Annotated in this window: 55 protein-coding genes (2 of these 55 running past the window's edge); 34 read left to right on the forward strand and 21 right to left on the reverse strand. The window is 48.3% G+C overall.

The genetic code is table 11. The annotated features are described in order from the left end of the window. Positions 1-183: the beginning of an MFS transporter gene (locus JWG88_RS15610; protein ID WP_205234716.1), read on the reverse strand. 1,338 nt of this gene lie to the left of the window's left edge; only the first 183 of its 1,521 coding nucleotides appear in the window; the start codon lies at positions 181-183; the stop codon falls past the left edge of the window. Positions 184-247: 64 nt separating this feature from the next. After that, complete coding sequence (locus JWG88_RS15615) at positions 248-622, reverse strand: DUF2237 family protein (RefSeq protein ID WP_205234717.1); 375 nt, start codon at positions 620-622, stop codon at positions 248-250. Positions 623-896: 274 nt separating this feature from the next. Here JWG88_RS15615 and JWG88_RS15620 point away from each other — a divergent pair, with 274 nt between their 5' ends. Beyond that, positions 897-1,592, forward strand: a complete 696-nt coding sequence (locus JWG88_RS15620) for a M48 family metallopeptidase (RefSeq protein ID WP_205234718.1) — start codon at positions 897-899, stop codon at positions 1,590-1,592. Here JWG88_RS15620 and mnmH read toward each other — a convergent pair. Beyond that, positions 1,582-2,709 (reverse strand): tRNA 2-selenouridine(34) synthase MnmH, encoded by a 1,128-nt coding sequence (mnmH, locus tag JWG88_RS15625; RefSeq protein WP_205234719.1) that lies wholly within the window; start codon positions 2,707-2,709, stop codon positions 1,582-1,584. The two genes, JWG88_RS15620 and mnmH, sit on opposite strands and share 11 nt — an antisense overlap. Before the next feature lie 400 nt (positions 2,710-3,109). Here mnmH and JWG88_RS15630 point away from each other — a divergent pair, with 400 nt between their 5' ends. Continuing rightward, the gene (locus JWG88_RS15630; RefSeq protein ID WP_205234720.1) at positions 3,110-4,033 is read left to right on the forward strand and encodes a hypothetical protein; all 924 of its coding nucleotides are present in this window, start codon (positions 3,110-3,112) and stop codon (positions 4,031-4,033) included. Between the two features lie 21 nt (positions 4,034-4,054). Here the strand turns inward: JWG88_RS15630 and JWG88_RS15635 are convergent, their stop codons facing one another. The 3 genes from JWG88_RS15635 to JWG88_RS22175 all read right to left on the reverse strand — a co-directional run bounded on the left by JWG88_RS15635 (position 4,055) and on the right by JWG88_RS22175 (position 6,129). Further along, a complete protein-coding gene (locus JWG88_RS15635) occupies positions 4,055-4,828 on the reverse strand; it encodes a J domain-containing protein (RefSeq protein ID WP_205234721.1) in 774 nt (257 codons plus the stop codon). A gap of 46 nt (positions 4,829-4,874) precedes the next feature. Further along, a complete protein-coding gene (locus tag JWG88_RS15640; protein ID WP_205234722.1) occupies positions 4,875-5,537 on the reverse strand; it encodes an alpha/beta hydrolase in 663 nt (220 codons plus the stop codon). A 388-nt stretch (positions 5,538-5,925) separates the two neighbouring features. Further along, positions 5,926-6,129: a hypothetical protein gene (locus JWG88_RS22175; protein ID WP_353740689.1), complete on the reverse strand. Its 204-nt coding sequence runs from the start codon at positions 6,127-6,129 to the stop codon at positions 5,926-5,928. Between JWG88_RS22175 and JWG88_RS15645 the strand changes: the two genes are divergently transcribed. The 9 genes from JWG88_RS15645 to JWG88_RS15685 all read left to right on the forward strand — a co-directional run bounded on the left by JWG88_RS15645 (position 6,055) and on the right by JWG88_RS15685 (position 14,076). Then, positions 6,055-6,780: a TatD family hydrolase gene (locus JWG88_RS15645; RefSeq protein WP_353740686.1), complete on the forward strand. Its 726-nt coding sequence runs from the start codon at positions 6,055-6,057 to the stop codon at positions 6,778-6,780. The two genes, JWG88_RS22175 and JWG88_RS15645, sit on opposite strands and share 75 nt — an antisense overlap. A 116-nt stretch (positions 6,781-6,896) precedes the next feature. Then, positions 6,897-7,517, forward strand: coding sequence for a DUF2238 domain-containing protein (locus JWG88_RS15650; RefSeq protein WP_205234724.1), 621 nt, complete (start codon positions 6,897-6,899; stop codon positions 7,515-7,517). A gap of 249 nt (positions 7,518-7,766) precedes the next feature. Beyond that, complete coding sequence (locus tag JWG88_RS15655) at positions 7,767-9,107, forward strand: NTP/NDP exchange transporter (RefSeq protein ID WP_205234725.1); 1,341 nt, start codon at positions 7,767-7,769, stop codon at positions 9,105-9,107. 13 nt (positions 9,108-9,120) lie between these two features. After that, positions 9,121-10,053 (forward strand): aldo/keto reductase, encoded by a 933-nt coding sequence (locus JWG88_RS15660; RefSeq protein WP_205234726.1) that lies wholly within the window; start codon positions 9,121-9,123, stop codon positions 10,051-10,053. Positions 10,054-10,291: 238 nt separating this feature from the next. Continuing rightward, complete coding sequence (locus JWG88_RS15665) at positions 10,292-11,581, forward strand: 4Fe-4S binding protein (protein ID WP_205234727.1); 1,290 nt, start codon at positions 10,292-10,294, stop codon at positions 11,579-11,581. 232 nt (positions 11,582-11,813) lie between these two features. Next, on the forward strand, positions 11,814-12,086 hold the full coding sequence (locus tag JWG88_RS15670; protein ID WP_205234728.1) for a hypothetical protein: 273 nt from the start codon (positions 11,814-11,816) through the stop codon (positions 12,084-12,086). A 226-nt stretch (positions 12,087-12,312) separates the two neighbouring features. Further along, the gene (locus JWG88_RS15675; RefSeq protein WP_205234729.1) at positions 12,313-12,735 is read left to right on the forward strand and encodes an iron-sulfur cluster assembly scaffold protein; all 423 of its coding nucleotides are present in this window, start codon (positions 12,313-12,315) and stop codon (positions 12,733-12,735) included. Positions 12,736-12,814: 79 nt separating this feature from the next. After that, a complete protein-coding gene (locus tag JWG88_RS15680) occupies positions 12,815-13,366 on the forward strand; it encodes a DUF924 family protein (RefSeq protein ID WP_205234730.1) in 552 nt (183 codons plus the stop codon). A gap of 29 nt (positions 13,367-13,395) precedes the next feature. After that, the gene (locus JWG88_RS15685) at positions 13,396-14,076 is read left to right on the forward strand and encodes a potassium transporter (RefSeq protein ID WP_205234731.1); all 681 of its coding nucleotides are present in this window, start codon (positions 13,396-13,398) and stop codon (positions 14,074-14,076) included. A gap of 11 nt (positions 14,077-14,087) precedes the next feature. On the opposite strand, the gene JWG88_RS15690 is transcribed toward JWG88_RS15685, so the two are convergent. From JWG88_RS15690 to JWG88_RS15705, 4 genes are all read right to left on the reverse strand, one after another. Further along, on the reverse strand, positions 14,088-14,333 hold the full coding sequence (locus JWG88_RS15690; RefSeq protein WP_205234816.1) for a DUF3820 family protein: 246 nt from the start codon (positions 14,331-14,333) through the stop codon (positions 14,088-14,090). A 10-nt stretch (positions 14,334-14,343) separates the two neighbouring features. Further along, positions 14,344-15,774 (reverse strand): UPF0149 family protein, encoded by a 1,431-nt coding sequence (locus tag JWG88_RS15695; protein WP_205234732.1) that lies wholly within the window; start codon positions 15,772-15,774, stop codon positions 14,344-14,346. 595 nt (positions 15,775-16,369) lie between these two features. Then, entirely contained in the window at positions 16,370-16,753 is a 384-nt protein-coding gene (locus tag JWG88_RS15700) for an Hsp20/alpha crystallin family protein (RefSeq protein WP_205234733.1), read from the reverse strand. 55 nt (positions 16,754-16,808) lie between these two features. Beyond that, a complete protein-coding gene (locus JWG88_RS15705; RefSeq protein ID WP_205234734.1) occupies positions 16,809-17,258 on the reverse strand; it encodes an Hsp20/alpha crystallin family protein in 450 nt (149 codons plus the stop codon). Positions 17,259-17,508: 250 nt separating this feature from the next. Here JWG88_RS15705 and JWG88_RS15710 point away from each other — a divergent pair, with 250 nt between their 5' ends. The 22 genes from JWG88_RS15710 (at position 17,509) to JWG88_RS15815 (ending at position 42,187) form a co-directional block, all read left to right on the forward strand. After that, positions 17,509-18,096, forward strand: coding sequence for a hypothetical protein (locus JWG88_RS15710; protein ID WP_205234735.1), 588 nt, complete (start codon positions 17,509-17,511; stop codon positions 18,094-18,096). Positions 18,097-18,178: 82 nt separating this feature from the next. Further along, the gene (locus JWG88_RS15715) at positions 18,179-18,895 is read left to right on the forward strand and encodes a DnaJ domain-containing protein (protein ID WP_205234736.1); all 717 of its coding nucleotides are present in this window, start codon (positions 18,179-18,181) and stop codon (positions 18,893-18,895) included. Between the two features lie 472 nt (positions 18,896-19,367). Then, positions 19,368-21,110, forward strand: a complete 1,743-nt coding sequence (locus tag JWG88_RS15720; RefSeq protein ID WP_240194503.1) for an AAA family ATPase — start codon at positions 19,368-19,370, stop codon at positions 21,108-21,110. 496 nt (positions 21,111-21,606) lie between these two features. Further along, on the forward strand, positions 21,607-21,981 hold the full coding sequence (locus tag JWG88_RS15725; protein WP_205234738.1) for a PEP-CTERM sorting domain-containing protein: 375 nt from the start codon (positions 21,607-21,609) through the stop codon (positions 21,979-21,981). Positions 21,982-22,630: 649 nt separating this feature from the next. Continuing rightward, positions 22,631-24,184 (forward strand): GumC family protein, encoded by a 1,554-nt coding sequence (locus JWG88_RS15730; RefSeq protein WP_205234739.1) that lies wholly within the window; start codon positions 22,631-22,633, stop codon positions 24,182-24,184. 9 nt (positions 24,185-24,193) lie between these two features. After that, positions 24,194-25,087 carry a polysaccharide biosynthesis tyrosine autokinase gene (locus JWG88_RS15735; protein WP_205234740.1) on the forward strand — a complete coding sequence of 298 codons (894 nt, stop codon included), beginning with the start codon at positions 24,194-24,196 and terminating at the stop codon, positions 25,085-25,087. 3 nt (positions 25,088-25,090) lie between these two features. Next, positions 25,091-26,476 carry a TIGR03013 family XrtA/PEP-CTERM system glycosyltransferase gene (locus JWG88_RS15740; RefSeq protein ID WP_205234741.1) on the forward strand — a complete coding sequence of 462 codons (1,386 nt, stop codon included), beginning with the start codon at positions 25,091-25,093 and terminating at the stop codon, positions 26,474-26,476. A gap of 22 nt (positions 26,477-26,498) precedes the next feature. Continuing rightward, positions 26,499-27,551 (forward strand): XrtA system polysaccharide deacetylase, encoded by a 1,053-nt coding sequence (locus JWG88_RS15745; RefSeq protein WP_205234742.1) that lies wholly within the window; start codon positions 26,499-26,501, stop codon positions 27,549-27,551. A 5-nt stretch (positions 27,552-27,556) separates the two neighbouring features. After that, complete coding sequence (locus tag JWG88_RS15750; RefSeq protein ID WP_205234743.1) at positions 27,557-28,339, forward strand: hypothetical protein; 783 nt, start codon at positions 27,557-27,559, stop codon at positions 28,337-28,339. 1 nt (position 28,340) lies between these two features. After that, complete coding sequence (locus JWG88_RS15755) at positions 28,341-29,537, forward strand: DUF362 domain-containing protein (protein WP_205234744.1); 1,197 nt, start codon at positions 28,341-28,343, stop codon at positions 29,535-29,537. A gap of 16 nt (positions 29,538-29,553) precedes the next feature. Continuing rightward, positions 29,554-30,582 (forward strand): FemAB family XrtA/PEP-CTERM system-associated protein, encoded by a 1,029-nt coding sequence (locus tag JWG88_RS15760; RefSeq protein WP_205234745.1) that lies wholly within the window; start codon positions 29,554-29,556, stop codon positions 30,580-30,582. Beyond that, on the forward strand, positions 30,579-31,787 hold the full coding sequence (locus tag JWG88_RS15765) for a DegT/DnrJ/EryC1/StrS family aminotransferase (RefSeq protein WP_205234746.1): 1,209 nt from the start codon (positions 30,579-30,581) through the stop codon (positions 31,785-31,787). Before JWG88_RS15760 ends, JWG88_RS15765 begins: the two co-directional genes overlap by 4 nt. Continuing rightward, entirely contained in the window at positions 31,784-32,848 is a 1,065-nt protein-coding gene (locus JWG88_RS15770) for a GNAT family N-acetyltransferase (protein ID WP_205234747.1), read from the forward strand. The genes JWG88_RS15765 and JWG88_RS15770 overlap by 4 nt, the downstream gene beginning before the upstream one ends. 47 nt (positions 32,849-32,895) lie before the next feature. Further along, the gene (locus tag JWG88_RS15775) at positions 32,896-33,954 is read left to right on the forward strand and encodes a glycosyltransferase family 2 protein (protein ID WP_205234748.1); all 1,059 of its coding nucleotides are present in this window, start codon (positions 32,896-32,898) and stop codon (positions 33,952-33,954) included. Then, positions 33,935-35,014 (forward strand): GNAT family N-acetyltransferase, encoded by a 1,080-nt coding sequence (locus tag JWG88_RS15780; RefSeq protein WP_205234749.1) that lies wholly within the window; start codon positions 33,935-33,937, stop codon positions 35,012-35,014. Before JWG88_RS15775 ends, JWG88_RS15780 begins: the two co-directional genes overlap by 20 nt. Then, positions 35,011-35,937, forward strand: coding sequence for a VanZ family protein (locus JWG88_RS15785; protein WP_205234750.1), 927 nt, complete (start codon positions 35,011-35,013; stop codon positions 35,935-35,937). Before JWG88_RS15780 ends, JWG88_RS15785 begins: the two co-directional genes overlap by 4 nt. A gap of 4 nt (positions 35,938-35,941) precedes the next feature. Further along, the gene (locus tag JWG88_RS15790; protein ID WP_205234751.1) at positions 35,942-36,967 is read left to right on the forward strand and encodes a polysaccharide deacetylase family protein; all 1,026 of its coding nucleotides are present in this window, start codon (positions 35,942-35,944) and stop codon (positions 36,965-36,967) included. Between the two features lie 25 nt (positions 36,968-36,992). Then, entirely contained in the window at positions 36,993-38,183 is a 1,191-nt protein-coding gene (locus tag JWG88_RS15795; RefSeq protein WP_205234752.1) for a carboxylate--amine ligase, read from the forward strand. A gap of 543 nt (positions 38,184-38,726) precedes the next feature. Further along, positions 38,727-39,860: a glycosyltransferase family 2 protein gene (locus JWG88_RS15800; protein WP_205234753.1), complete on the forward strand. Its 1,134-nt coding sequence runs from the start codon at positions 38,727-38,729 to the stop codon at positions 39,858-39,860. Between the two features lie 31 nt (positions 39,861-39,891). Next, positions 39,892-40,308: a VOC family protein gene (locus JWG88_RS15805; RefSeq protein WP_205234754.1), complete on the forward strand. Its 417-nt coding sequence runs from the start codon at positions 39,892-39,894 to the stop codon at positions 40,306-40,308. A 38-nt stretch (positions 40,309-40,346) separates the two neighbouring features. Next, on the forward strand, positions 40,347-41,192 hold the full coding sequence (locus JWG88_RS15810) for an alpha/beta fold hydrolase (RefSeq protein ID WP_205234755.1): 846 nt from the start codon (positions 40,347-40,349) through the stop codon (positions 41,190-41,192). Between the two features lie 8 nt (positions 41,193-41,200). Continuing rightward, positions 41,201-42,187: a hypothetical protein gene (locus tag JWG88_RS15815; protein WP_205234756.1), complete on the forward strand. Its 987-nt coding sequence runs from the start codon at positions 41,201-41,203 to the stop codon at positions 42,185-42,187. Between the two features lie 28 nt (positions 42,188-42,215). On the opposite strand, the gene JWG88_RS15820 is transcribed toward JWG88_RS15815, so the two are convergent. The 7 genes from JWG88_RS15820 to JWG88_RS15850 all read right to left on the reverse strand — a co-directional run bounded on the left by JWG88_RS15820 (position 42,216) and on the right by JWG88_RS15850 (position 52,065). Beyond that, positions 42,216-43,742, reverse strand: a complete 1,527-nt coding sequence (locus JWG88_RS15820) for an oligosaccharide flippase family protein (RefSeq protein ID WP_205234757.1) — start codon at positions 43,740-43,742, stop codon at positions 42,216-42,218. 130 nt (positions 43,743-43,872) lie between these two features. After that, positions 43,873-44,829, reverse strand: a complete 957-nt coding sequence (locus JWG88_RS15825; RefSeq protein WP_205234758.1) for a sulfotransferase domain-containing protein — start codon at positions 44,827-44,829, stop codon at positions 43,873-43,875. A gap of 210 nt (positions 44,830-45,039) precedes the next feature. Beyond that, positions 45,040-47,049 carry a Gfo/Idh/MocA family oxidoreductase gene (locus JWG88_RS15830; protein ID WP_205234759.1) on the reverse strand — a complete coding sequence of 670 codons (2,010 nt, stop codon included), beginning with the start codon at positions 47,047-47,049 and terminating at the stop codon, positions 45,040-45,042. 124 nt (positions 47,050-47,173) lie between these two features. Then, the gene (locus tag JWG88_RS15835) at positions 47,174-48,286 is read right to left on the reverse strand and encodes a glycosyltransferase (RefSeq protein WP_205234760.1); all 1,113 of its coding nucleotides are present in this window, start codon (positions 48,284-48,286) and stop codon (positions 47,174-47,176) included. 10 nt (positions 48,287-48,296) lie between these two features. Further along, positions 48,297-49,508 (reverse strand): glycosyltransferase family 2 protein, encoded by a 1,212-nt coding sequence (locus JWG88_RS15840; protein ID WP_205234761.1) that lies wholly within the window; start codon positions 49,506-49,508, stop codon positions 48,297-48,299. A gap of 95 nt (positions 49,509-49,603) precedes the next feature. Then, the gene (locus tag JWG88_RS15845) at positions 49,604-50,833 is read right to left on the reverse strand and encodes an O-antigen ligase family protein (RefSeq protein ID WP_205234762.1); all 1,230 of its coding nucleotides are present in this window, start codon (positions 50,831-50,833) and stop codon (positions 49,604-49,606) included. A 62-nt stretch (positions 50,834-50,895) separates the two neighbouring features. Next, positions 50,896-52,065 carry a glycosyltransferase family 4 protein gene (locus JWG88_RS15850; RefSeq protein ID WP_205234763.1) on the reverse strand — a complete coding sequence of 390 codons (1,170 nt, stop codon included), beginning with the start codon at positions 52,063-52,065 and terminating at the stop codon, positions 50,896-50,898. 230 nt (positions 52,066-52,295) lie between these two features. Between JWG88_RS15850 and JWG88_RS15855 the strand changes: the two genes are divergently transcribed. Beyond that, positions 52,296-53,243, forward strand: coding sequence for a sulfotransferase family protein (locus JWG88_RS15855; protein WP_205234764.1), 948 nt, complete (start codon positions 52,296-52,298; stop codon positions 53,241-53,243). A gap of 76 nt (positions 53,244-53,319) precedes the next feature. On the opposite strand, the gene JWG88_RS15860 is transcribed toward JWG88_RS15855, so the two are convergent. The 4 genes from JWG88_RS15860 to JWG88_RS15875 all read right to left on the reverse strand — a co-directional run. Beyond that, positions 53,320-54,540: a glycosyltransferase family 4 protein gene (locus tag JWG88_RS15860; RefSeq protein ID WP_205234765.1), complete on the reverse strand. Its 1,221-nt coding sequence runs from the start codon at positions 54,538-54,540 to the stop codon at positions 53,320-53,322. Positions 54,541-54,738: 198 nt separating this feature from the next. Further along, a complete protein-coding gene (locus JWG88_RS15865) occupies positions 54,739-55,926 on the reverse strand; it encodes a glycosyltransferase family 4 protein (protein WP_205234766.1) in 1,188 nt (395 codons plus the stop codon). Further along, entirely contained in the window at positions 55,923-56,783 is an 861-nt protein-coding gene (locus JWG88_RS15870) for a sulfotransferase family protein (RefSeq protein WP_205234767.1), read from the reverse strand. Before JWG88_RS15870 ends, JWG88_RS15865 begins: the two co-directional genes overlap by 4 nt. 113 nt (positions 56,784-56,896) lie before the next feature. Continuing rightward, positions 56,897-57,671: the 3' portion of a glycosyltransferase gene (locus JWG88_RS15875; RefSeq protein ID WP_205234768.1), read on the reverse strand. It continues 491 nt past the right edge of the window; the window shows 775 of its 1,266 coding nt (coding positions 492-1,266); its start codon lies beyond the right edge, outside the window; the stop codon is at positions 56,897-56,899.

The following is a 57,671-nucleotide window of genomic DNA, read 5'->3' on the forward strand; positions in this document are numbered from 1 at the left end:
GAAATACGCTGAATAGACCCAGGCATACAGGGACAATCCTCCCAACTCCGCCACAATGCTCGGCATCGCCGCAGACATGATCAAGGCATCGAGCGCTCCGAGAAACAGGGCGAGGAGAGCGGCCCAGATGACCAGCGTTCTTTCACGCTTCGACAGGGTTGGAATATCGGCCTCCGCAGACATCAGCCGCAAATCCCGGTAACCGTTTCAAAAAAGACGAGTAAATGGTACCTGACATTTTCGTCTGTCATTGGCCACTGCCTACGGAATATTGCAGGAGCTGCTCCAGAGTTGCATACTCAAGGGCAGCCTCATGGGTTGCCATCAGATCCACTGGCGGAGCCATGTCATGCTCCAGCGCTTCCTTCCAGCGTGGTGCGCAGAGGCACCACCTGTCACCCGGCTTGAGGCCCGGAAAGTCATACATGGGCATTGGGGTGGAAAGATCATTACCGGTACTTTTGGAAAATTCCAGGAATTCCTCGGTAACCACCACGCAAACACCATGGACTCCAAGATCACCATCGACAACCTTGCAGCTGCCCTCCCGGGTATATCCTGTCAGTGGATCGAGACTACAGGTTTGCAAAGCTGTACCCAGTACGTTTTTTTGATTCGTCATATAGATCCGTCATAGTTGAGGTGCACACACTTCTCCATTTCCCCCATGACCGCAGTTCGGCCTTTTTCGTTCAACATCTACTTTAGTGTCTTTCCGGGAATGAGCAATTGGATGTCTACGCTATCCGAAGTCTACGCTTACTGTTCTGAATCCCGGCGTTTGATAAATCGCATATGGTTATAACCCACCGATTCGACAAAGAAGACAGACAAATTTATCATACCTGGCTGTGTTTGATTGGTCATCAAGAAAAAAATAGGGTAGATAGATTGTCATGAAGCCGCTGAATTATACCATTATAAGAAGAACCCGGAGGAAGACCGTCTCTATTGTCGTCCGACCTGACAAGACCGTGCAGATTGTGGTTCCGGCTGCGCTTTCCGAAAATGAAATTGCCAGAATTGCCGAGCGAAAAAGGCGTTGGATTGTCGCCAAACTAGGTGAACTGGGCAATTGTGATTTTGAACCGGTTGAGCATCTCTACCTGGATGGGGAATTCTTCCTTTTTATGGGGAAGCAGTACAGATTGACTGTTGCCGACGGTAGAGGTCGGGTAAATATCAGCGGGAACAGAATAGAGACAACGGTACCGGCCGGTCTGACAGGCGATGACCGCAGGAAGTATCTGCAGGAACGGCTTGTACATTTCTTTGTGGCACAGGCCCTGGAAATCCTCAGAAAAAAATCCTGCGATTTCGGTAGCCGTTACGGCTTTGAGCCGCCCTTTGTAGGGATCAAGAACTATACATCACGCTGGGGCTGCTGCTTCGGCGACGGCAGAATCTATTTTAACTGGAAAATCATCATGGCACCCGAAAGAATCATCGATTATGTGGTGATCCATGAACTCTGCCACCTTCGGGAACCCAATCACTCCTGGAAATATTGGGCGGTAGTGGAAAAAATAATGCCCGACTGGAAAGAAAGGAGGATCTGGCTGCGCCGTAATGGCCACTCCCTTACTTTTTAGACACACCATCGCCGATTTCCTCAAGATTAGAAAGATATTCCAGCACTTCCTGAAAATCTCCTCTGAAAAGGATCCTGCGTCCGCTCTTTTCAATCTGGTAGTCATACATGGGATCGTAATACTCGGTTAGCAGCAGCTCGACCCACAGCCTGTGGCCATGTGGATCTCCCGACACCAGCTGCTCCCGATGGCCGGCATCAAGGAGATTCAACACTCTTTTTAAACGCTCTCCGCCAAGGCGTTTACGAATACACTGCAGGCGCGACTGCATATGCTCGAGCCAATGGGCAAGAGCAGCCTCCTCGCCATAAAAACTGCCGAATTGCCGCTGGGCGTCGACCACATATTCCCGCCAGGTGATGTCTATGCGGGTGTCAAGATCACATTCCAGCAGTACCATGCTGTCTCGCTTGAAATATCGGGCCAGCTCGAGGGGGATATAGCGTGCGCCGACATAGCTGCCCTCATCTTCCAGAACGATATACCTATATCTTTTGTGACCATGCTTGATCAGAGCAAAAGCCAAACTGTTCTCGAAATCTATCTGAGTCGGCTGGCCCGTGAGAAAGCCGCCGAACGCGGAGCCGCGATGGTTGGCCAGCGCCTCAAGATCGATGGAATTGTGTAGTTGACGCAGCAATATGGTTTTCCCTGATCCGGTCCTCCCCCCCAGTATCACCGGGATTCCTTGAAAATTCTCCGGATCGATGGCCTCAATCAGAAAACGCCGTAGCGCCTTATACCCTCCCTGCAGTCGTGCAACAGCCTCTCCGGAATGCTGCAGGAGCCACTCCTGTGCGGTTTTCGAGCGCATTCCTCCACGGAAACAGTAGAACAGCGCCTGCGGGTTTTTTCTGTGGAATTCCAGCCAGGCTTCAATTCTTTCTTCCTTTTTTATGCCGCTGACCCGCCTGTAGGCCAGATCAAAAGCGGCCTCCCTGCCTTTTTGCTTATAACAGATGCCGACAAGATGTCTATCCTGATCATCCATTATCGGCAGATTGACTGCGTTGGGAAAAGCTCCTGCCTTAAATTCTACAGGCGCACGAACATCAATCAATGGAATATCATCAACGGCTATACGGGTGAAATCTTGTGTCGTGGTTAAGCTTTCCATTACCATTTATCCTTGGTGGCCTTAAAGGGTCAGACATTGCCCCTCCTATTTCCACAGTGTTGATTTGTTTTTAGCTGGTTTAACCGGCACTGATTGCAGATTGCCTGCTTAGAGCAGGCGCAATATGACCACTTTAACAGATATGGCAAGGGAAGGTTTGACAATTCCGTAAAAAACTCCTAACTTGGCCAGGTTTACACAAGACATAGCTGTCGTAGTTCACAATGCGTAAAAAGAGGATGCTACAAGAGATGATATTGTAAAGAGTCATCGTAAATATTCTCTGGTAACATCCACTTGCAAGTGCTACGATATGCTGAGATAGTGATGGCTGGCTTCCATGACTTTTTAGGAGATCATCAAGTAGTCATTATGTATTTTCTGTTTACGGTAACAACTCATGGCGCAGGACAAGACGCAATCTCTCAGTAAACGCATACTGGACAAACTCGCTCTTTTTTTCGGCGATACCATTTATTCCATAGATACCCTGCAGGAAGAAATCGATTCCGGCAATGTGCTATATAAGCCCCAGGAAATACTACCTTTTCTACAAACCGCATTTATGGATGAAAAATTTGTAGAAGTAGAGATAAACGGCATTACCCAGATCTATTTCAGCAAAGTCCACGATCATCCCCCGGTATCATCCATTGAAGACGATGAAGCAGATGAGGATTCCGTTGCCGAGAAGTACAATCCCGGCGATTACCTGAAGAAAATGTCACATCTCATAATGCTGCCCCTGGAGCCGGGTATGGGAAATTATAATATCCGCTATGCCAACCGGGTGCTGTTACGTTTTTTCACCTCAGCTTATGCCGTCGAACTCGGTACCTTTTACCAGGGCCAGGAAACCGTAGAGGAACTCCCCGTTCTCAGCTTCGATTATCCGGTTATCGCCCGGATTGTCAGAGGCTCCCGGGAATTCCGGGCAAAGGTTCCCAAAAAGATGGACATCAAGCTGATGATTATCGGCAAGCGGAAACAGAAAACAATCACCTCACGGCTCCTCAACGTGAGTGTCTCCGGATTTGCCTTTGCTATAAAAAAGGAACAGCAGAAGGATTTCGTCATCGATGAAGAACGTTCCATGGAAATCATCATCAATGATATGATGGAACTGCGCATCAATGGAACCATTCGTCATATTTCAAAGATCCGGGGAAAGAAGGGGATGGAATATAACTGCGGTGTCCAGGCCGACCTGCCGACCCGCGCCGTTGCAGCGCGGCTTGAGGAAATTGTCGCAATTGTACAGCGCGCGCATTTGCGGGAACTGGCCGAACTTTCCAACAACAGCGGTATAGATTTGATCAGGTAAGCATGTGCTCGAAAAAGAAACTCATTTTTTTCTGCAGAGATGAAGATACAGATCTCCCCGCCGATTTCCCCCCTCCTTCCCTCTGCCCTTGAGCCGCAGCTTTTGTCCGTATTTGCTTCCGGGGGGTATTTTTACCTTCAACACCTCCCTGCCTTTCCGTCCATAAGAAATTACCTCGGTCACCTTCCCCTGCTTCAGCTCTTCTTCGCCTACGGGCGCCTCATAGACGATATCGAGATTTTGCGGCAATGGATCAGCGCTATCCCGACGCATGTTCAATAAGCTGCCAACGGTGTTCCCCAAGGTTTTGAGAACGGACTTCCCACTGGGCAATGCCTTTTTGCCGCCCTTGAGCAAGGCAGGTCCGGCTACTGAACCGAAAAGGAACAGCCCCCCGACGATACCTCCCCTGCCGCCAAAAAACGACTTCTTAAAAAAATGAGGACTTGACCGCAGACCGGAGCGCTGAAACTCTCGCATCAGTCCCTGAAACATCTGCTGAAAGCGGGGATCCCGAAAAAGATCCCGTAGGATATCTTCCTGGCTGTAGGAGAAACCGGAGTTATACTGTTGCTGCGTTCGACCGGAGGACAGATAGGCATCATATTCCCGGCGTTTCACCGGATCGGTAAGCACACCATAAGCCTCGGCGATTTCTTTGAATTTATTCTCTGCCTCCGGATTTCCCGGGTTTCGATCGGGATGAAATTCCATGGCAAGCTTACGGTAACGCCTGCGTATTTCTTCCTCACCTGCCGTTGTGGTGACGCCTAGAATTTCGTAAAAATTTTTCATTGCCTGGTCACCTTAATCATTATTGCTCCGTAACTCGGAAAAATATTCACGGCAGTAAACGCTCCTGCAACCAGGAAGAAGTATCGGCGATCTGCTCGGCACACACCGAATGCTCCATTCGATATTCCCGGTAGGTCACGGAATATCCATTTGTATCCAGCCATTTTACAGCTTTTTTGCCAAGCTGTACCGGCACTACCGGATCATGAAGGCCATGATGAATCTCAATGGGAATCTCACTGTTCGCTGGATGAAGCTGTATTATATCGCTGGTGGCAAAATAGGTGGACATGGCGAGCAAGCCTCCCAGCGGTTCAGGATGGGTGAGAGCGACCTGGTAGGCCACGGCCCCTCCCTGAGAAAATCCGGCAACTACTATTCTCTTACTGGCTATACCGCGCCCTCTCTCATTGTCAATGAACCTGCGCAGGGCATCCGCGGAGACCTGCAGTTGAATGGTATCAACCTTGCGGTCAATATCCATTTCCAGAATATCATACCAGGCGGGCATGACAAAGCCGCCGTTAATGGTAACGGGAATGGATGGTGCGTGTGGAAAGATAAAGCGAACCGCCAAATTTCCAGGTAGCTGTAATTCAGGGACAATGGGCGCAAAATCATGTCCGTCGGCACCTAGTCCATGCAGCCAGATCACAGTTGCATCAGGATTGTCTTTCGTCTCAATTTCTATTGCGGGAAGCAGTGCCATATTTTTTCCTTTTGATAATCTTGTAAAAAGTTGCCACGAAGTTCATAGATGGCTAGACAAAAAGTTCGATATACAAGGAGCAGTGTTTTCCAGGTATCCGACTCTACAGGCAGTATGTCAAAGGCCTGCCAAAAAACTGCAACGCGGGATATCGGGCTTTCTCGAAGTCTGCGCTTATCGCGACGCCATCCTTGTTGAGGATTATCCATTTATCTGGGTTTGGCTGTTGCAGGAGAATCGTGGAGCGACATCGGCAACGTAATAACAATAATTCCCCGGAGCACAAATCCCTTATTAATCATTTTCATCCGATCAAGAAAGATGTAACCTTGCATAAAAGGATATTTTTCAGCTTTCTCGAAGTCGGAGTTTATGCCCGTAAGGGTGCTTATCGCAGAGCCATCTGGGCAACTTCGATGATTTTTTTTATATCATATATATCGCAATCCACGACATGCAACTCATTGACACGCATAGCCATCTGGATCTCCACTGTTTTGCTGAAGACCGGCAGCAGGTGCTGTGTCGCAGCAGGAACAATGGCGTAGTCGCTCAGATATTGCCGGGTGTCTGCCGAGACTGGTGGCCCCATATGTTATCTTTGTGCAGCCGGACTCCTGATCTTTTTGCCGCTCCGGGACTTCACCCCATGTACCTGCAGAAACATTCTCCCCCTCATCTTGACGAACTGCGAAGCCTGGCCTCCTCGGGCACAATTGTCGCGTTGGGAGAAATAGGTCTGGATTATTATATTCGAGATATCGATCATTCACAGCAGCAGTATTATTTTGAAGAACAGCTGGATATCGCAAAAGAGTCCGATCTGCCCATTCTCCTTCATGCTCGCAAGGCTCACGACCAGGTTCAAGCAACCCTTCGACGAAAGAAATTCAACAGCGGCGGAATTGTCCATGCCTTCAGCGGCAGTCTGCAACAGGCCGAAAAATATCTTCAACTGGGCTTTAAAATAAGTTTCGGCGGCACCATCACCTACGACAGGTCCACAAAAATACGTGCCGTCGCTCTGCGTCTGCCTCTGGATGAGATTGTTTTGGAAACAGATGCGCCGGATATTCCTCCGGCAGCCCATCATGGCCAACGCAATTCCCCTGAATATCTCCCTCTGATCCTTGATTCCCTGGCCCAAATCCGCTCCGAGTCCAAAGCAGTGCTGGCCCAGCTGACTACCGCCAATGCCATTGAGATTCTACGACTGGACATAATCCTCCCCACGCAGGAATAAGAAAATCGACAATAAATATAGCAAGATCTACATCAGTAGAGTAAATCAGGGAGTCGTTGCACCAGAAATCAATCATTCTATCAATCCGGTTGATCCGAACAACAGAAACCAATCACATGACAAAAGTACAAGAATACTTTCCCCAGCTGTTGCTGGCTGCTTATGTCTTCGTTTTCGTCGTACTGGGCATCGCCCCGCCAAGCGGCAGAGAGGTGTGGCTGGCCGAAAACCTGCCCATCTGCTTCATTGTGCTGGTTTTGGTGATCCTCTATCGCAGGATGAGATTTTCCAACCTCAGCTATTTTCTGATGTCGTTTCTCATCTTCATGCACACCGTGGGCGGTTATTACACCTTCGCTGCTGTCCCCTTCGACTGGTTCACCGACTTTTTTGACTTCGAAAGAAACCATTACGACCGTATCGCCCACTTTTCCGTGGGATTCTATGCTTTTGCCATCGCCGAATGGTTGACGGCAAAGGCACTCACCAATTCCCGGCCGGTGACCTATCTGTTCGCGCTTTTTGCCATCATGTCGCTGGCCGCAACGTATGAGGTGATGGAGTGGCAATTCGCCATTCTCGGCAACCCGGAGGCGGGTGCCGAGGTCCTGGGATCGCAGGGAGACGTCTGGGATGCCCAGAAGGATATCGTCGCCGATACCCTGGGGGCGATTTTCGCCCTGGTGCTGTTCCATGCACTGCGCGGCAGAGGAGAAACAGGGCTGAGGCAAGCCTGATTCTACCTCCGGACCCGGGCCTCATCACTTTTCGCGTATCAGCGCTCCAGCCAGCGTTTGCAGTCGTCATCGTCATACCCCCTGTTTTGCCAATCAGGCCGAATCACAAAGTTACATCAAGGCTAGCTGATAATTTCCACAAGAAAATGCGCCAAAAACCCTTGCAAAGGTCGGCCAAACAATTACCATTTTCCTATTGTTATGCAGCCGGGTTGCGCGATTGTATTTGGTAAATGACGGAGACAAAGCATGCCTAAGTCGTATCCTGAAGCAGCCGGATCAACGGGGTCCGGAGCAAAACATGCAGATGATCGGTGGTGGCATCAATTGATGGCCGTCAAACCCGAAGAGTGGCGACCACTGCTGTGGTCTTCCAGCTATTTCTTTGCCCTGCTCTGCAGCTATTACATCATCCGGCCGATGCGTGATGAAATGGGAATCGCCGGCGGTGTGGAAAACCTGCAGTGGATGTTCAGTGGCACCTTTATGGTGATGCTGGCGGCGGTGCCACTATTCGGATGGTTGACCCGAAGTTTTGCACCACGCCGTTTTCTGCCCTATGTTTATTGGTTTTTTATCGTAAACCTGCTTCTCTTTTTCTTTCTCTTTCAATCCGCTTTCGCTCACGTCTATGTTGCGCGGGCCTTTTTTATCTGGGCAAGCGTTTTTAATCTTTTCATCGTTTCCGTCTTTTGGAGTTTCATGGCGAACATCTATTCCAATGCCCAGGCCAAACGGCTGTTCGGAGTGATAGCCGCGGGCGGTACCGCCGGCGCCTTGGCCGGACCTGCATTGACTGTTACGCTGGTGGGGCCGTTGGGACCGAATAACCTGCTGTTGATTTCCGTGGTTTTCCTGATCTGGGCGATCGTCTGTATTCAACGGCTGACCGCCTGGCGATCGTCTACCAGCGCCGCAGATGATCCTGACCGGATAACCGAGACCTCCCGCCCGTTGGGAGGCAGTATACTGGCAGGGGTGCGGCTGGTCTGGCGTTCACCATACCTGATCGGTATCTGTATCTTAATGCTGCTGTTTACTACACTGGCCACTTTTCTCTATTTCCAGCAGGCGCATATTATCCAGAATATAGAAGATCCAGCCCGACGCACCGCTCTGTTTGCCGCCATGGATTTTGCGGTCAATGCCCTGACCCTGGTCATCCAGATTTTTCTGACCGCCCGAATAGTTGAAAAATTCGGCCTCGGTTGGTCCCTGGCTTTGATCCCCCTCGTGCTTGTTGCCGGCTTTCTGCTGCTGGGCATAATCCCTGCTTTATGGGTCGTTGTCACCGTGCAGGTCCTGCGCCGCGCCGGCAACTACGCCATCATGCGTCCAGGCCGAGAAATGCTTTACGTGGTGCTTGACAAGGAAGAGAAATACAAGGCTAAAAACTTCATCGATACCGTGATTTACCGGGGCGGCGACGCCGCCAGCGCCTGGCTGTATACGGGGCTGCTGGCAATAGGTCTTTCCGCGGCGGGCATTGCCCTGGCGGCCGTGCCGCTGGCTGGCGTATGGGCCTGGATCTCATACCGACTGGGAAGACGTCAGGAACAGATAGCCACCGGTGGAACGCAGAGAAAATAAGGAGGTATTATTCATGAACATCTATTTTCCAATGATAAGCCGTCGAACATTCCTTCTGGGAACAGGAGTATTCATGGCCGCCATCACCTTGAGCCCCCGAAATATGTTGGGCGCCGGTCGTACACCTATTCAGCGTTCCATCCCGTCGTCAGGGGAACTTCTGCCGGTAATGGGCATGGGAACATGGAGAACTTTCGATGTCGGTGAGAACCCGGCCGCCAGAGAGCAACTGTCCGAAGTAATACAGGAGTTTTTCGACAACGGCGGCAGGATTATCGATTCTTCACCTATGTACGGCCGCTCCGAATCCGTGGTTGGAGATTTGCTCAAGACCACCGGGAATCAGAAAAAGGTTTTCGCCGCCACCAAGGTCTGGACCGACGGAAGGCGGAACGGCATCGTGCAGATGCAGCAATCAAAACATCGTCTCGGGGTCGATGTCGATCTAATGCAAATCCACAACCTGCGTGACTGGAAGACCCACCTGCCGGTGCTGCAGGAGTGGAAAAAGCAGGATCGGCTGCGCTACATCGGGATAACGACATCACATGGCCGCTACCATGAAGAACTTGAACAAATTTTAGCCACGGAAGATCTTGATTTTGTCCAGTTTACCTACAATATGGAAGATCGCCGGGCTGAAGAAAGGCTGTTTCCACTGGCAGCCGACAACGGCATCGCTACTCTGATCAACAGGCCCTTTCAGGGAGGTCACCTGTTTCGTAAAGCACAGGGTGCAACGCTTCCGGAGTGGAGCAGTGAAATCGGCTGTCGCACCTGGGGGCAATTTTTCCTGAAATTCATCATTGGCCATCCAGCGGTTACCTGTGTCATTCCCGCCACCTCAAAAGTTCATCATATGAAGGATAATATGGCAGCCGGTTTCGGCCATCTGCCGGATAAAGCGATCCGGGAACGGATGATCAGGCACTATGAATCCCTGTAAATCCTATTACCAGCTTTCACCTACTGCCGGAGAAGTTGCCGCAATCGATCCAGTAAAAGCCATGTCTTCACTGGCGATTCCACTCCGGCTTCCATCGGTATTTTGCCTGCTGGGAGGGAATTACAGGTATTTTTTGACTAAGGTCAAGGAAGTGAATCGAGATTAACTTCTATAATAAGGACAATCCGGGTCGACAGTTTCCCAGCATTTTTCCAAGAGGCAGGCATTTCGATAAATTATGATCGCCACACCCCTGACACTCCCATCCCTGCTCCTTCTTGCCGCATATGCCCTTCGCATCGGCAGTATAGGCGGAAGCCTTTTCTGGCTGATGACTGCCGGGCTGGCTCTGGCTCCACTTCCCTGGAAGAGCTGGGCATTGGCCGGCCTTCTTGGATTCGGCGTCTGGCAATGGGGGGACATCACCTATGCTTTGATCACCCAGCGCCTGACCCTTGATTTGCCATGGCTGCGTCTGGCGGCAATACTTGGAACGGTTGCTGTGCTCTGCCTGGTTGCCCTGCTTACCAACTGCCGCATGGCTCTGCGCAATACCGGTTTGACCGGCACTGCTCAGGCACTGGCCTTCCTGCTCACAGTGGCGGGTCTGGCTCTTGCCAGGCAAAAGACATCATTCGATATCATCCTGGCGGACCGTTTTTTCCCTGGAGGTGGCTGGGTTGCCATCTTCCTGTTGGGCTTTTACGCCGCCTGGGTTGCGGAGAAATTGCTGCAGCCCTGCAACTCGGCAAAATGGAGGCGTATCATCTGGACAGCCTTCTCGGTGATATTTTTCCTCCAGCTTTTTCTGGGGCTTCTCGGTTTCGAGCGGTTCTTGATGACCGGCAGCCTGCATCTCCCCATTCCTGCCCTGATAGCCGCCGGGCCATTATACCGCGGCGACGGCTTCTTTATGATTATCCTTTTTGCGGCGACACTGGTGCTGGTCGGTCCGGCCTGGTGCAGTCATTTGTGTTATTTCGGCGCCTGGGATAATCTGGCCGCCACGGGCAAGTATCGACCGGCAAAATTTCCCGAATGGACAAAAACCGTCAGATGGCTGATCTTCCTGATTGTTTGCGTCACGGCGATAATGCTGGGCAGGAGCGGGATACCGGTTTGGTTCGCTCTTTTACTTGCCACCGTCTTTGGTCTTGGCGGCATAGCCGTAATGTTTACACAGTCGCGAAAACAAGGCCATATGGCCCACTGCCTAATCTATTGCCCCATGGGACTGGTCGCCAATCTCTTGGGCAAAATAAATCCGTGGCGCATCCGTATTGATCGTCAATGCTGCAAGTGCAGCAAATGCTCGCGCTTCTGCCGCTACGGAGCTCTTACCACTGCAGATATCAACAGGGGCAGGGCCGGGCTCAACTGTTCTTTATGCGGGGATTGCATTTCCGGCTGTCCCCATGACCACCTGCACTATACGTTTCCCGGCTTAAGTAACAAAGTCTCCCGTTCGGGTTTTATTGTCGTCATTGTTTTTCTGCATACTTTATTTCTTGGTCTCTCCCGGCTGTAGCTGCAATTTTTTTCCTTGCCGATAACTCCGAAAATAAAAAAAAATAGCGGCTGATGTATGTAACAGGCACCAGCCAAATACCATATATGCTTATGTTTCTGAGTTTCACCGAATTTGCCTGTATCTCCGCTTCAACCATCATCCCTGGAACTCCTCATAAGAGTAATTAAGGTTGTCTCATGAGGTAAAGGAGATACTTCCTTGGAAACAACCTCATTAAGGAGGTCCAGTGATGGCTAGCAGGAAACCCGATGACCGAGAGCAAAAATTACAACGAAAAAGAGATCCTTATCTTGACCGGCGCTCAGGAGAGGATCGTAGACAGGTCTATTCGGTAGATTATTTTTTAAAGAATAACCCCGATCGTCGAAGCGGCAGAGAAAGACGGTCGCGAATCGAACGCCGCAAAGGCTGTATTCGTGTCGATGAGTGGGCTTCAGTTTGTCCCGACATAGAGGAAATTACCGATGATAAACCATATGTAATTGATTCGTTGAAGCGATAGCCGCCAGCCACAGCATCTAACCCAGTGTACGGAGTGGCCGTTTTTCAAGAGTAAGACAATAAAATGTTAACGATTGGGCAAAGACCCTGAATATTTTTTGATATGGTGTCTAAAGAGAGACAGGCTCCTAAATGCCGAGAGTTGACACCGTCTTTCAGGAGATGTATTTTGGCGGCATCTAATACTGGACATATGTTCAGATTATATTTTCTTTTACAGGTGCTCTATGACCCTAGCTTCGGCAATTACTCTGCTCTTCGTTCTCTTCTTCTTCATTATTGCCTGGTTCGGCTTGAGCTACATTCTCTCACCGAGGATGGAAAACCCTGACGCTATTGCCCGGCTGACCGGAAACTGCGGCGATACCATGGAAATCGCCCTGCAGATGTCAGATGGTAAGGTTATGAAGACGCATTACTGGACCGACGGATGCACCATGAGCAGGACCTGTATTGAATTTGCGGCCAGACTTGCCAGCGGCAAGTCTCTGAAGGAATTAAGAAATATCAACATGACCCACATCATTGACGATATCGGACAGGTACCCGAATCACATCTTCACTGTGCCCAGCTTGCAGAAACCGTACTGCAGAAAGCACTGTCGGATTATATGGCTGGACATGAAGACAAACCCGCCACTCAGGGCTAACCTGCCTGCTATCATGGAAGAGAAAGTGCAAGGCGGCACTATCCAGTTGCTCGACCTCCCTGATTCAAGGATTTAAAACATGCACGTCATGCCTGCATATAAGGATGTCTTACATTTCTGGTTTGAAGAGACAGAACACTCCCAATGGTGGACCAAGGACGAGGCTTTTGACAGCTTGATCCGTCATCGTTTTTCCGATGTTCATGGCAAAGCTGTCCGCTGTGAACTTTTCAGGTGGAGAGAAAATGGTGCGGGAAGACTTGCGGAAATTCTGGTGCTGGATCAGTTTTCCAGAAACATGTTCAGGGGAAAACCACAGGCCTTTGCCAATGATGCGCTGGCACTGGCCCTGGCGCAGGAGGCCATCTCGCGAGGAGTGGACCATAATTTATCACCGGTCAGAAAAGGTTTCCTCTATCTTCCCTTTATGCATAGCGAATCCCTGGAAATCCACAAGGTTGCCGAGAAGCTCTATAGAACTCAGGGACTGGAAGATAATCTGCACTGGGAAATAAAGCACAAAAACATTATCGAACGATTCGGCCGCTATCCTCACAGAAACGCTATCCTGGGCAGGCCGTCGACTCCGGAGGAAATTGTATTCCTGAAGCAGCCGGGCTCCTGCTTTTAGGCAAGGAATATTTCACGAATAAGGCACTCATGCTTTCCAGACAAAATTTATTACAAACAGCTGAACGCATCTGGGTTATCGGCGGCGGCAAGTTCGGCACACATGCCATGGAATCGCTGCGACGGAAGGTATATGGTGCCGATATCATTCTCGTTGATAAACAGCCTATCGGCGATTTCCCCGAAGGTGTGGAAAGTATCTGTGCCGATGGAATTGAATGGTTTGTGGAGCACTTTACCCCGACAGCCGATATCAGCAAGGTTATCCCCGCCCTGCCCCTGCATCTCGCTGCCGAGTGGCTGAAAAAAAGGCTTTTCCTGGACGGCTTTGCGGTGACTTCACCCACCCTGCCGGATGAACTGCTGCAACGCCTCCCGCACCCGCTCCGCTGCAGTCCCAATCAGGCGGTAATATCACATGCCGACTTCCTCTGTCCGCCAAACTGCCCGGAACCTGCAGGATTCTGCTTTTCCACCGGCTGCCCGCGCCCCCCCTCGCTCTACCATCTCATAGACACCTTGGACTGCGCACCTTTTACTGCCCTGAGCCTCAGAAGCCGACAGTTTGCCGCGGGTGTTGGGGGATTTTATCCAAGTGATCTGTGGAAGCTTTTGGAAAAGGTGAAGTCGCTGCCTGATACTCCACTGCTTATCGGTACCGCATGCAAATGTCACGGCGTCATCGACAGTCTTTATCTGGCCGGGCAATAAATTCTCCGAAATTACCTTAATGGCTTAAAGAGGTACTCCAGACCGTTGACCTTTATCTCGTAGACAATCTGCAGCAGTTTCCCAAGCCTACCCTCCGGGAAACCCTTACGGCTGAACCAGACAACATAGGGTTCCGGCAGATCGACCAGGAGAAGTCCTTTATATTTACCAAACGGCATGCGGCAGCGCGCCAATTCCAGCAGATCTGCGTGCTCCAGGTTTTCAGATGCCTGCTCCGCAGTGGGTTCGCCCGGCATCTTAGCAGCTCTATCTTTGCTCATAAACAGCCTGAAGAAACTGATTGAGGCCTTCGGGATCAAAAAAATCCGGATCATATCCCTCTAATGAGGGAACGTCAAAAACTTCTTTCAGACCTTCATTTGAACCGGCTAGATATTGCAGGAGTTCCTGGTACATAGGTACCCCTCCGATATCTTCCGGAGGACAGGCCCTGGCGCCTTCGACCACGACCGGATAGGGCTTGGCCTCACTTTCCGGGATGACCTTTTCCAACATGACAACATGCTCCCAGTTATCACCAAAATCGTAGACGTAAACAACTCCCTGAAGGAGCTCTTTCTCCAGATCGCTCAGTAAAGACCGGGATTCATCAAGAAGGGGCGTATCGAAATAATCATTGGTCTGCAGCGGGCCATAAAACTTGAAACCAGCCTGAAACTGATGCATATGGTAGTCCTGCCACCCCATGGTCAGTTGTATGAGCTCGTGCAGTCCGGCAAGGGACATAGAACAGGGAACCTGAAGGCGCCGCCAGATTTGCGGTTTGGCATAGGACAAAATTATTTCGAGTTGATAACTTCCCCCCCCTCTCTTTTGTACTTTTACAGGCTGTTCCCTTTTTTTGCCGTGCCTCGGAAAGTCGACCTTGATCACCTTGCCTTCCTTAGCAGCTCGAGCTTCTCCTTTTTTGCCGCCTCGAGGTGGAAGACCGCAGCAATCGCTGAACTTCTTGCCGCTGCCGCAGGGGCACTGAGCGTTTTTGCCAACCCGGCTGGAAGGCAGCTTGAAAGGCGATGACGATGAACGGATTTTTTCAATGCGCCTTTTTTCCAGATTACCGGCATGGTTTTGAATCGTTTCAACGGAAAGTCCCAGCGCCTGCAGCATGAGCAACTGAATCCGGGCAACTTTCTCAAGATCGCTGCCGGAGAGATTGACTCCTATTTTACTGAGCTCTTCATCGGGAAGGTAATCAAACATATCAACCGCATCTTCCGGATAGACGATACCTTCAAGGATAACCAGGCTGTTCAGCAGATGATCATGCTCTTCTTCGCCGAGTCCCTGCTGCTCCTCCCAGCACTCCGGCCGCAGGGTTAATGCCTCTTCAAAACCGGAAGCCCAGTCGAAGATATGTGCGAAATCGCTTTCTTGAAGATTCTCCATGTCGAAGGGCATAATCAGCTCACCTTTGTGAAAGGCAGCGATATGCTTGTTGAGTACGGTAAAAATAACACCAGTCAACTCCCGCGCCTGATCTTCGCTTTCGTACTCAGGCATTTCTTCGTTAAAGATCAGCGGCAGCCACTCTCCTGGTTCAATAGCATCGGGGGTAATGGCTATACCATAGAGAAAACCGCGCAGTTCATAATAGCCCAGCACCACTTCAGGCACTGGTGAAAGCGATAGCAGTTTCTTGAGCGCCTTTTCTTCTTTTTCTGTAACAAGAGGTTTCATTGGACCGAAATATAATATTGATCAGGTACCTTGCTGTAGAGAAATTTTTAGAAATACTATCTACCACTTTTAACACCAGGAATCTCATCTGTAACCAAGAAAATTAGTGCTTTACTCCTGAAAAACAGCCGCTAAGAGCAGAAGTACAAAAAAACATTCAAATTCGTGAATCCGCCTCTACATCCAAAGTTACCCTTGAGGGATACTGCAAAGAGTCCAGCTCAGAAGGCTTAAGTACATTCACTTTTATCCGACCCCGATCGTTCAAGGCAACAGACTGGATGAATAAAATTTCCTGATTACCCCTAATCCTCAGCTCAAGGTCGGGACTGCTCTTTTCACGGGTCTCTGCAGCCCGGACGGCTGCAGCGAAGCCCCCAGGGTTTATGGCGTCCCGATGAAAAGAGCAGTCCCGGCCTGGGCCAGAAAATACTGAGTTTCAGGGGTAATCAGATAAAATTTTAAAAGTCACGATTATGCAGAAATGATCCTGCTCAAAATAACAAAGGGGGAACCATGTCATGGTTCCCCCTTTTAGAATACTCACCCGGCAGCCTGGGATAATTAAACTGCAACGTACCTCTGGAATATCTCGTTAAGCAGTTTTTATTTCTATCTTCCGGGGCTTTGCTTTCTCAGATTTGGGAAGATGCAGTTCCAGGACTCCCTCCTTCAACTCTGCATTAACCCGTTCCACGTCAATAGTCTGCGGTACTGAAAATATTCTGCGATACTCGAGTTCCCCAAATTCCTCCCAGCCGACCGCGCCGGATTTTTCAAGCTTGCGGCTTCCAACTATGGCAAGCCTGCCGTTGTCAACATTTATGCTGATGTCGTCTCTTTCTATACCGGGCATATCGGCGTACAAAAGAATTTCTTCTTCGTTTTCAAAGATATCGACGGCCGGAGCCACTGTCGGCAAATCGCTTTTTCTCTCAGGCATGGACTCTTCTCTTTTGGTAATTTCTTTTTCACTCATATCGTTACCTCCATTGCGTCTGCGTTTTAGGGCCTACTATTAAAGGATATTCTGTTTACCGAATATTGATTTGCTTCGGTTTGGCAGCTTCCGCTTTCGGCAGCGAGAGAGTCAGCAGACCGTTTTTCAGTGAGGCTTCAACTTTTTCAGCATCGACGTCGGATGGAATGGTAAAACTGCGTGTAAATGTTGTCAGCGGACGTTCGCTCCTATGGACCTTGTACCCCTCGGGTCCGTCCGCCTTGCGACTGCCGCTTACTTCCAGATAATTTCCCTGAATTTTGATGTCGATATCATCTTTGGTCATCCCAGGGACTTCCGCCATGACGACAAACTTATCGCCATTGTCGTACAGGTTGGTCCGGGGTGTTCCCGCTGCTACTGTTCCCCAGCCGTAATCATCTCCATAGGATCTGTCGAAATCGGAGAACAATCTGTTCATCCGCGAGCGAAGCAGATCCATGTTGCCAAACATTCTGTCAAAATCATTGATACTTGTCCACATAACTGTTCCTCCTTCAACACAATGTATTTACGGTTTGGCGGATTCGCCGAGAGGCACTCAACAAAATACCAGATGAAGATTCCGCTCCACGAATGCGTCATATCTTTTGATCAAGATGGTAACTACAAAATTCCTCATGTCAATATCCTGCAAATTCCTTTTTATTATTTTTTATCTACATTACTATCTAACTCATTATTGACAAAGTAATGAATAAGTGCTATTTTCACAAAGAATAAAGGAGAACGCTATGGTGCAAAAAAAACCGCCATCCCTCAATAAAACGCTGGATCTTACAGTGGATGATCTGATAGGCAAACAGTCTGTCAGAGCTACTTTTAAACTGCCTCAAGAGGTCATAGATCTCCTAGGTGTGATGTCTGGCCAATTGGGCATTAACAAAAAAACGCTTTTTGACCAGCTCATAGAAAACACATCCATTTTACGTAAGATTGCTCAAGAGGCGAAAAACTATCGACCCGACAGGGCCGGGTGGCGCCAAAAGACATTTGTGATAAGCAGGAATTCCCTGGATTTGCTCAACTCTATTTCCAGGCAGGAACATGTTTCCCGAAACCTGCTAGTGGAGATATCAATACAACGCCTCCTGCCGGTTGCTAAAACCGAGCTTGACAAGCATAACAACCGTAAAGAATTACAGAAAGAAATGGCGGAGTATCTTATGCAGGGGAATAACCTTCTACGAAAATCGGCACAGCTGCTCGGCAAGGACGACAAGCTTCACGGAATGATAAAGGAGCAGATAGCCATCGCCAGAAAAAATCTTTCAGAGATAGAAATAATGATAGAGAAAGGAATGGTTATGGAGGACTGGTGATGATGTTAACCGATAAAACAAAGCTCAGGTCCACCAAAGGCGGGTGGTAGTCGTGATCGCGAATTTTGAAGGAGGTTCTGTTATGTCTAAGAACTACTACGTTATCCTGGGTATACCATCCGACTCATCCCTGAGTGATATCAAATCCGCCTTCAGAAGGCTCGCCAAGGAATTTCATCCGGACTATTTCGGTAAAACCGAGTCCCCATTTCCTGCTATCCAGGAGGCGTATTCGGTATTAAGCGATCCTGAACGGCGCAGAAAATACGATAATTCTCTTGATACAAACCGGGTTCAGACCGAAAGGAAGCAATTCAACAAACCTTCTCGAACCTACGGCGGCGAGGTTGAACCACTCATTCCCGAAGGAAACAGAACTGAACCACTGCGGAGATCCTCGGTCGCTGCTTTCCGGTCTCTGCGTCCCGAATCCGATTCTCTCATTGATCGATTCTTTCATACCGCGTCAGAGAGGCGGCGTTATGGAAGAAACACGAAAAGACACAGGGAATTTTTGGTCACACTTTCAGAAGAGCAGGTAAGGCGAGGTGGACAGCTCCGCCTTCACGTTCCCTCACAAGTGCGATGCCCCGAGTGTGGCGGCAGCGGCAGCATGGGCTTTTACGAATGCCGCCGATGTTTTGGCAGCGGAACTCTTCAGGGTGAAATTCCACTTCTGCTGAATTATCCTGCCCATATTGCCGACAACCACTCCGTCCGGCTCACGCTTAATCGCTACGGCATAGCTGATCTTGGAATTACAGTCAGATTCAAGACGGAAGGCTCATCCGGAGACTGAAGGCAAAAACCGGAACCTTAATCCAATCGAATATGCGTAGTTAGGCTCGGAGTTACAGCAGATCGGAAACCCTTCGGGTTCACCAGAACGGGTTCGGCAAATCTCTCCAGCTGACTGATCATATCAGCTTAACCAAAGACTCGACGACGGACCGTCAACCCCAAGAAAAAAGAAAGAATCCCTGGACAGCTTGTCAACCAGCCAGAGAAGCATCATAAATAATCCCGATTCTTGGTGTTAGCACTTTAAACATTATGTCATATAGTTTCATCCAGCTGATTTCCCACTGTCCTTTCCGGCATAAGTTGTTTAGAAAATTTTGCCGGAAACCATCTCACGGTGGTGTGCTTTTAACAGGCGACGCTACTCTGATAAAAATAGGAAAATTATGTACCTTAGCTATTACAACCTAAGACATAAACCATTCCAGATAAGCACCGACCCCGGTTTTCTCTGGCTCGGTGAAAAGCACATGGAAGCACTATCGACCCTGCGCTATGGGGTGTTGGACAATAAGGGATTCCTGCTGCTCACAGGCGATGTCGGGACAGGAAAAACAACCCTTATCAATGCACTTCTAAAAACATTGAAAGGCGATGTCCTCGTTGCTACCATACGTGATCCTGACCTAAAACCTTTAGACTTCTTTCAATATACTGCCCACGTTTTTGGACTCCAGAAAGAGATTACCAGCAAAGGCTCCTTTCTCATTCATTTCGAAAAATTTCTCTACCAGGCTCATGAACGAAAAAAGAAGGTTTTGCTGATAATAGATGAAGCACAAAGGATCAATCAAAGGCTGCTGGAGGAGATCCGGCTTCTCTCCAATATTGAAAAAAATGAAAGCAAGCTGCTTAATATTTTTTTCGTCGGCCAGATAGAATTCAATGACATACTGCTGCGTCCCATAAATCGGCCTATCAGGCAAAGAATAACGATTAACTACAATATTGAGGCGCTTTCGGCAGAGGAGACCAAACACTACATAAAACACCGCCTGTCTATTGCCAGCAAGGGCACCTCCGCAGAATCTCGCGACTCAGCCAGAAAGTCCGGCCCGGAAACCGCTCAAGCAAGGCAGAATACCTCTCCTCCCGCTTTTGAAAACGCATTGTTCACGGATGGAGCTATCAGAGAAATCCACCTGTTCTCAAACGGGTATCCACGATTGATAAATATAATTTGTGACCGCTGCCTCCTTACATGCTATGTCGAAGAATCGAAAATTGTCTTGCCGCGGCATGTCAAAGAGTGTTCAAAAGAACTGGAAATTCCATATTTTGGCCCTAGAAAAACAAGAAAAAACGATTCAAATTCAACTCAAAAAATCTCGTCCACCCGCTCCCGGGAAAAAAATCGGCAGGCTGTTTTAGAACAAACAGATCAAACCAACGCTGCCACAGTACAGCCAATCACAGAGTTGGCTATCCCTGATGGAAATTCAAAAATGGATGGTGCCTCCCATCAAAAGGTGAAAAAGGCGCCGCCTCAAAAGAATGGTTCTGAAAGCAAGAGAGGTAGTTTGACAAAAAGACTGGTTCTGGGAGCAGCTTTTTCCATACTGATTATCCTTTTCTATCTTAGCTTTTTCGAGAATTCCATCCCTATAACCCGCATCACCAACAGCATCAAGTCCAGTTCCACCATGAAGAATGCCGTCGAGATCGTGTCATCTATATTCGATGATGCCAGAATTAGCGAAAGAGGCAGCCAAATTGCCGGAGCAGACAATTCCGATTTTGTCGGAAAGACCATGCAGGAGAATCCACCGTCTCAGGACAAAAGCGAAGTTGTAGCTGCAGCCTCCTCGCAATCGGCGCCAGAAACCAATGAAACAGTGGAAGCATCAACCCCAGCAACTGTTTTAGGAAAGCTTATCATGCCTTTCTCCAGTACGGCCACCCTTCCTCCGCCTACATCTCTGGCCAACCTTGATATGCTTGTTGAATCGATCCTATCCGACCAAGCCTACGAGGTCGTTATTACAGGCTATACCGACAATCTTGAGGATGAAAAACTCAATCAGGAACTTTCGTTGGCAAAAGCGAATGCAGTAAAGATATATTTGATAAGCCGCGGATTGGAAGAGTCAAAAGTTGAAACTCGAGCGCGTGGCTCTCAATCTCCCATAGCCCCTAACACCACGACTTCGGGAAGGGACGCAAACCACAGGGTAGAGGTCGAATTTCGCCGGCCTGCGGGATCAAGCCCTTGATGACAATATTAGGATTACCCTGAAAAACCGAATTACTTTTCCGCTTTTCCGGATACTTCCTCTGAGGAAAACAAATAAACTCCTAATTTATAACATTATAAGCTACAATAAGAGCACGAACTCTATTCCTTTTTGACTCCTTTTTCTTCCGGACTTCCGAACTTTTTTTGTATTGATGGGTTTCAGATAGGCAACTGAAACTTTAGCGGCATTTGCGATACCCCAAATTTTTCTGTCCATTTCTTCCGGAATTACCAGTTTCAGGGTGATAACACCACATCCATTTTTTCCCTGTGATATTCAGAACAAGGTACAATTTCTTATACCTTTGTATTTTCAGGTCCAAAAATTGCAACCTCAAGTTAAATGACGAAAAACAAAATATACACCAGCGGAAATTGGCCGAACTTGACAAGGAAGTAGGCAGTCGATCGGCCGGTCAGAAATTCTTTTCCGCCGGGAAATCGTGGAAAGATGTAAGTTCGGGGGAGAAAACATGAGAAGCATAATCATATTATGCACAGCATTACTTTTTATATTTTTGAGCGCAGTACTTTCACTTGCGGTATATGAACAGTATGGTGCTGTCAATCTACAAAATTCTGCAGTCAATCAGTCTGTCGCTTCGGCTTCTATGAAAATCAAAGATGATAATATAGTCGATGGTGTCTCAGCTTCTTTTCTTTCAACAGATAATTCTTCGGAATTTGATTCCAGCATTTCGCCAAATGTTTATTCCTGGATTACTGAATTTTCCAGGGGCAGAAATTTTTCGAGAAGTACTTTTGAACCGGTTTCCATTTTCCTGTTTGGTGCCGGGTTGATAGGGGTTGCCATATTCTCCAGAAGAAAATTCAATAATAAAAATTAGTACCAGTGAACCGATTCCGGCGAAACGCGAATTCAAGTGCAGTTGCGCCGGACAAACAAAGTAATCGAATCCCGATAACAAACCCAGGCTCAAGGGAGGCCGAAAAAGTCGCTTATTATTCTTTTTCCAAACTTTTTATTTCACAACTCAGTTCTTTTTTCATACAATGATGACAGGCCTGAAGTGATTGTCAAAAGGATCATACTTGATGGACTCGTAAAAAAACTTGTCTACGTCGTTGTAGATCTAAAACGGCGATTTGCCGTATCGCATGTACTGCCAAATCGCCGTTTCAGATACTACGCCTAGTATATCAAGCCTTTTTCCAGAGTCCATCCCGGAACTTCGATGACTTTTTAAGGGATCATCATACTTGTTAGTGAGCATTATCTCCCAAGAGAGCCGAAACTCTCTTAGAGAGAAAGCGTTCCAAAATAAAATAACCAACCTCACATCTACTCAATCAAACTGTGATTGACGGAGGAATGGATTTGTACTGAGTAGATCGTTGAATCCGGAATCACCTGCTCTCCGGGCCTGATCCGTAATCCATCAAAATTTCCGAAACACTGCGATTAACTGATTCACTGGAAAGGACGGAAGCTTTTGCCAATCAACATTCAATCAATACCTAATTAAACAAAACACTATGGATCTAGAACAGCGACTTCTTATAAAAAAAAATCTGGATATCCTTCTGCGTCGAAAAAAAACACTTGTCCTGTTTCTCCTGCTTGGAATAGCAGGAGGAGTGTTCTATTACCTGCAACAGCCAAAAATTTATGAAAGTACCGCTCTGCTCCAGTATCAACGCCAGAACGTCAATCCGACAGCACTGACACCAGATGACAGCAGAACGCTAACACGGGACGTTGTCGACACTGTCGGTCTACAGGTAACTAGAAGAAGCAGTTTGGAGGAGATCATCAGGCAATTTAATCTTTATCCGGATAGACAGGCGACAATGCCCATGGAAAAGTTGGTTGGCTCCATGCGGAAGAATAACATCATAATTCAGTTACTGGAAGGCGGGGATGTCTTCGAAGTATCCTTCAAGGGGAACGATCAACAAAAAGTCAGGGATGTCGCCAATGCCTTGGCACAGAGATTTATTGAAGAGAATAAAGCCTCCCGACAGCACCGAGCATCTCAGACATCCGCCTATATCATGGATGAGTTGGAGATTGTAAAGAAATCCCTCGATGAGAAGCAGAAAACAATGCGGGACTATAAAAAACGATATCACAATGAAATGGCCGACCAGCTACTCAATAACACAAGCCGCCTAAATGCCTTACAGGAGCAATACCAGGCCCTCCAGACAAATCGCCTTACACTTGAACAGACCAGGCTGCAGGTGCAGGATCGAATGGCGGAAAGAATTGCCCAATTATACCAACAGACCCTTGATTCAGCTGCCACTTCAGGTTCGGGACAGGGATCTGGAAACTTGACCAGCGCAGATCAGATTCGTCTTCGGTTGCAGAGCCTCCAGCCGCGATACACAGACAATCATCCCGAAATTAAGCGACTGAAAAAACTTCTCCGGAATCGCGAAGCAGCATCAGGCGACCCGGCAGCAACTGAACCGAGTGGGGGCAACCTTGAGGATTCGCATCTGAGCCAACTCAAACAACAACTTGAGAATATTGATTTCAGCATCAGCAGGTTGATGGATGAGCGAGAGAATATGAGAGAGAAAATCGCTCAATATGAAGAATGGATTGCGGCGGCTCCTACCCGGGAAGCGGAATGGGCTGCTCTCACCAGAGATTATGAACAGCTCCATGAATATTACCAGAGGCTTGTCACTCAAAGCCTGCAGGCCGATTCCGCAGTTAGCCTCGAGAATCAGCTCCAGGGATCCCAATTCAGGATTATTGATTCCGCACATTTTCCTGAAAAACCGATTGAACCAGAGTTCATGTTAATTTTGATGGTATCTGTGGCTTTGGGCCTTGGTATCGGCGGCGGTTTATCATACAGTCTCGAATTTTTAGGCACATCCTTCAAAAACCCGGTCGATCTGGAAAAATTTCTCGATCTGCCTGTGGTCTGTGCCTTACCAAACGTGCTGACAAAAGGAGAACTCAGGAGAAGAAAGGCTGCCAGTGGGGTGAGAACGCTATTCCTTGCCTTTTTCGGAGTTACAGTATTGAGCGGCATTTTTTATTTCTGGCAACAGGGAATGATTATTTTATAGGAGCATAAAGTGGGTAAGGTCTCTAAAGCACTCAATAAGTCACAGCCCCAGTTTTCACCGGAGGCGCTTCCTGTCGACCACACAGACCAGGACAGGTATAATGATCAAAAATTTCCACATATGATCAGAGAGAACAAAGTAAATACTCTCAACCCTAACGCACCTGATCTTTCTCGAACAGTAGAGGATAAGATAAAAAACTGGGATGAACGACTTATCAGTTCGACACGTTATGTAACCGGAGTTGCCGAGGGTATCAGAAAGTTGAGAAGCAGGATACTGCATACTGACTCGAGTAGAAAAATAAAGAGCATTTTGATCCTCAGCAGTGATCCCCAGGAGGGAAAAACCTTTGTCTGCGCCAACCTCGGCATCAGCTTCGCCAGGAGCCGTGAACACCAGGTTCTCCTCGTTGACTGTGACTTGCGGCGTCCATCCCTTCACACCATGTTTGGGATTAACCGTGAAAAGGGTTTGGCGGACTATCTTGGTGGAAAAATAAATATTTCCGGTATCTCGGATCTTGAAGTTTCTACGGGACTTTCCAAACTCTCTATCATTCCGGCAGGATCACCTCAAGAAAACCCCGCGGAACTTCTTTCATCGACAAAAATGCCAGAAATAGTAGATGAACTCTCCAGCAGATACCATGATGGCCTTGTTATCCTGGATACCCCCCCTTTCCATAGTGCTGCTGAAACCCTGCTTTTATCGAAGCTGGTTGACAAAATTGTGCTGGTAGTCAGATGGGGTAAATCCGGTAGAGAAAATATCAAGAAAATGGTGGACACCATAGGCCGGGAAAAAATTATCGGCACTGTTTTTAATGCGTTTGAAGCGAACGTTCTCGATCGAAAAATGCAGGGTGTCGGATACGGCAACTATTATTCTGAATATTATTAAACGATGCCCTACATTCTTAAAAATTATTACTCCCCCCGGAAACTCTTCTTTTTTTTCGGCGAAGGAGTTCTTATTTTCTTATCTGTCAATTTCGTTCATCTTTTTTTTTCTCATTATGAACCTTTGCCCGGCTCTATATATCTATATGGATACCGCGCAATGGTATTAACCGCCGTCTTTATTCTCTCTTTCTATTTCTTTGATCTTTATGATCTTGGAGAAATCCTTTCTTTTCCGGATGTATTCTCACGTTTCATACAGGCCTTTGGTATCGGCTGTATTATACTTGCCTTTCTCTACTACTTTTTTCCTCGTGTTGTCATACCTTCCTTCATTTTCTGGCCCAGCTTAGCAGCAGTCTTCATAAGCGTCTGCCTCTGGCGCTATCTCTACAACCATATTTTAAACAAGAAGATGTTTGCCCAAACGGTGATAGTTATCGGCACTGGAAAGCTGGCTCAAGATATAGCCTATGAGCTGGAGAAAAGAAGGGATTCCGGCTTCAAAATCAGCCACTTTATCGGCTCTATCAATCCATCCTTTCCTCTGCCCCCGGGAATTCCAGTTACAGCCGAAGCCGACCAGCTCCCCTCGCTGTGCCAAAAATATGGTATTGAACGAGTGGTGGTAGCCATGGACGACAGGCGCGGCACCACACCGATTCAGCAGCTCATGGACTGCAAATTTATGGGATTCCCCGTTGAGTACGGGATTAATTTCTACGAGAAACTTACCGGTAAAATACTGGTGGAGAAAGTCAATCCCGATTGGATTATCTTTTCCAACGATTTCAAAAAAAGCAGATTTACTTTAACGAGCAAGCTGGTCTTTGAGATTATTCTTGCTTTTGCCGGCTTGCTGGTCGCCTCTCCAGTTCTCCTGTTCAGTGCTATTATCATCAAACTGGAATCACCCGGTCCGGTCTTTTACTCTCAGGAAAGAGTAGGTCTTCATGGCAGAATTTTCAAACTGATCAAGCTGCGATCCATGCGTAATGATGCTGAAAAAAATGGTCCTGTATGGGCTATGGAAAATGATACACGTGTGACCAGATTTGGTCAGTTCATCCGTAAGACCCGCATTGATGAGCTTCCCCAAATGTTTAATGTCCTCAAGGGTGATATGAGCTTTATCGGACCACGCCCGGAACGGCCTGTATTTGTCGAGAAACTGAACCGGTCGATACCATATTATTCCCTCAGGCACAATGTTAAGCCCGGTATCTCCGGCTGGGCCCAGATTTGCTATCCCTATGGCGCGTCCGAAAAAGATGCCCTGCGTAAACTCGAGTATGATCTATATTATATAAAATACATGTCAATGCAGATTGATTTTTGGGTGATATTCCAAACTATCAAGACAATGCTGTTTCAAAAAGGCTCCCGGTAAGCTTCGACGATTATTTCCTATTATGATAAAAAATTACCTCACTATCGATGTGGAGGATTACTTCCAGGTATCCGCCTTTGAAGAATGCGTCACTCACAAAGGATGGGAAAGCTATCCCTCACGTGTGGAAAACAACACGGAGCGGATTCTTTCCCTCCTGGAGAAGCATCAGGTCAAAGGCACATTTTTCATTTTAGGCTGGACAGCGGAAAAATTTCCTCAACTCGTAAAAAAAATCAGCAGCAAAGGACATGAAATCGCCTGCCACAGCTATTATCATCGACTAGTGTACAACCTTACACCGGAGGAATTTCGCCAGGACACGAGAAAGGCCAAAGATGTTTTGGAGCAGATCACCGGTAGGCCGGTTTTGGGTTATCGGGCACCAAGCTATTCAATCACCAAAAATTCACTCTGGGCTCTCCATATTCTAAGGGAACTTGGTTTTTACTACTCTTCCAGCGTCTTTCCAGTCTATCATGACCGTTACGGCATGCCGCATGCTCCCCGTTATCCGTTTCTGTGGAACCTTGACAGCACCACCCCTCAAATAGTTGATATGAAGGGAGAGACTGTCAGAGAAATATTGGATTATTTCGCCACCGAAGCGCTATCCGGTATAGTGAACAAAACCTCATCGCTGCTTCTTGAGATACCTATATCCACATCACTGGTATTCAAAAAAAATTTGCCTGTTTCCGGTGGCGGGTATTTCAGATTATTTCCCTACTGGTTTACCAGACGGGCTCTGCAGCAGATCAACAATAAGGAAAAAAAGCCTTTTATATTTTATCTTCACCCATGGGAGGTAGACCCGGAACAGCCTAGAATGGCAAATGCGACACCGCGTTCCCGTTTCAGGCACTACCTCAATCTCCATCGCACCTATGAAAGGCTGGAGAAGCTTCTGCACGATTTTTCCTTTACTTCAATTGATATCCAGAGGAATGGCTTGGAGAGCACTTCGAAAACGAAATCATCCAATGATGTTTCGCCAGCGGCGGCGAACACGATGTGCGCCAGCAGACAGGCACCACCGGAAATTCCACCTTTTCAGCTTTTTCGCAGAAGGTGAACAATATGTCTCGAAACAATAATATTTTCAGAACCATTGAGGAAATCCCCGTTGCAACTTTGCACCACCTTACCCAAAAGAACATCTTTTTCGGACATCAATCAGTTGGCGGCAACATTTGTCAGGGAATAGAGGACATTGTACGGAATAACTCCCGGGTCAATCTCAGGATTATAGAAACCAGGTCTGCGGCGGAACTTGCCCGCGGCGTCTTCGGCCACTTTAAAATCGGGAAGAATCAGCACCCTTTATCAAAAAATGAAGATTTCGCATCCATACTGAACAGCGGGCTTGGAGACAAAGCGGCCATAGCTTTCTTCAAGTACTGTTATATCGATATTACTGAGACCACTGAGGTTTCGTCTCTCTTTTCTTCCTACGTCAAAACCATGGCTTCATTGAAGGATCGCTATCCTTCTCTTCTCTTAGTTCATGTCACTGTTCCTTTGACTGTTGTCCAGAGGGGGCCCCGGGCCTGGATAAAAAGAGCGATAGGCCGAAAAGTCGGCGGCTATGATGCTAATATCCAGAGAAACAGATTTAATGAATTATTGCGAAACACCTACAGCGGGAGAGAGCCGCTTTTCGACCTCGCTTTGCTCGAAGCTACCCGGGCAGACGGCAGCCAGGCGGTTTTCAAAAAGAATGGTCGAGCCTTCCATACACTTTCACCAGAATACAGCAGTGATGGCAGACATCTGAACACCTATGGCAGCAGATTTATCGCAGAAAAGCTTTTGGTTTTTCTTGTTGAACTTGCAGCCCCACACCATCCAGGAGGCAACTAAAATGTTCAATCGCCGGAGTTTCCTGCAAAAAGCAGCTTTTCTCATGGCGTTCGCTCACATCCCTCTGCCAGCAAAAGCCAAAGCAGAAAAGCGGACACGTCCCCGTATCGTCAGAATTCATTCAGCAGAGGCTAGCCTGCCATGGGATTACCAGGCCAGCGCCCCATGGGACCATACCGTTGAGCCCGGAAATAAAGCAAAAGTGAATAGAGATCAATTCAGAAATGACCGCTATTATAACCATATCAACCAAAAGACCGTCACTACCATGCTCGACCAGGGCATCCGGCATCTGACCCGAACCACAAACCAGAGACAAGCCTGGCTGGCGCTTCTGCAGAACTACCAGAAAGGGGATACAGTCACGATCAAGATTAACCTCAACAATGCCAGTTATAAGGAAGACGTAACCACAAACCGCCTGGATCAGTCAGTACAGATGGTTAACGCCTTGCTTGATAGTCTGACATCCTCTCTTAAGATATCGCAAGGCAATATAACTGTCGCAGACCCGAGCAGGTGGATACATCCCAGGATTTTCAAAGACAGATGCTCATTTCCCGATATTCACTGGGTAGACAGCAGATCGGATAATTTATGGGACCCCGGAGAGATAATACGATTTTCAGAACACCAGCCGATCCGCCCTGCCAACAAGCCTCAGTTTCCTCAAGAAGCAGCCTTTCATGTTGCCCGGGTCTACACTGAGACTGATCACATTATCAATCTATGTTTACTGAAAAATCATGGCTGCGGCATTACAGGGGCCATGAAAAACCACTTCGGTGCCTTCCCGCCGCCCTTTGCTAAATATCTTCATGACGGCCTGGGAAGCAAGAGCTACATTGCCGATGTCTGCAACACTCCCAGCATCAAAAACAAAGTCCGCCTCAATATCTGTGAAGCTATATTCGGTAACTGGCACAACAATGTCTGGTGCCCCCGTCCCTGGAAAACATTTGCGGGCGGAACACCCAACTCGCTTTTCTTGGGCACAGATCCGGTGGCCTTTGATTCTGTTCTGCTGCAGCATATAATAGATGAAGTTGCTTTTCGCGGAGAAAGTGTGGAACAATGGGTCAGAGACGCCGTGCAGGACCACGGTTTTCTCGACATTGCCATGACCTCACTGCACCTTGGCGTTCACGAGCATGCGCCGTTCAATCGCATCGACTATCGCCAAATCGAGGCAGTGTAGAGAAAGAGGAGAGAGTTTGAAGATCATCCAGTGTAACCGCGCAAACGGAGCGGAGTGGGATTCGTTTCTCTACAGTCGACCCACGTCCTCATTCTATCATCTGTTCGGCTGGAAAAACATTATCGAATCCTGCCTGGGCCACAAAATTTATTATCTTGCCGCAGTCGAAGACGGTCGTTTTCACGGCGTTTTGCCCCTGGTCTACATCGACAGCCTGCTCTTCGGCAAGATTCTCTGTTCCATGCCTTTTTTGAATTTCGGGGGCATCTGTGCAGCCAATCCGGCCACCGAAAAGGCTTTGCTGGATGAAGCCAAACACCTGGTGGACCGCGAACGAATGGCCTATCTTGAGCTACGCAATATGGTGAAACTCAATGAGCCGCTGCCCACCTCAGAGAAAAAGGTTAGCATGACGCTCTCCCTGAACGACGATCCCGACGTCATCTGGAACGGCTTCAAGTCCAAGCAGCGCAACTCCATCAGACGGGCCTATAAAAACGGCCTGTCGGTAAAGAACGGGGGCATGGAGTTACTGGACGACTTTTACCTCATTCTTTCACAAAGCTGGCGCGCCCTGGGAACACCGATCTATCGGCGAGATTTTTTTGCAAGGATTATCTCGACATTTCCAGATGATACCAGGATTTTCGTTCTCTACCACGATGGTCATCCAATCGCCGCTGCCTTTAACGGCTATTTTCGGGACGTTGTCGAAGGAATGTGGCTGGGAATAGATTATCGTTTCCAATCCCTCCAGCCCAATTACATGCTCTACTGGGAAATGATAAAGCACGGTTGTAAGAACGGGTATCGACTGTTCCATCTGGGCCGGTCAAGCAGTGAATCCGGCGGCGAATTCTTTAAGAAAAAGTGGAACGCCGATACCAAGCAGCTCTACTGGCAGTACTATCTCGGTACCTCCAAGAATATACCAGAGTTGAATGTGCATAACCCCAAGTTCCAGCTGGCCATTCAACTATGGCGAAAGCTTCCATTGCTATTAACTAAAATTCTGGGACCACCAATTGCCAAAAATATACCATGAGAAAACTTGCTCCCTCCGGAACTCCTATATCGCAGCGTGATCTGTTTCTCTGGGCACGAAGTCTCTTCAGTCGGCAAACCACGCTTAATCGCCTGGCCGCGGAGATAAGTAAATCATTCGAAATTGATCAATGCTTTTTTTTCTCTACCGGTCGCGCTGCCATGGTTGTTTTACTCGAGTCTTTAACCGAGATGGCACCAACGACAAAAAGTACTGTCGTCATTCCCTCCTATACCTGCTATTCGGTTCCATCGTCGATCATCAAGGCGGGGTTGCAGATAAACGTCTGTGACATTGACGAAAAGACACTGGACTATGACTACGACAAACTCGAACAGATGGATTTTTCCCGGGTTTTGGCGGTAGTCTCCTCCAATCTCTACGGCATCCCTAATGATCTGGACCGCCTGGAAAGACTGAGCGAGGAGAAAGACCTCTTTTTGCTCGATGATGCCGCCCAATCCATGGGTGCCTTGTCTCAAACCAAGCGGCCGGCCGGCACCTACGGCATAGCCGGATTATACAGTCTCGACAAAGGGAAGGTGATCACTTCCATCAATGGCGGAATCATTGTTACCCGTTCGAGTAAACTTGGCGCCATTTTGCAACGTAAAACCCGGAAAATCCCACCTGCCCCCATCCCCTGGTGTCTGGTGGAGATTCTAAAAATGGCGATCTACTCCGGCTTTCTCTCACCACGGCGGTATTGGATTCCCGCCGCTCTACCTTTTGTCAAACTCGGAATCACTGAATACACCACTGATTATCCGGTGAGCGGCTATAATACTATGCTCGTCGGAATTGCTCTGAGCCTTTTTCGACAGTTGGAGGCTATCAATGACAAGAGCATCGCCAATGCCGCCTATTATCAAGAGAATCTACCTTCTTCGGAGCACCTTCGTCTTATCCAGCCGCCTCCAATGAGCAAACCCATATACCTACGGTATCCCCTGCGCATCACCGACAACATGCGGAGAAAAACGATACTTGCCCTTCTCGAAAAATCGGGACTCGGGGCCAGCGGATCCTACCCCGGCGCCATCGTCGACATTTATCAACTGCGGGACAGACTCGAAATTGACGGCAGGGATTTTCGGGGAGGAAGGAGGATTGCAGAACAAATCGTCACCCTTCCGACTCATGCCCTGGTGGAGAAACTGGATCAGGACAGAATACTCAACTGCATAGCCAAGGTTCTCGGATGAGAATACGTCATATAACGGCAATCAAAGAAATACCTTTTGGTAAGGATCAGTGGAACGAGCTGGTCTCACTGAGCGAAACCAATACTGTATTTCAAACTCATGAGTGGTTCATGAGCTGGTGGTTGACTTTTGGCAGCGACAATACCCTTTTCCTGCTCATTCTCTACGACAGGGAAAGAGTGGCGGGTATCGCCCCCATGATGCTTTCCAGGAAATGGAAAACCAGGGAGCTAAGGTTTGTCAGCGATATCAATGCCGATTATTGTGATTTTATAGTTTCCTCCTCAGAAAAAGAAGCCATGCTCAGCGCCGTTTTCGACTATCTCCAGAAGAACAATAATCTTTGGGATTCCATATACTTGATGAATATCCCGGAAACCTCGTCAACTGCGTCCCTCTTGCGGTCAATCTTCCTTCATCACCGCCTCCATGCCGTAGCTTCGCAGGTGGATTGCCCCGTACTCAAATTCGGCAAGGATTCGGCAGATTCTCGACTAAAACCTTCGCGAACCCTCAAGCGCCACCTCAACTATTTCAAAAAGAACGGTGATCTTCGCTTCATTATCTTCAAATCCCTGCCAATAGCCGAGAAATCGCTCGATATATTTTACACGCAACATAAGAGGCGCTGGAAAAATGCTGGCAAGCCCAGCCTTTTCAATGATGGCAGGTATACCCTCTTCTATAACGAGTTGGTCCGCAGGGCCTGGCCCTCGGGTTGGCTTTTCTTCTCCTGTCTTCAATTCAACGGCCAACCCATCTCCTTTCACTTCGGTTTTGATTACAGCAATAAAGTGATCTGGTACAAGCCGACATTCGATATAGGCTTTCGCAACCGCTCTCCCGGCCGGATTCTCCTGCAGTATCTCATTCAGTACTGTCAGGACCATAACAAGCTTGAGCTTGATTTTACAGTGGGTAACGAGCCGTTCAAGGAAGAGTACGCCACCGATGTGCGAAAAAACGTCAACTTCTGGATAACGAGGAGCAAGCTGATGCATAACCTGGTTGTTATTTTCTTAAAAGCGAAACAGTTGAAAAGGCGGTTGGCAAATCGATGAAAAGTCATGCAGAGGGTTTGCTTCGAGCACCGTTGGAGGAATGCTCAATGAAAGTAAGTGTCATTATCCCTACCTACAACAGAGCCCACTTTCTGGTCGATGCGGTGGAGTCGGTGCTGCGCCAGGAATACCCGGACCTGGAAATCATCATCGTCGACGACGGATCAACTGATACCACCAAAGCGCTGTTGGCCAGGCGTTATGGAAAAAAAATTCGTTATATATATCAGGAAAATAAAGGCTTTGCCGTGGCAAGAAACAAGGGAGTGGAGGTTGCGGCTGGTGAATATATCGCCTTTCTCGATTCCGACGATATCTGGAAAGAGCATAAGCTTGCTCTGCAGATTGGCATCATGGATCAATATCGTGACATTGGTTTCCTCTTTTCCGATTTCACCATCGTTAAGACATCGGGAAAAGAGATACACAGCGGCCTACAAACCTGGTTCAAAAAAGAGCAGAACTGGGAGAAAATACTTCCGCAGCAGCTCAGCTTTCCCTCTGATGGTGAAAAGGACGGGGGAGCTTCCGGTGGGTACAGGATTTCCTGCGGGAACCTCTACCACAGTCTGCTCTTCGCCCCGTATATCCTTCCCAGCACAGCGGTCGTCAGAAAATCGGCTATTCCGTCCGGCGTGGAACACACCGCAGGAGATCCTTTCTGCGCCGACTGGAATTTTTTCGCCCTGCTCTCACAATACCACTGCAAGGGCGCTCTTTTGCACCACGAAACGACATTAAACAGAAGTCACAACGACAAGGTCAGATCGACACTATCGACACCGCTTCTGGAAAAACTGCGATTTCGTCTGAAGGCGGTAGAAACGATATGGAAAAAGGACAACGATTTTGCACGGGAACATGGCGAGGATATACGGCGGGTCGAAAGCGATTTGCTGCTGGGGCTGGCCAAGCAGTCCTTTCGCCTCGACCGCGCAGCCGATGCCAGGCGCTACCTGAGTAAATGGAAGGAGCAAAAGGTTGCCAAGGACAGACTGACGGCGGTAATCCTTCACCTGCTTCTAAAGATTCCAGCCAGCAACAGAATGCTGAATTTGCTCCGTCAGGATACAAAAGAGGAAAATAATGATCGAAATCATCAGTGACCGGCAAACCTTTATCTCGCTGGGCAAACAGTGGAATCGGCTGGCAGAGCCATTCGAAACTCCACTGTTGGGTCATGAATGGTTTCTCAGCTCCATCAAGGCCTTCCATCAGGGCGACACTCTTCATGTGGTACTCATGCGGGAGGCTGAAGAGATCGTGGCGGCTGCCCCCTTGGTTCTTCTTCAGCGAAACGGAATCCCCAGGCTTGAGTTGATGGGAACCGCCCATCTTCACGAGCCCTGCGGATTGCTCTACCGGGATGAAGAGGCCCTGACAAAACTTGTCAATATCCTCATCGAGTTGAAATATCCTCTGGTTCTGGAACGAATTGACGAAGAAGATTTTGTTCTTTCGGTTTTCAAAAAGAATACAACTTCTAAAGGGCTTGTCTTTCACCGTCTTGTGGGGCCTTCACCCCTGATCAGCTGCGATACCTCCTGGGTCGATTTTTACTCATCCATCAGCTCGAGGCGGCGCTACGATCACCGTCGCGCCAGAAGAAGGGCGGAGAAAGTCGGAGAGCTCCGCTTCGAAATCTGCTATCCGACAAGGGAGAATTACTCACAGCTCCTGGACCAGGCCTTCCGCATTGAAGGTGCCGGCTGGAAAAAACGCCATGGCTCGGCGTTGCTGAGCGACCAGGGTCTGCGACAATTTTATCTGGAATACTGTGGATATGCAGCAGAAAAAAACATGCTCCGTCTCTTCTTCCTCTATATCAATGGACAAGCCGCGGCCATGCAGATTTGTTTGGACAACGCACAGAGACTATGGGTTCTGAAAATAGGCTACGACGAAGAATGGTCTTTCTGCTCTCCCGGAGTGCTGCTGATGAACTTTGTCATCGAGCATGCCTTTAAAAAGGAAAAGGATTACTTCGAGTTTCTCGGTTCATCGGAATCATGGCTTGAGGTCTGGGCCAACGGCAGGCGTGACTACCTGGCTCTGGCCTATTACCCTTTCAACCTGCCGGGATTTCTTGGATTCGGCAGTGATTTGCTCCGAGTTGGATCGAATCGATTGAAAAAAAGACTGCCGCAACGGCTGGTTTGTTCATGAAAACAAAAGAAAAAAAGACACTGATCATCCTTTTTCTCATATCTCTCGTCTTGGTGACGGCCATCGCCCTGCCCTATGCGGCCGTCGAGCAGATGGAACAGATCCTCCTGCACTTTCCCGGCTTCGACAAAATTGCCCATTTTCTCGAGCACGGCGCGATCGTTCTCATCATTTACTATTTGCTATGGAAAACATCTCTGTGTCCCTCCCATGGCAAGCGGCTGATTATTGGATTGCTTTTCTCCCTGAGCTTCTCTCTCATCGATGAATGGCTGCAGAGCGAGACTGTGGAACGATCGTTTGAACTAGCCGATATCGCCGCAAACATTCTTGGTGCCCTAACAGTAATGATCCTTCTCTCCTTCAAAAGATTGAGCCCACCCATCAAGTACGGATGCCTTGCAGCCCTGCTGCTATCTCTCACCGCCTTGACCTACAACTCCTATGCCGAGCTGAAGCCCTACTATACGGGGATGAGGCTTGAAAAGATAGGTGAATTCAACAGGGCGCGAAAACACTATGTCATGGCCCTGCAAGCGGGTAACAGCCGGGCGGGGGTCTTCAATGCCATTGCCTGGCTGGACCTGGCCTATCTCGCCGGTGATCGAATCCAGGCTCTAGCCTATGCCAAAAAAGCGGTGGAGCTCAAACCCAACAGTCCCGGTTTCCTCGACACCTACGGGCTGGCCCTGATGGAAAACGGTAGATACGACCAGGCTCTGCCGGTTTTACAGCGGGCTTATGTCCTCGACCCCGATATTTACACCATTCACTATCACCTCGCCAGAGCCTATTTTGCCTTGGGCGATCTGGAAAAAGCCGCCAGACACTGTAGCAAACAGATAGGAAGAACGCCAAGGCAGCTGTACTCCCGAAAGGCCCGGCAACTTCTCGATATCATCAACACTCGACGCAATCAATAAATTTATGGATCGACTCAAGTACTGGATCAAAAACGGTATCGCTCACCTTCTCTTCTATACGGGCGTACTTTTCCTCCTGAAATGGATCCGCTTGCGTAAGCGGGCGGTAATCCTAATGTACCACCGGGTGCTGAAGGAAGATGAACGACGAGGTTCATTCTCCCATCCGGGCATAATCGTCGATCCCGATACATTTTCCCGACAACTGGATTGTCTGCACAAGTATTTCCGGGTTCTTACCCAAACCGAGTTCTTGCAACATCTCGAAGGGCGAAATTTCCCTTCTTCCTCGGTTCTTCTCACCTTCGATGACGGTTGGCTTGATAATTACACCAACGCCTTTCCCATCCTCAAAGAAAAAGGGTTGCCAGCCATAATTTTCCTGGCCACCGGATTTATCGGCAATGAAAAGATCTTTTGGCAGGAACGGCTTGCCGCCAGTTTGTTCGGCTGTTTTCTGGACCGCGGTGAAAAGGCGAGGAAAATCCTGGGTCGATGTGGATTGGAAAATATCGGGGCGATGTCGGACGAGGAAGCGAAAAAAGCCATCAGGACCTTTGTTTCCTTCCAGAAGGAACAAGACCAAGACACTTTGCGTTCGCTTGTGGAAGAAATTACCGAAAGTTCTTCCTCTGCATCCCGAGAGAGTCATGGAGTAGACAAATTTCTTGACTGGAAACAGGTGCAGGAGATGTCAGGGCACTCTCTCTTTTTCGGTTGCCATTCCGTACATCACCATATCCTCACTCACATCCCGCCGGAAGTCGCTGTCCGTGAGATTCGGGAATCGAAAAAGGCGATAGAGGATAATGGCCTAAAATCGCCCCCTCTTTTCTGCTATCCCAATGGCAACCATAATGATAGAATAAAAGAAGAAGTAGCAAGGGCAGGTTTTCGCGCCGCGATGTCGACCATCCCCGGCTATATCGACTCTTCCACGGATCGCTACGGTCTTCGGCGAATAAATATCCACCAGCATATATCAAATTCCACGCCTCTATTCATGGCGAGAATTCTCGGGTTATTCTAATGGGCGGCAAGGAAAAGATAAAATCATGAAAATTCTTGTAACCGACGGTAATAGCCGCGCAGCGTTAGCCATAACCAGATCGCTAGGCAAAAAGAATCACCATATCGTTGTCGGAGAGCACAAACATCCTTCCCTCGCCTCCTCGTCAAAATATTGCCGGGAGTGCATCACCTATCCCGACCCCACCAGGCAGCCGCAGGAATTCATAGATCGAATTAAGGATATAATCAAGGAGATGAAAATAGAAGTCATCTTGCCGGTAACCGATGTGACCACCATCCCCGTCTGCGAGCACAAAAAGGATCTGGAGCCTTACTGTCACGTGCCGTTCTCCAATCCCGAATCCGTCAATTTCGCAGCAGACAAGAGCAAATTATTTCATCTTGCCGAAGAGTTGGGTGTTGCAGTCCCTAAATCGTTTTGGCTTGAAGAGGAGGGAGACAAAGACAAAATTGGCGATAAACTGTCCTATCCCCTGGTCATCAAACCGGGAAGATCAAGGATCAAGACGGAGAACGGCTGGCTTTCAACCATGGTCAAATATGCCGACAACCAGAGGGAATTGAACAGCATACTTGCAGCCGAGTCTCCTCTTGCCTATCCGCTGCTACTCCAGGAAAGAATCATTGGTCCGGGCGTTGGTATCTTCGTCTGCTACAATCACGGTACTCCCCTGGCTTTTTTCAGCCACCGAAGACTTCGAGAAAAACCACCCTCCGGAGGAGTCAGCGTCTTAAGGGAAAGTATTCCCGTCTCTCCCGTCGCCCGGGAATTCAGCGAACGGCTGCTAAACCATTTGCAGTGGCATGGCGTGGCTATGGTGGAATTTAAGGTGGATCAGCGGGACGATACACCAAAGCTCATGGAAATAAACGGGCGTTTCTGGGGTTCGTTGCAATTGGCCATCGACGCAGGGGTCGATTTTCCCGCCCTGCTCATTGATATTATCGACCAAAAGACCTCGCAGTCACTAGTGAAATACACTGCGGGCGTAAGGACCCGCTGGCTTCTGGGTGATGTGGACAGTCTGTTGATGATCCTCTTCAAGAGAAGGAGCAAACTCAAATTGCCAAAAGGCCACAGGAGTAGGATCCAATATTTGCTTGAATTTTTGAAGCTGTGGCAGAAAAACACCAACTACGAAGTCCTCAAGTGGGATGATATGAGACCCTGGTTCTACGAGTTCAGTCAGTGGCACCATCAGAACAAAAAATAATTCCTCCAAAGTTTTTCCCATCATCTGAAAAGAGGTTTTTTGCTCATGGTTGACTTTATCCCAGACATACTTATGCTAATTAGTAATAGTAAGCAATATCATTTAAATATAGAGACTGACCAACCACCAGGGCAAATAGATAGGTGATAGTTTTGTTATATTCATGTTATTCATCTTTTTCCGGGAATGAATTTTCACCTCATCGCTCTTTTCTGCTATACTAATATGTCAGCAGGCCGGTGTCCGTGAACATGCAAGAACAGTACCCACCACTTCTTGATCGATCAAATTACCAGAGCTCCAAGTGGTGGAAGGGCGAAGGTTATATCGACGACTGCAAACAACTCGGAGGAAAAAAGGCTTTGTTGAATGGCTGCCAATCAAGGTTTCGGTAACTTACATCTTAAAACTGACTTAACAAACGAAAAGAAGATACTACAAACACCGGGAGCGTACGCCTACTCCCAAGGTAGAGAAACCGGCAACTGCCTCCATACAACCGGCTTCTTCCGGAAAAACCACAATACAACTCGTGCAAAGCCAATGACACCCCTGATCATTATCTTTTGGACATCCCTCGCAGCAATCTTCTATGCCTATCTGGGATACCCCCTTCTGCTGCATCTGCTCGCCGGCATGGGTTTCGGCCGGAAAGAAGGGAAAATATCCGGCAACTTCCGGCCTTCAATCTCGATCATCATACCAGCCCATAACGAAGGGAAAATTCTCGAGGACAAAATCGTCAATATCCTCGATCTCGACTACCCGAAAGAAAAAAGAGAAATTCTGATCATCTCAGACGGCTCTACCGATAACACCGGCGCTATCGCCAAAAAATATCTCGACAGGCTCGATTTTTTCGAACTCGAGAAACGCAGCGGCAAGACGGCGGCCTTGAATCTGGGTTTGGAAAAGGCCAGAAACGAGATCATCGTCTTCCTCGATGCTTCGATAATGCTCAAAAAGGACGCCTTGCAAAATGTCGTCTGCCAATTCGTCGACCCCAGCATAGGCTGCATTTCAGGAGAGGATCACATCAAAGGTGCTGGCGGTGAAGGTCTCTACGGCAGATACGAGCTTAAACTGCGCAACCTCGAATCAAAGCTGCACTCAATCGTCGGAGCAAGCGGCTCCTTCTATGCCCAGAGAAAAAAACTGTGCCGGCCTTTTAGCGAAGGCTTGGCCCCGGACTTCATCTCGGTTCTCAACACCGTCGAACAGGGATTCCGTGCTATCACCGAACCCACGGCAATCGGCTACATGACCGCCGTTAAAAAAAGCAGTGATGAGCTGGCGCGCAAGGTGAGGACGATCGTCCGGGGAATGACCGCCCTCTTTTTCAAGCGGCAGCTGCTCAATCCCTTTCGCCACGGCTTTTTCGCCTTTGAACTGATTTCGCACAAGATCATCAGATGGCTGGTGCCCTTTTTTCTTATCTCGGCTTTTGTCAGCAACATGATCCTGAGCACCGAGCCCTTCTACCTCCTGCTTTTCCTGGGACAGCTGCTCTTTTACCTGTTGGCGCTCGGCTCCTTATACAACCTGCCCTTTTTCAGGGCCATTCCTATTGGGAAAATCTCCAACTATTTTGTCATAGTCAACATCGCCGCCCTGACAGCGTGGTGGAAATACCTACGAGGACAGAGACTGGAAATCTGGACACCGTCACAACGTTGAAAAAGAGTACGTCTTGGGGGAAGAATTATCCATGAAAATCGACCACGTCGGCATCGCCGTCAAAGCAATCGAGAAGGGAATACACGACTGGGAGGATAACTTCGGCTATCGTCAATCGACGCGAGTCGTCACCAACACCCGACAGAAAGTCCGGGTGGTTTTCCTGGAGAAAGAAGGTTCTCTTCCGGTCAAACTTATTGAACCCACGGATGCAACATCTCCGATTCACACCTTCGCCCAAAAGGGCGGGGGATTGCATCACCTCTGCTTTCTCTGCGAAAATATGGAAGAGGAATTGGAGCGATTGAAGGAGAAGCGATTGAGAATACTGGCCGCTCCCCAACCGGGAGAGGCCTTTGACGATGAAAAAATAGCCTTTGTCTATGCAGGGCAGGGACTCAATATTGAGCTGATCGACACCTTGAAACGAGCAGGCAGATTATCGTAGCCATGAGATTGGCTCATCAGACAAAAGTAAAGATCCTGATGGAACATCCACAAAGAAGACTGAAGAAGATGTATGACGAAACCCCGTTATTTTTCGATAATGGAGCAGGCAGGCTTTTCGGCATTCTCCATAAACCCGATGGGAACAACAATGGCTTCGGATTCGTCATGTGCACCCCCATTGTCGAGGAAAAACTCTGGACCCACAGGGTTTTTGTCAACTTCGCCAGGGAACTCGCCGCAAAGGGATATACCATTTTACGTTTCGATTACCTGGGCCACGGCGACAGTTATGGAGATCATGTGGACTCCAGCCCCGACACCATGCTCCGGGACATTCATTCAGCCATTGGCCAAATTCAAAGGCATGATACGGTAAAAGAAACAGGTCTTATCGGTTTGCGAATGGGGGCCACCCTGGCCGCTCTGGCGGCGGAGAGGAATCCCGATTTGAAAAAACTCGTTCTCTGGGAACCTGTACTGGACGGCAGCGCCTACATGAAAGAGCTGTTTCGCACCAATATCATCACCCAGACAACCGTTTACAAGGAAATTCGATGGAATACGGAGATGCTCATCGAGCGGCTGGAGGAAGGTGGTGCCGTCAACATCAACGGCTATGAGATATTGCTGTCGTTTTATAAGCAGATGTTAGCGGTGGATTTATTGAGTGAGGAAAAGAGCTTCAGGGGGGAGGTATTGCTCGTGGAAGCCGGTAAACGTAAAAAAGAGAAGATCGGCAAGATCGGCGATTTGGCGAAACTTTATAAAGACGCCACCTGCTCCTCGGTTGTTGAACAGCCTTTTTGGAAGGAAATCAAAGAGTATTACCCGAGGGCGGGCAATCTCCAAAACACTACGCTTCAATGGCTGGGAGAAAGATGACAGAGACCATGAAAGCAGTTACATTCACCAACGACAACAACGCCAAACTTTTCGGCATTCTTCATCAACCGGCAGAGAAAAGAAAGGATACCGGTATTATCCTCATCAGCTCCGGCATCAAGAGCAGAGTCGCCCCCCACCGGCTCTACCTCAAGATGGCCAGACAATTCGCCGAGATGGGATATCCCACCCTCCGCGTCGATCCGGAAGGTTTGGGGGATGCCGAAGGTGAGATAGAGGAACAGTGGATTGCGGATGTTTACTGTTCCATTGAAATCGGGCTGCTCATAAATGATACCATAGCGGCTATAGACTGGATGTTCGAGGAGTGCGGTGTCGAAAAAGTCATCCTCGCCGGACTCTGCGGCGGAGCCATTACCGCTCTTTTAACCGGCAACAGGGACCAGAGAGTCAGCGCGGTTCTCTCTCTGGGCATGCCCTCGGTTCTGGCAAGTTCGAAGATCGATCCCACAAAATATATCACCACCGGACAGTTGCAGACTATGCGGGACGGTTACCTGAAAAAGGCTCTCAACTTGGATTCCTGGAAGAGATTTCTCAGATTCCAGACCGACTACTCATTACTATTGAAATCGTTTTTTTTGCCGATGTTGAAAAAACCGAAAGCCGAACTGGAGAATTCGCGAAAAAAGGAAGCCTCGGTTCCGGTTCTTCCCGAAGACACCAATCTCAATCCCCATTTTGCCAAGGCCTTTCTCAAGTTCACTTCTCAACGAAAGCTTTTACTCATCTTCAGCGAAACCGATCGCCTCTACTGGGAATTTCAAGAAAAATTCATGCACTACTATGAAGAACTAGCTAACCGCAATGGTCATAATTTTGAAATTCATGTAGTCAAGGAGGCCAATCATGTATTCTCCTTTGGCGAGTGGCAAAAGGAAATGATGGAGATCTCCTGCAAATGGCTTGAGGATGTGGCTGCCCCCCTGGTTATTGAAAACCTCAATCGAACATATCATGCAGAAATTCTTTGATCTGACTATACCAGCTTTGGGCCTCCCGTCAGTGTTTGCTGAATACAAAAAACCTCGAGAAGTATCTTTCTTTATAAGCATTTCGCTCTTCTTGGTTTATGGCGATAAACCAGGCACTCAGAAAATAGATGGGGAGCAGCAGGAGAATCTCTGCAAAAAACATCAACAGCGAGCCGACTGGGTAGTAATCATTGACGAAATACATTGCTATTCCAAATGGTATTGCTGCTATGGCCGGTCTCAGGTAGCTCATGGTATAGAGATCGTAAAGCCGTATACCGACCTGCTTTGTCACAAGATAGGGCAAAACGAAGGTCGTCACCACAATATGCGGAACGACGGTTCCATAGGCGACACCGACAATGCCGAACGGTCTTATCAGCAGCAGAGAAAGAGTAAGATTGCAAACCGCTTCAAAAAGTCGACAAATAGCGATAATGTGGTGCCTGCTTGTTCCATAAAAAATGTTGTTGTAGGTATAATGCGGCGTGGAAAAAATCAGATTTACGGCCAGAACCATCAGCACATCCCCTGCTAGATCCATGTATTCCGGTCCCATCCATAGGGAAATAAATCGGCGCCCCATGATGAGAAAGGTGATACATGGAGGAAGCGCGACGAGGAGAGAAAACTTGCTGCCCAGGAGGAGCACGGTCCGTATTCTCTCCGTCTCGTTCCTGGTTTCCAGTTCGCTGGTGAGAGGATTAATCACTCTGGCAAGAGAGGAAACCATGCGCTTAACATATTGTACCAAGTTACCGGCTATGGCAAAAAAAGTGACAGAGGCGGGGGCAAGAAAGATACCAATGAGGATGGTATCCGTATAAAGAATAATTTTTTCACAGACATTATTGAGAAGCACGATACTGCCGTAGTTGATTATGCTCCTGTAAACATGACGGTCCGGACTGGCAGAGAGTATATTAAAAGACAACAGCCTCCTTGAGATAATATAGGTAACCCAATTCAGCCCTAGATTTACCCCCAGTTGAATGGCCCCCAAAGCAATTATCCCATATCCTTTATTCAGGAAGTAAACGATAAGAAAAAGGCGGATAAAAACAAACAACACCCCCGCCTTCGTGGTGAGATCCGTCCGCTGCATGCCCATGATGATGCCGCTAAAGACATTGAACACCAAGGCCTGTGTCACATTCATGCCGGTTAACAGAACCACTATCCGGGTTGTCTCGATGGAGGATTCGGCGAGATTAAAAACATAGGGAGCAGCAAAAGAGAAGAGGAAGGTAAGCAGGAAACAAATCAATCCGATCCCTGAATAGAGGATTAGGCCGGCCTTGATGACATTATCTATATCTGTTTGATTTTCGGTGGCATGATATTTGGAAATAAATCGCACCAGTGACTCCCTTACCCCGAAATCCATAAGGTAGAGATAGCCGGTCAGCTGCATCATTATCACCCAGATGCCGTAATAGGTGTTGCCGAGTTTATGGACGACAAAGGGGGCAAGAAAGAAGGAGACGACGATGTTGACGAAAAGAATCGCCCAATTGAAAAAAACGTTTCTCAGAGCTTTGCTGTAGTAACTCATGTCTTACCTTCAAAAATCTTCATTATGTTTCTCTCTTCCCTCTGCCGGAACTCGGGTTTTTTCCTCGTCTTCACGGCCCGGAGATCGAGAAAGAACTGGAAACAGCCACGCCTCTTGATTGATCTCGCGCTCAGTCCTGCAAAATAGTTTGGGTGTCGTGAAAATGGAGGTGGCGCGGGTTGGCAAGATAGCTGTCATATTCATAGGCATCAACTCCGAAGAGAGAAAATATTGCAAACGCCGCCTCCTGCTCCTCGTCGCTGATCTTTCCTTCCCATTTTTTGACAATATTTCGTTTGCGACGTTGACTGTCCTCTATTTTCAAGGTATCGATGGTCTCCTGGTTCGACATGGCTATGTTCATGGCCGGCTCATCAACGACGTTAAACATTATCTCCAGATCATCGAGACCAAGGTTGTCGTGTAAATACTGGCAGCACTTGCCGGAGTTGAGTACAACCTCTTCATAGGTAAGGATGGTCCAGTCACTCGAATCCAGGTGATTGAGCTGGAGAAAATTTTCGTAGCACCAGGAAAGAAACCCTTTCTGCAGCCTGCTTCCATTTTGGCGGATTTCGACGATGCTATTGAACTGATTTTGGGTGAAAAATTTTCTGTAATAGGGAGAGCGGATAAAATGATCCAGACGCGGAAAAACTTTCCGCGAGAGCGTGGTCGGCACCGGATGCCTGAGCAGATAGAGGATGCTGCCGTTGCACTTCTCTTTTATCTCGTTGACCAGATGTTCTATTTCGTGAATTTTGAAAACCACCCGCTTGGTTATACAGCGGTGGTTCTTCCTGAAAGGCGGAGGGTTCATAAACCTCATCCTGTTTGCTTCCAGCAGCTTCAGGTATTCTATTATTTTATCGGACTGCCCTCCATCTGGCATGAGCTCATCCCAGGTTGAGAAAAAACCCGCCTTCTGCACATTATCCCGGCGGATGTTGAAGGGCTCGTCGTAATATTTCATGCCGCGCTGGGAGGCGATAATTTCCATAACCCAGGTTGAGCCACCGCGAGGGGTTGCAAAAAGAAAAATATTCTTCTTCGCCCCCTGCACATGCAGGTTGCTAATCGATTTCATGAAGTATTTCAGCGAAGAATCCACTTTCATAATTTTCTTTTTCCAGAAATAAGTTAATCGTGCCTTTTCGGAAATGACTTCGGGATGGACATTCCGTTCCGGCCGCTTTAGGTATTTGCTGGCGAACATTGCCAAGTAACTCAGTTCTTGGCGGGAGCTAAATGGTACCTACTTTCCGCCCACGTATTCCTGAGATAAATAAGAAAGTCGCTAATTCTTATTGATTTTGTTCAAGACGGCTCCGGCCAATGCCGCGTCGTATTTTTCCGCAGCAAACGCGGCATACACATTGAGAGGTGTTTGCTTGGGTCGTGCCACTTTCAAAAAAGCCTGAAGACCGGTTGAAAGAACCTTGAGCAAGGGGGCAGGGATCCATACGACTCTCAACTCCTCTCTTTTTTCCTTGAGTCTGTGGATGAGATCGGCCCTTGAAGGCGTCTCCGGTTCCACCAGATTCAACAACGGCGGTGCCTCTTCGAAACTGTCTATGTAGTACTGTATTACCGCCGATGCGGTATGGACGTCACAGAGACTGATCGTGCTTTTGCGGTTGCCCATGGCCACGTAGAGCGGACCGATCTCTCTTCCCAATCGTCCCGGAGGAGTGAAATCTGCGTAATCGACAAGGGGACCGAGCCGAATGGTCCGGCTCTCCACCCCATATCGTGAGGCGGAATCAGCCAGCATCTTTTCCGCCGAAGCCTTACCCCAGACGTATGGGCCTCGGCCAAGGTTGTCATAATCCACCGGAGAGGCCTCGCTTAGCCCGCCGGGGCCCTTGCCTCCCGGCTTCAATACCGCAATGCTGCTGATGTTGATGATTTTTTTAATCTTTGCCCGCGAGGTCGCCTCGAGAACATTTCTGGTGGCATCTATGGTGTTTTTTTGGTGTTCTTCCTTGCCTCCCGCAGTTTCTGCGGCAAGGTGGACCATGATACCTCCCCCCTCAAGATACTCAGGTGGAATTTCGCGGGCCAGATCCGCAGCGACATATTCGACGCCGGCGATCCGCCGTGAAGGCTGAGGAATCTTACGGGTGAGAACCCGCACGGCATACCCTTGATTTCGCAAGTCAGCAACCAGCACCCTGCCAAGAAAGCCGGTACCTCCGGTGACCACCACATATTCCTGTTTTTTCAGCGGCGGCAACCCCGCTTCCTGGCTCATCAGGCTTTTCTTGGCATTCTCTTCCTGAATCTTCTCGGCTTCCAGCAACCTGCGCCGTATATCCTCACATATCTTCACCGTTTGATAAATTGATTCCGGACTGACCGGAACCTCACCATTTCCTCTGATACTGTCATAGAAGCGCGAAATGATTTCCGAAAGTCCCGCGTAACTCTTTTGTTTTTTGAAAACCAGCTTGAAAATGCTGCCGGTGGTGCCCATTATCAGTTGCTTGGCATAGACGTAGGGCTTCAGCGCCACCGCAGGAGCCGAAAAACCGGGGCCGAGATATCTCGACACTCCGCTGAGCACGAAATCGGCCGTCACCGTACCGTTGGTGCCCACGACCTTCAAATAGGATTCAACAGGCCTGCCCCTCAAGGTCACCGCCAGAATCCCGGTTTTTCCCCTGCCGGTCAGGGTAGCATGCACATCACCGCGCGGATCAATCACCACAAACTCCATTTTCAGCGGATCGCTTTTCTCATCGTCTTTCTCACTCTCCAATGCACTCAGGAGAAGATAGACCGGATGAGGCATGATATCCATCAGCTGATCGACCTCAGAGATGTTTTGCCGGACTGTTTTGAAGGAAAAATAGCTTTCCACGTGGACTATTTCGCCCACGAGGCGGAGAAAGTCCTTCATCTTTTCGGCACTCTCCTGAAAGAGGACCTGGTGAGCCGCACAAACCTTCAGATTTTTCTCTTCGGCAAGAGCGAGAATGGACTTCGCCTCTTTGACCTCCGTGGCGAACGGCTTTTCGACATAGATGCTCGCCCCGCTATTAAGAGCCGCCACAGCGAGTTCCGCATGGGTAGCAGGCGGTGTGACGATATGAACGACATCAGGCTTCACTTCCTGCAAAAGCTTCCGGTGATCTTGATAAAATCGACAGTTGGAAGGGAGCGACTCCCGGACATCTTCCTCCTTCATGACCGGATCGGCTACAGCAACCAACTCCGCTTCTTTTTGAAGAGAAATTGCCTTGATATGATGCCTTCCCATTTTGCCGCAACCAAAAAGAACGATCTGCAATTTATTTTTATTCATATGATTTTTTTTATATTTTTTTTTGGTTAACCTACGAATCTTCCCTTTTGCGGACATCAAGTCTTCTCCAAGGGCTCGAGTGCGCCAAGGGGCCATGCAGTTTTCCTCAGGTCTTTGAATGTGACTAAACCCTGCGGACCAAAGTACCGAAAAGCTGATCATATTTGTTAATCATTTTCTCCTCCGTGAGATGAGAGAGATAAAACCTGCGCGCCTCTTCAGCCAGTTGCCTGCCTCTTCCAGGGTTGTCGAGAAATTCTTTGAGACCAGTTTCAATGGCGCGGACATCTCGGGGCTCGATGAGCAGCCCTCTTTCATTCTGTCCCATCAATTTGGCATTGTCACCCACATTGGTCACCACCACCGGTTTGCCGGCAGCCATGGCCTCGACCAGAACCACTGGAAGTCCTTCCCACAGGGAGGGAAGGATAAAGATATCGAAAAGCGTCAGTATCTGCCATGCATCGTCCCGCCAACCGGTGAAAATTACGCTTTCTCCAATTCCAAGAGAATCGGCCTCCTTTTGCAAATCTTCCTCCAGAGGGCCGCCTCCCACTATGAGAAAACACGTTTGCGGATATTGATCGAGAATATTCTTGGCCGCAGCCAAAAGATAGGTTAAACCCTTCTGTCTCGAGAGGACTGCTACACAGCCGATTACTACATTTTCTTTTGAGAGGGAGAATTCCTCTCTGTATTTATCCTTGAGCAGCCTGTTTGCCGGCTCTGGATTTTCGACCCCGTTCCAGATGGTTTCGATTTTAGACTCCCTTACTTTATGGTAATGAATGATGGCCCGGCGCTGATGGTCTGAGACGGCAACAAGCTTCTTGGCGTAGAAGGACATAAGGCGCTCGATGAACATATATTTCCTCGGCAAGTGGGGATAGTTACCGAAATGGAAAGTATGAACGAGAGGAGGCATCCGGCCGAAAGCATAGAACGGTGCCAGAGAGACCATAGCCGCCGTTCCGTGTGAATGAGCCAGATCACATCGAGAGTCCAGGATGAGAGAACGCAGATTTTTCATATGGGAAAAAACAGAGTCACCGCTTCCATAGTCGGCGCAGCTAACCGGTATTCCCTCCTCCACCAGCTTCTCGGCAATGATCCCCTTCTCCCTGACACAGAGTATTTCAATCTCATGTCCCCTTTCCGTGAGCGACTTGGCCAGCTTGTACACCACCCGTTCCGCTCCGCCAATGTGCAATGAACCAATTATCTGAAGTATTTTCATTGGCCCCCGGTTATTTAGTTGACTTGTGACGTTCGGTCTTTACCCATTTCCTCTCCCCATAGGAGAGCAGTCCTTTTAAGGTGATTGCCATTTTCCAGAGTATATAAAAGGGGATCATTCCCAGTGCCAGCCAGGTTTTCAGCGGTGCTCGCTGGATAATTAGCCCTGAAAAAAAATAGAGCAATTGAACTGCGAAGACGACAACGGCAATCCAGACGAAAAATGAGCTGTACGCATAGCTGAAATGGAGGAATAAGCATAGCAGGAGGTAAATGACCGACCAGCCGAAAAAGATGGCGTACGAAGGACGCATCAATTCCACCAAGGCATCGAATTTGTTGAGATCACCTGAGCGAAAACCACCGGCTGCAAGTCTTCCGAAGTAGTGCAACAGCACTTGCAAACGTCCCTTAGACCATCGAATTCGCTGACTTTCTCCAGTTTTGAGTGACTTGGCCACCTGAGAATAGATCACGGCGTTCTCATTTGAAACAACCACATAACCTTCCAGGGTAAGCATGACGTAGTATTCCCAGTTTTCCACGATGGAGTAGACATTCCAGCCGTATTTTTTAAAGATTTCAGAAGAAAAACACATACCGTTGCCAGCCAGCGGACAGGAAAGTCCAAGAAGGTTTTTACCTGGAAAATGAAGTTTATATTTGAGGATTCCCGGGAGGATACTGAGGCGGGTCAACCAATTCTCATCCGGGTTCATGACGCCGAAATAGCCCTGGATCACCTTCTTCCCCTCGGTCAGAGATATGTTCATCGAGGTAAGAAAGTTTCTGGCGACCAGGGTATCGGCATCGATGATGACATAGGCGTCGAAGGCATCAAGATTCAATTGGGAGATGAGCCAGTTGAGGGCATAGGGTTTACCTCGTTTGATCGGATCGGTTCTTTCACGGCAGGTAGCCCCTGCCTCCCGGGCTATTTGCGCCGTTCGGTCCGTGCAATTATCGGCGATGACGAAAATTTCATAGAGTTCTGCAGGGTAATCACTCTCCTGGATACTTTTGACCAGTTCACCTATGAGAAGCTCTTCGTTATGCGCAGGTATAATAATGCCGAAAGTTTTACGGGCCGATAGATCTTCTCCAGCCCTTTTTCCCAAGAAGAGAGCCGGGACACTCAGGACAAAGAAAATGAACTGATATGTCACAAAGAAGAAGAGAATTCCTCCCCAAAAAAGAAGTATACAATTGATAAAGAGTTCCATGGATATTTGCTTAGTTAAATGAGTCTCTGTGATAAATCGGCATCGAAAATTCGTCTGTTGCCGCCCCAGAACCTCCCCCAAAAATCCAAGGCGGCTCAGTATCGGGCAAACACCCCTTCTCTGGAAGGTTCGACTTTTCCCTCTATCTCCTTTTCAACCATTTTCCTCAACGAAACCGTCAACATCGAAAGGAAATAGATATGGGGATAGTCTACACCGGTAAGGAAAGCGCCGGCTACCGCATAGGCGACCAGACTGGTGTTCAAAAAAACCGGCAGCATTTCACTAAAGGAAACATTTTCTGCATTCTCGGAGATCAGTCGCCGCGTCCTTCTATTCTCCCGGTAATTGATAAAGATCAGCGAAAGTAAAAGGAACAGACCCGGAAAGCCGTATTCGGCCAGGATATTGAAATATATACTGTGCGTTGAAATCCACCTGACAGGATCCCCGGCTTTTCGATAAATCCTGCCATAGGCTGAATTGAAACTACCTGCTCCCACGCCTAAGACGGGATTATCGATCGCCATCTCAACGGCATACCCCCATGCAGTCATTCTCCCCATCGCCGATGAGTCTTCTTCATATGAACTGATGGTTTCCATCCTGGTGAAATAACTGGGCGGAGCAAGAAAAAGGACCAGGCAGCCGACCAATGCCAGAACGAACAATCCCTGAATTTTCTTTTTACTGGCCAGAACATAATAGAGCAGAGAGGCACCCAGGGCCAAGGTGGCTCCCCTCGATTGCGCGCCGACAAGGCCAAGCAAAAAGAAAAGCGTGCCCAAACCACCAACTATTTTCACCAGTATCTTTGTCTGTGTCAGCAGGTAAATGGCCAGGGGAACGGCAATCACCAGCCCCCAGGAAAAATCATTCCCGTCTCCCATAAAATATCCTGCCTTAAAACCGCCTACCCGCTCGGCAACCGCAAGTCTCGCCAGATTTGCAACAACAAGGTAAATGTGAATTACAACATAGGAGAAGACAAAGGTTTCAAAGAGTTTTTTACTCCGCAAAAGATAACAGCCGATGAAAAAGAAAATGTAATATCCGATTTCCTGTTTGAGCGGATCGAGGGCGTAGGATTGTATGAGGCCATGGAAAAGGGCAAGACCGGTGAAAAATATCAGAAAAAGGAAGTAAATCGATTGTTTGGTTTTGAGGGCTTCGGCAGATTTATATTTAATTACCACATAGAGCAGGAGAAGAGCCTGTATGCCCAAAGCAATCGGAATTCCCTTGAGGGCGGGAAAGTACCCACGGTCGATTCCAACGTACTCATAGAGCATCACAAAAGTATACAACAAAAAAGGAAGAGGCATGCTGAACTAGTTCCTCTGACTGCGGGTTATTGTCATCTCTCCGGAGAGGCTGCAGAATTCCATTAATTTTTCCAGCCGGCGGGCGATCTTGTCTCCAAGGCGGTCTGCATAATCTCATCATATACTGTTTGGATTATACTTATCCTCCTTTGAAACTCAAATTTTTCCAGCACCATCTGCTTCCCCTGCAGGGCCAATTGGCGGGCGGCCTGCGGATTTTCCAGGAGATAAATCAACTGTTCGGCTATTGCCTCCGGATCATGGGAAGCTATCAAACACCCCGTCCGGCGATCCTTTATTATATCGGAAACGCCGCCCACCTTGGTTGCGGCGACGGCCGTCTCCATACACAGAGATTCCAGAATAACGTTGGGAAAACCTTCCGTGTACGAGGTAAGGGCCAAAATATCCAGATCCTGATAGACAGGCCGTACATCTTGAAGGTGACCTGTGAAAAATATTCGTGACGATAAACCCATCATTTCCACAAGCTTTTGCAATTCCTGCATATCCGCCCCATCCCCGATCAGAAAAAAATAGACATTGTCATACTTGTCTTGTCGGCAGATTAATTCCGCGGCCTGCAGGAAATCCTTCTGCCCCTTCTCAGGGCTTAACCTGCCGATATTGCCTATCAATATTCCATTGCTTGGCAGGTCGAACTTTCTTCTCAGCAGACCGTCTTCATACAAGCCTGGCCGGTAATTATCTGCGACAATGGCGTTAAAGACCTGAATTACTTTTTCGGGTGAGGTGCCATAGCGGAGGATTTCATCACGAATGAGAGGCGATACAGCGATAACTTTGTCAAAAAAAGGCAAAATCCGCTTGCCGACGGATATGAGCAATCTGCTCTTGGGACTGTTGATTATCCAGCCATGGCATGTGGTAATTATAGGGATATCATATATCTTGGAGACCAGAAAAGCGAGAATGTCTGTTTTGTATTCATGAGAATGAAGTATATGTATATTTTCCCGTTTTATGAGTTCCTTGATGGTCTTAACAATCCTTGGGTCATATTGATGAACGGAGCGTATGGGAAAGACATTGACACCTCTCTCTCGGGCAGCACGAAGATACAAATTTTCCTCGACATTCTCACGGTCCAGGCAAATTAGCCCTATCGACAGATTAAAGGACGACGTATCTATCCGCGCCGAAGTTTCGAGAATGGTCTTACCCGGGCCGCATACCCTGTCGGTATCACGAAGATGAAGGACGTTTATCATACTTCTTTTCCCGGCCGAATTATCTCTTGAAAAACAAAACTTGAAGAGAATTGTTTAATAATAGCTGCTTGCACCACAATAATCACACCCCATCCATTTGCAAAATTTATATTCTTTCACTATTGTTTAAACAGAAGTCTGTCTGGTAGAGATAATCGTATACTCCTCTTACCATCTTTGCCCCCGGGCACACTATCCACTTAATTATACTGCAAAGAGGTAACAGATCCATGGTAGAGACGTTTTCCCCGTCAGGGCTGATGATCCATATCGGCTACCACAAAACCGGCACCACCTGGCTGCAGGATGCAGTTTTCAACAACGCCCGCTATGGCATGGCTTCTCCATGGTCCCGGCAGAAAATCACCGACGATTTTATCATCCCTCCCCCCTTCAGTTTTGATCGGAACAATGTACTCCTCCGCTATCAAAAAAAATGCGATGAGCTGCGAAACCAAGGCCTGCTGCCGGTGCTTTCACACGAAAGAATGTCAGGTTATCCGGCATCCGGCGGATTTGACAGTAAAACCATTGCCGACAGGCTCTATTCGATATTTCCTGAAGGCCGGGTGATTATCATCATCCGGGAGCAGAAAAGTATCATTCGTTCATGGTATACGCAGTACATCCGTGACGGCGGCGGACTGTCGATCAAAAAATATATGAATCCACCCGAGCCTGACTTGTTGAGAATGCCCCATTTCAACTATGATTTTTATCAATATGATCGACTTATCGATTACTACCGCACTCTCTTTTCCCGCGAACAGGTCCTGGTTTTGCCTTTTGAACTTCTTAAAGCCAACCGTTTGGATTTTATGAAAAGAATAACCAAATTCGCGAATCTGCCTGATATAGCAGATGTCCCCGGAAATACAAGAAACGAGGGTATAGGGCTTCCCTGGGTTACGATCACCAGAGCCGCCAACCGTCTTTTCCACCGAAATCAGCTCAATTCAGGAGCATTGTTTAATGCCCCCATTGTCATAAAAAACGCGCGTAGAGCAGCCTATTTTATCAACCGCACCCTCATCTTACGGGGTATGCACAATTTTCTGGAAAGAAAAACTCGACGTTATATCGCCGAGAATCTCGGCGACCGGTATGCCGAGAGCAACACCAAAACAAGCAAGGCGATAGGCATAGATCTTCAGGAATTCGGCTATGACTGCCTGTAGTCAACGACATGCCGAAAAATTCCTGCGGCCTGCTGAAAAGAAGTATTTCCCCCTCCTCTCTCTCACATGTCCTACCTCAGGATGCTGATGGACCCTGCTTGCCATCATTTGTTGCGCCGCAAAAAATTTCCTCATAGACCTTCGTGGTCTTCTCCACATTGCGTTGAATGGTAAACAATTCAAACAGCCGCCTGTGTCCCGCTTCTCCAATCTTTGTGGCGAGTTCTTTGGCCTGAAGGAGCGCGGTCACGGTCCTCGCCAATTTACCTGGCTCCCCCGGAGTAACAAGAAAGCCGGTTTTCCCGTGTACCACGATTTCAGTCGGACCGCCGATGTTGGTGGCAATAATTGGTTTGCCCAGCAGCATCGCCTCCAGCAGGACAATACCAAAGGGTTCGGGTCTGATGGAGGTATGCAGAAATATGTCCATGAGATTAAGGTAATCTATCGGATTTTCCTGAAATCCCGTAAATACAACATTTTCCTCGATATCCAGTTCGCTGCACAGGCGGGACAAATGATCATGATATTTGAGGTCTTTGGCGCCCGTGTCACCAACAAGCAGGCATCTGATATCGGGGAAAGTCTGTTTCAACAGAGAGACCGCGCGAAGGGCCGTTTCCTGTCCCTTCCATTTCTTGATATTGCCGACCACGCCGATAATTGGTGAGTTGCCGTCAACGGCGTACACCTCACGTAATCGTTCCGACGGTGTACGCACCTGGTATCGCTCGGTGTCGAGGCCGTTTTGAACAACCACCGTTCCGGGATAGACCACATCGTGCTTTCGCATATGCTCCCTGATAGCATGCGAGACACAAATAACCGCCTTCATTCTTTTGCCAAAATAGCGGTCGAGCCCGGAATAGTGATCGTTTATCCCCATCTCATGAGTGATACACGGCGTCCTGGACAACAGTGCAGCCAGGGACCAGCAGTGGTTCCGGGTTATCGAGTTGTTGAGGTTGACCAGGTCAATCTTGTTTTTTCTCAGGAAAAATGCATACCTGCAGGCAGGGAGTAGTAATTCCCTGAACAGATTGATCCCCTTTCTCAAGGGAGCAAGAAGAGTCGTGAATACGGCAGAGCGAAAATTGAACGGCTGCGGCAATTCGAGAACATGTGTTTCCATTCCGAGTCCTCTGAACTTCTCCACGAAAAGATTGTCCCTGTGAAATCCGACCACGGGAAGAAACCTGCTTTTATCAAGATGATAAAGAAGATCGTATAAAACATAATAAGATCCGCCAATGGTCCCATCCCTGTTTCCTTCAAGAAAAAATATTTTCTTCTTCATACACTTGCTCGCAAACTTTTTCGCTGACTTCGTTCTGAAAAAATCATTTTAACCTCTAGGATTATGTCGAAGCATGTCAATTTTTTCAGGAATCGAGGCAAACTTGAAAAAAATTAACCAAATATATATATCTGCTGAGAAAGAATTTTTCTCTTACACCACCGAACGAGGATGAATGGCGAATTTTCAAGGTGGCCGCTAAAATATGCGGGAGATGACCTCGACAAACTCTCTGTTGGCCTTCTCGATGGTGAACCGACGTTTGACGGTATCCACGGCTGAAGCGGCCAGTTTCTTCCGGTATGGTTCGTCGTCAATCAATGCGGAAAGTGTCCTCACCAAATTTTCGTGATCCCGGGGAGGGTAGAGAACTCCATTCTCGCCGCTGCTGATGGCCTCCTTGTTGCCGCAGTTGTCGGGCACAACCGTTGCCAGTCCGGCACTCATATACTCAAGTATTGAGAGGGAAAAGGCCTCGCCCTGAGACGCCTGGACACCAATATCGCAGGACTGGAGAATCCGGGAGATATCCGATCTTCTTCCACCAAAAATGAATTTGCCGCCCAGATTGCATTCCCTTGTCTGACTGCGAAATGCCTCGATATCAGGGCCATCGCCGCAATAGAGAAAATAGACATTGTTTTTACCTTGTTCGTTGATGAGTGCATGGGCACAGCGGATCAAAAAATCGATTCCCTTATAGTAGGTCGCCCGTCCGGTAGTAACGACAACGACGGCCTCTGCGGGGATGGAAAATTGCCGCCTGGCGTAATTTCTGTTATCTTGACTCATGGTTATGGGATGGATACCATTAAGCACGTAGGAACATTTGGCGGCCGGTATACATCCGCTCTCGAGAAAACGATCATAGACGAACTTCGAAACCCCGATGTAATGATCACAGGAAAACCAGCCCAGTGCATGAACAGACGACTTGAACATCCTTTTCCACATGGGCGCGAGAGGCCGTTCTCCGGGCGCATGATCATGGACCACGATTTTCTCGACCCCCCATCTTCTCAAGGAGAAGTACTCCATGCCGTAGTTCTTCTTGTCCGTAAGATAGATGAACCTGATATCATTGTCTCTGATAATTTTTTTTAATCTTTCCCGGACGGGCTTGGGCCGGAAAGCGAATTTTCCTTCAATCAGCTGAATGGATGACTCTGCTATCGCCGGGGGAACCGTGGTGATTTTCGGATAGAGCAGGAAACATTTTTTCGATCCTTTCGAGGCATATTGGGCGATCTGAACCCAGAAATTCTCCATCAACCACCAGGCATAACCAACATCCGAGGCATAGTTGGCGACCAGTAGTATATTCCCATCGGCCCTCTGACCTTTCGCAAAAGGGAAGGACTGCAATGCTACATTTTCTCCCTTCATGAGGCGACTCGCAGAAGAGGCTCACTGATGACTTCATAGCCGAAATGGTTGATATGTTTTCCGGCAATGCCATTGATTATCTCAAGGTCCTCGCGCGAAAGCCTCCGCAGACTTTGCATATTCATGTTCTTGATCGGCTCATTTCTTTCATGAACCGCAAAAGGTTTTTGCGGGTCGAAATTCCACCTCTCCTCGATGCCGGTAAAGCGCAGAATCCGCGCCAATTCCGCCGTGGTCTTTTCAACGATATCCTCATAACGGGTCCACATGAACCTGTCGAGGTAGTGTGAATCTTCTTCGATTACCTCGTTTGAGCGCACCCACTGCCGGGCGCAGTCCTGAAGGGGCCAGCCGTCCTTTAGATGCTGCGGCTCGGCCTTGCGGGAGATTCCCTCAATGGCGGCGTAGGGATTGCGAATGATGGCGATGAAATGGGCATCTTCAAAATGCTTTTGCAGCCAGCGGGTTCGCGCCCCGTTCGGCGGAGACTTTTCCAGGAGAATGGTTTTGGAGAGATCCAGTCTCATCCCCCACTCCTTTTTTATGCGCGCCACATCGGGTCCTTCATCCTTCTCCGTCAACCTGTACAAATCTTCGCGGCGTACCCACATTCTCGGCAGCCCCAATATATGATCCGAGGGAAATTGGTCGGTGAGAAACTGCCCTTCGGTGGTGAGACCGCTGATCAGCGGATGCGTGGAGAGAATCTCACTCAAAAGCGTGGTCCCTGAGTTATAGCAGCCAACGATGAAAACCCAGCGCTTGCCGGTGGGAACAGGAGTAAAGGTGATCTTCAATTCGCGATGCATCTCCCCGAGACAACGCCGTACTACTTTTTTCCATCGAGTGCCGACCATTTTCACTCTCCTTCGAATCTACTGTCTTTTTGTAAAAACATAAAAAATAGTTCCTGAACCAGGTACATAGCAAAGCTTATGAACCATTTTCAACACACATGATATCTAATGAATCAATCAGCCCCAACTGTACGAGAGGAGAAAAGTGGCTGGTTGTTGAATATACTGGCATAGATACTCTCGATACTCTTGATATTTCGGCGGATATGAAAATGTTCTACGACTCTTTTGCGCCCCGCATCCCCCATTTCCTCAGCGATCTGCGGGTTTTCTAAAAGATGGAGAATGGCATCCGCCAGGGAGCGAGGGTCTCCTGAGGCAAAGATGCTCCCAGTTTCACCATCCTCGACAATTTCAGGACCCGCTCCGATATCAGGCGTGACCACTGGCTTTCCGAGGACCATGCCCTCCAGAAGGACCCTGCCGAAAGGTTCGGGCTGTATGGAAGCATGAACAACGACGCGAAGAACATTGATCAGGCATGGAATGTCTGTTCTATAACCCGTAATTATTATATTCTTCTCAAGGTTCCTCTCCGATATGAGTTTGCGGATGTCGTCATAATAATCTCGCGCTGACTCCGCCCAGGTGCCTATTATCAAGCATCTGGCATTAGGTATCTTTTCGACAATCAAATCCATTGCTCGGACCATTAGCCCTTGCCCCTTCCATGGTTTAATATTCCCTATCAACCCGATGACAGGATCGGAGATATTCAGTTCAAACTCATCCATTATGGTTTCCTTTGACTTGGAAATAGTAAATTCCTCGGGATCCAGGCCGTTGTAAACCAGGTGCAGTTGCTTTTTGGGAAAACCGTTTTCAAGAAGTCTGTTTTCAACGGACTTCGAAATGCAGAAGATAGCCTTTAATCTCTTTGCATTTAAT

This window comes from Desulfopila inferna (assembly GCF_016919005.1).
Lineage (GTDB): Bacteria > Desulfobacterota > Desulfobulbia > Desulfobulbales > Desulfocapsaceae > Desulfopila_A > Desulfopila_A inferna.

Coding starts and splice junctions, on each gene's coding strand:
- JWG88_RS15615 (WP_205234717.1), bottom strand. CDS start 622: ATGACGAATCAAAAAAACGTACTGGGTACAGCTTTGCAAACCTGTAGT.
- JWG88_RS15620 (WP_205234718.1), top strand. CDS start 897: ATGAAGCCGCTGAATTATACCATTATAAGAAGAACCCGGAGGAAGACC.
- mnmH (WP_205234719.1), bottom strand. CDS start 2,709: ATGGAAAGCTTAACCACGACACAAGATTTCACCCGTATAGCCGTTGAT.
- JWG88_RS15630 (WP_205234720.1), top strand. CDS start 3,110: ATGGCGCAGGACAAGACGCAATCTCTCAGTAAACGCATACTGGACAAA.
- JWG88_RS15635 (WP_205234721.1), bottom strand. CDS start 4,828: ATGAAAAATTTTTACGAAATTCTAGGCGTCACCACAACGGCAGGTGAG.
- JWG88_RS15640 (WP_205234722.1), bottom strand. CDS start 5,537: ATGGCACTGCTTCCCGCAATAGAAATTGAGACGAAAGACAATCCTGAT.
- JWG88_RS22175 (WP_353740689.1), bottom strand. CDS start 6,129: ATGGGGCCACCAGTCTCGGCAGACACCCGGCAATATCTGAGCGACTAC.
- JWG88_RS15650 (WP_205234724.1), top strand. CDS start 6,897: ATGACAAAAGTACAAGAATACTTTCCCCAGCTGTTGCTGGCTGCTTAT.
- JWG88_RS15655 (WP_205234725.1), top strand. CDS start 7,767: ATGCCTAAGTCGTATCCTGAAGCAGCCGGATCAACGGGGTCCGGAGCA.
- JWG88_RS15660 (WP_205234726.1), top strand. CDS start 9,121: ATGAACATCTATTTTCCAATGATAAGCCGTCGAACATTCCTTCTGGGA.
- JWG88_RS15665 (WP_205234727.1), top strand. CDS start 10,292: ATGATCGCCACACCCCTGACACTCCCATCCCTGCTCCTTCTTGCCGCA.
- JWG88_RS15670 (WP_205234728.1), top strand. CDS start 11,814: ATGGCTAGCAGGAAACCCGATGACCGAGAGCAAAAATTACAACGAAAA.
- JWG88_RS15675 (WP_205234729.1), top strand. CDS start 12,313: ATGACCCTAGCTTCGGCAATTACTCTGCTCTTCGTTCTCTTCTTCTTC.
- JWG88_RS15680 (WP_205234730.1), top strand. CDS start 12,815: ATGCACGTCATGCCTGCATATAAGGATGTCTTACATTTCTGGTTTGAA.
- JWG88_RS15685 (WP_205234731.1), top strand. CDS start 13,396: ATGCTTTCCAGACAAAATTTATTACAAACAGCTGAACGCATCTGGGTT.
- JWG88_RS15690 (WP_205234816.1), bottom strand. CDS start 14,333: ATGCCGGGCGAACCCACTGCGGAGCAGGCATCTGAAAACCTGGAGCAC.
- JWG88_RS15695 (WP_205234732.1), bottom strand. CDS start 15,774: ATGAAACCTCTTGTTACAGAAAAAGAAGAAAAGGCGCTCAAGAAACTG.
- JWG88_RS15700 (WP_205234733.1), bottom strand. CDS start 16,753: ATGAGTGAAAAAGAAATTACCAAAAGAGAAGAGTCCATGCCTGAGAGA.
- JWG88_RS15705 (WP_205234734.1), bottom strand. CDS start 17,258: ATGTGGACAAGTATCAATGATTTTGACAGAATGTTTGGCAACATGGAT.
- JWG88_RS15710 (WP_205234735.1), top strand. CDS start 17,509: ATGGTGCAAAAAAAACCGCCATCCCTCAATAAAACGCTGGATCTTACA.
- JWG88_RS15715 (WP_205234736.1), top strand. CDS start 18,179: ATGTCTAAGAACTACTACGTTATCCTGGGTATACCATCCGACTCATCC.
- JWG88_RS15720 (WP_240194503.1), top strand. CDS start 19,368: ATGGAAGCACTATCGACCCTGCGCTATGGGGTGTTGGACAATAAGGGA.
- JWG88_RS15725 (WP_205234738.1), top strand. CDS start 21,607: ATGAGAAGCATAATCATATTATGCACAGCATTACTTTTTATATTTTTG.
- JWG88_RS15730 (WP_205234739.1), top strand. CDS start 22,631: ATGGATCTAGAACAGCGACTTCTTATAAAAAAAAATCTGGATATCCTT.
- JWG88_RS15740 (WP_205234741.1), top strand. CDS start 25,091: ATGCCCTACATTCTTAAAAATTATTACTCCCCCCGGAAACTCTTCTTT.
- JWG88_RS15745 (WP_205234742.1), top strand. CDS start 26,499: ATGATAAAAAATTACCTCACTATCGATGTGGAGGATTACTTCCAGGTA.
- JWG88_RS15750 (WP_205234743.1), top strand. CDS start 27,557: ATGTCTCGAAACAATAATATTTTCAGAACCATTGAGGAAATCCCCGTT.
- JWG88_RS15755 (WP_205234744.1), top strand. CDS start 28,341: ATGTTCAATCGCCGGAGTTTCCTGCAAAAAGCAGCTTTTCTCATGGCG.
- JWG88_RS15765 (WP_205234746.1), top strand. CDS start 30,579: ATGAGAAAACTTGCTCCCTCCGGAACTCCTATATCGCAGCGTGATCTG.
- JWG88_RS15770 (WP_205234747.1), top strand. CDS start 31,784: ATGAGAATACGTCATATAACGGCAATCAAAGAAATACCTTTTGGTAAG.
- JWG88_RS15775 (WP_205234748.1), top strand. CDS start 32,896: ATGAAAGTAAGTGTCATTATCCCTACCTACAACAGAGCCCACTTTCTG.
- JWG88_RS15780 (WP_205234749.1), top strand. CDS start 33,935: ATGATCGAAATCATCAGTGACCGGCAAACCTTTATCTCGCTGGGCAAA.
- JWG88_RS15785 (WP_205234750.1), top strand. CDS start 35,011: ATGAAAACAAAAGAAAAAAAGACACTGATCATCCTTTTTCTCATATCT.
- JWG88_RS15790 (WP_205234751.1), top strand. CDS start 35,942: ATGGATCGACTCAAGTACTGGATCAAAAACGGTATCGCTCACCTTCTC.
- JWG88_RS15795 (WP_205234752.1), top strand. CDS start 36,993: ATGAAAATTCTTGTAACCGACGGTAATAGCCGCGCAGCGTTAGCCATA.
- JWG88_RS15800 (WP_205234753.1), top strand. CDS start 38,727: ATGACACCCCTGATCATTATCTTTTGGACATCCCTCGCAGCAATCTTC.
- JWG88_RS15805 (WP_205234754.1), top strand. CDS start 39,892: ATGAAAATCGACCACGTCGGCATCGCCGTCAAAGCAATCGAGAAGGGA.
- JWG88_RS15810 (WP_205234755.1), top strand. CDS start 40,347: ATGGAACATCCACAAAGAAGACTGAAGAAGATGTATGACGAAACCCCG.
- JWG88_RS15815 (WP_205234756.1), top strand. CDS start 41,201: ATGAAAGCAGTTACATTCACCAACGACAACAACGCCAAACTTTTCGGC.
- JWG88_RS15820 (WP_205234757.1), bottom strand. CDS start 43,742: ATGAGTTACTACAGCAAAGCTCTGAGAAACGTTTTTTTCAATTGGGCG.
- JWG88_RS15825 (WP_205234758.1), bottom strand. CDS start 44,829: ATGAAATCGATTAGCAACCTGCATGTGCAGGGGGCGAAGAAGAATATT.
- JWG88_RS15830 (WP_205234759.1), bottom strand. CDS start 47,049: ATGAATAAAAATAAATTGCAGATCGTTCTTTTTGGTTGCGGCAAAATG.
- JWG88_RS15835 (WP_205234760.1), bottom strand. CDS start 48,286: ATGAAAATACTTCAGATAATTGGTTCATTGCACATTGGCGGAGCGGAA.
- JWG88_RS15840 (WP_205234761.1), bottom strand. CDS start 49,508: ATGGAACTCTTTATCAATTGTATACTTCTTTTTTGGGGAGGAATTCTC.
- JWG88_RS15845 (WP_205234762.1), bottom strand. CDS start 50,833: ATGCCTCTTCCTTTTTTGTTGTATACTTTTGTGATGCTCTATGAGTAC.
- JWG88_RS15850 (WP_205234763.1), bottom strand. CDS start 52,065: ATGATAAACGTCCTTCATCTTCGTGATACCGACAGGGTATGCGGCCCG.
- JWG88_RS15855 (WP_205234764.1), top strand. CDS start 52,296: ATGGTAGAGACGTTTTCCCCGTCAGGGCTGATGATCCATATCGGCTAC.
- JWG88_RS15860 (WP_205234765.1), bottom strand. CDS start 54,540: ATGAAGAAGAAAATATTTTTTCTTGAAGGAAACAGGGATGGGACCATT.
- JWG88_RS15865 (WP_205234766.1), bottom strand. CDS start 55,926: ATGAAGGGAGAAAATGTAGCATTGCAGTCCTTCCCTTTTGCGAAAGGT.
- JWG88_RS15870 (WP_205234767.1), bottom strand. CDS start 56,783: ATGGTCGGCACTCGATGGAAAAAAGTAGTACGGCGTTGTCTCGGGGAG.